Origin of the sequence: Sphingomonas sp. ABOLH (assembly GCF_003951715.1) — a bacterium.
Lineage (GTDB): Bacteria > Pseudomonadota > Alphaproteobacteria > Sphingomonadales > Sphingomonadaceae > Sphingomonas > Sphingomonas hankookensis_A.
In genome coordinates, this window is record NZ_QQWV01000014.1 from 1 (window position 1) to 57,671 (window position 57,671).

Annotated in this window: 50 protein-coding genes, 1 pseudogene and 1 other annotated feature (1 of these 52 running past the window's edge); of the genes and pseudogenes, 26 read left to right on the forward strand and 25 right to left on the reverse strand. The window is 63.3% G+C overall.

Annotated elements, in window-relative coordinates:
- Positions 1 to 124: 124 nt before the first annotated feature.
- Positions 125 to 850: an HWE histidine kinase domain-containing protein gene (locus CA237_RS08815; RefSeq protein WP_126013724.1), complete on the reverse strand. Its 726-nt coding sequence runs from the start codon at positions 848 to 850 to the stop codon at positions 125 to 127.
- A 280-nt stretch (positions 851 to 1,130) separates the two neighbouring features.
- Between CA237_RS08815 and CA237_RS08820 the strand changes: the two genes are divergently transcribed.
- Positions 1,131 to 2,273 carry an ISNCY family transposase gene (locus tag CA237_RS08820; protein ID WP_241215453.1) on the forward strand — a complete coding sequence of 381 codons (1,143 nt, stop codon included), beginning with the start codon at positions 1,131 to 1,133 and terminating at the stop codon, positions 2,271 to 2,273.
- Between the two features lie 258 nt (positions 2,274 to 2,531).
- On the opposite strand, the gene CA237_RS08825 is transcribed toward CA237_RS08820, so the two are convergent.
- A complete protein-coding gene (locus CA237_RS08825; protein ID WP_116463005.1) occupies positions 2,532 to 2,801 on the reverse strand; it encodes a metal-sensing transcriptional repressor in 270 nt (89 codons plus the stop codon).
- Between the two features lie 88 nt (positions 2,802 to 2,889).
- Here CA237_RS08825 and CA237_RS08830 point away from each other — a divergent pair, with 88 nt between their 5' ends.
- Genes CA237_RS08830 through CA237_RS08850 form a run of 5 tightly spaced genes read left to right on the forward strand, consistent with a single transcriptional unit; the run spans position 2,890 to position 10,286 of the window.
- Positions 2,890 to 4,215, forward strand: a complete 1,326-nt coding sequence (locus CA237_RS08830; protein WP_116463006.1) for an MFS transporter — start codon at positions 2,890 to 2,892, stop codon at positions 4,213 to 4,215.
- 47 nt (positions 4,216 to 4,262) lie between these two features.
- A complete protein-coding gene (locus CA237_RS08835) occupies positions 4,263 to 4,598 on the forward strand; it encodes a hypothetical protein (RefSeq protein WP_126013726.1) in 336 nt (111 codons plus the stop codon).
- A 53-nt stretch (positions 4,599 to 4,651) separates the two neighbouring features.
- A complete protein-coding gene (locus CA237_RS08840) occupies positions 4,652 to 5,911 on the forward strand; it encodes a TolC family protein (protein WP_116463008.1) in 1,260 nt (419 codons plus the stop codon).
- Positions 5,908 to 7,068, forward strand: a complete 1,161-nt coding sequence (locus CA237_RS08845; protein ID WP_126013728.1) for an efflux RND transporter periplasmic adaptor subunit — start codon at positions 5,908 to 5,910, stop codon at positions 7,066 to 7,068. The genes CA237_RS08840 and CA237_RS08845 overlap by 4 nt, the downstream gene beginning before the upstream one ends.
- Entirely contained in the window at positions 7,065 to 10,286 is a 3,222-nt protein-coding gene (locus CA237_RS08850) for a CusA/CzcA family heavy metal efflux RND transporter (protein ID WP_116463010.1), read from the forward strand. Before CA237_RS08845 ends, CA237_RS08850 begins: the two co-directional genes overlap by 4 nt.
- Here the strand turns inward: CA237_RS08850 and CA237_RS08855 are convergent.
- The 3 genes from CA237_RS08855 to CA237_RS08865 are packed head-to-tail and all read right to left on the reverse strand — an operon-like array spanning position 10,283 to position 13,217.
- Positions 10,283 to 11,002, reverse strand: a complete 720-nt coding sequence (locus CA237_RS08855; protein ID WP_239556174.1) for a Fe-Mn family superoxide dismutase — start codon at positions 11,000 to 11,002, stop codon at positions 10,283 to 10,285. The genes CA237_RS08850 and CA237_RS08855 overlap by 4 nt on opposite strands.
- Positions 10,999 to 12,396, reverse strand: a complete 1,398-nt coding sequence (gene chrA, locus CA237_RS08860) for a chromate efflux transporter (RefSeq protein ID WP_126013730.1) — start codon at positions 12,394 to 12,396, stop codon at positions 10,999 to 11,001. Before chrA ends, CA237_RS08855 begins: the two co-directional genes overlap by 4 nt.
- Positions 12,393 to 13,217: a sulfurtransferase/chromate resistance protein gene (locus tag CA237_RS08865; RefSeq protein ID WP_126013732.1), complete on the reverse strand. Its 825-nt coding sequence runs from the start codon at positions 13,215 to 13,217 to the stop codon at positions 12,393 to 12,395. The genes chrA and CA237_RS08865 overlap by 4 nt, the downstream gene beginning before the upstream one ends.
- A 410-nt stretch (positions 13,218 to 13,627) precedes the next feature.
- Between CA237_RS08865 and CA237_RS08870 the strand changes: the two genes are divergently transcribed.
- The 6 genes and pseudogenes from CA237_RS08870 to CA237_RS08895 form a co-directional block, all read left to right on the forward strand.
- On the forward strand, positions 13,628 to 14,224 hold the full coding sequence (locus CA237_RS08870; protein ID WP_126013734.1) for a recombinase family protein: 597 nt from the start codon (positions 13,628 to 13,630) through the stop codon (positions 14,222 to 14,224).
- The gene (locus CA237_RS08875) at positions 14,217 to 15,869 is read left to right on the forward strand and encodes a DDE-type integrase/transposase/recombinase (RefSeq protein ID WP_126013736.1); all 1,653 of its coding nucleotides are present in this window, start codon (positions 14,217 to 14,219) and stop codon (positions 15,867 to 15,869) included. The genes CA237_RS08870 and CA237_RS08875 overlap by 8 nt, the downstream gene beginning before the upstream one ends.
- Entirely contained in the window at positions 15,869 to 16,846 is a 978-nt protein-coding gene (locus tag CA237_RS08880; RefSeq protein WP_126013738.1) for an AAA family ATPase, read from the forward strand. Before CA237_RS08875 ends, CA237_RS08880 begins: the two co-directional genes overlap by 1 nt.
- A 61-nt stretch (positions 16,847 to 16,907) precedes the next feature.
- Positions 16,908 to 17,177, forward strand: coding sequence for an HU family DNA-binding protein (locus CA237_RS08885; protein WP_126013740.1), 270 nt, complete (start codon positions 16,908 to 16,910; stop codon positions 17,175 to 17,177).
- A 76-nt stretch (positions 17,178 to 17,253) separates the two neighbouring features.
- A complete protein-coding gene (locus CA237_RS08890) occupies positions 17,254 to 18,444 on the forward strand; it encodes a hypothetical protein (protein WP_126013742.1) in 1,191 nt (396 codons plus the stop codon).
- Positions 18,445 to 18,628: 184 nt separating this feature from the next.
- Positions 18,629 to 19,018, forward strand: a pseudogene (locus CA237_RS08895) (ISNCY family transposase); the annotation flags it as partial.
- A gap of 133 nt (positions 19,019 to 19,151) precedes the next feature.
- On the opposite strand, the gene CA237_RS08900 reads toward CA237_RS08895, so the two are convergent.
- From CA237_RS08900 to CA237_RS08920, 5 genes are all read right to left on the reverse strand, one after another.
- Positions 19,152 to 19,916, reverse strand: coding sequence for a molybdopterin-dependent oxidoreductase (locus tag CA237_RS08900; RefSeq protein ID WP_066760134.1), 765 nt, complete (start codon positions 19,914 to 19,916; stop codon positions 19,152 to 19,154).
- Positions 19,913 to 20,704, reverse strand: a complete 792-nt coding sequence (locus CA237_RS08905) for a cytochrome b/b6 domain-containing protein (protein ID WP_066760136.1) — start codon at positions 20,702 to 20,704, stop codon at positions 19,913 to 19,915. The genes CA237_RS08900 and CA237_RS08905 overlap by 4 nt, the downstream gene beginning before the upstream one ends.
- Positions 20,705 to 20,963: 259 nt before the next feature.
- The gene (locus tag CA237_RS08910) at positions 20,964 to 21,695 is read right to left on the reverse strand and encodes a DUF1223 domain-containing protein (RefSeq protein ID WP_066760138.1); all 732 of its coding nucleotides are present in this window, start codon (positions 21,693 to 21,695) and stop codon (positions 20,964 to 20,966) included.
- A 30-nt stretch (positions 21,696 to 21,725) separates the two neighbouring features.
- A complete protein-coding gene (locus CA237_RS08915; protein ID WP_241215454.1) occupies positions 21,726 to 22,442 on the reverse strand; it encodes a cytochrome c biogenesis CcdA family protein in 717 nt (238 codons plus the stop codon).
- A 19-nt stretch (positions 22,443 to 22,461) separates the two neighbouring features.
- Entirely contained in the window at positions 22,462 to 22,857 is a 396-nt protein-coding gene (locus CA237_RS08920) for a thioredoxin family protein (protein WP_082731213.1), read from the reverse strand.
- A gap of 265 nt (positions 22,858 to 23,122) precedes the next feature.
- Here CA237_RS08920 and CA237_RS08925 point away from each other — a divergent pair, with 265 nt between their 5' ends.
- Complete coding sequence (locus CA237_RS08925) at positions 23,123 to 23,650, forward strand: sigma-70 family RNA polymerase sigma factor (protein ID WP_066760140.1); 528 nt, start codon at positions 23,123 to 23,125, stop codon at positions 23,648 to 23,650.
- 5 nt (positions 23,651 to 23,655) lie between these two features.
- On the forward strand, positions 23,656 to 24,306 hold the full coding sequence (locus CA237_RS08930) for a DUF1109 domain-containing protein (protein ID WP_066760187.1): 651 nt from the start codon (positions 23,656 to 23,658) through the stop codon (positions 24,304 to 24,306).
- 9 nt (positions 24,307 to 24,315) lie between these two features.
- Here the strand turns inward: CA237_RS08930 and CA237_RS08935 are convergent, their stop codons facing one another.
- From CA237_RS08935 to CA237_RS08950, 4 genes are all read right to left on the reverse strand, one after another.
- Positions 24,316 to 24,777, reverse strand: a complete 462-nt coding sequence (locus CA237_RS08935; RefSeq protein WP_066760141.1) for a DUF417 family protein — start codon at positions 24,775 to 24,777, stop codon at positions 24,316 to 24,318.
- Between the two features lie 416 nt (positions 24,778 to 25,193).
- A complete protein-coding gene (locus tag CA237_RS08940; protein ID WP_126013744.1) occupies positions 25,194 to 26,297 on the reverse strand; it encodes a capsular biosynthesis protein in 1,104 nt (367 codons plus the stop codon).
- Positions 26,298 to 26,376: 79 nt separating this feature from the next.
- Positions 26,377 to 27,570 (reverse strand): hypothetical protein, encoded by a 1,194-nt coding sequence (locus CA237_RS08945; RefSeq protein WP_126013746.1) that lies wholly within the window; start codon positions 27,568 to 27,570, stop codon positions 26,377 to 26,379.
- Positions 27,571 to 27,580: 10 nt separating this feature from the next.
- Positions 27,581 to 27,823, reverse strand: coding sequence for a hypothetical protein (locus CA237_RS08950; protein WP_241215455.1), 243 nt, complete (start codon positions 27,821 to 27,823; stop codon positions 27,581 to 27,583).
- Between the two features lie 68 nt (positions 27,824 to 27,891).
- Here CA237_RS08950 and CA237_RS08955 point away from each other — a divergent pair, with 68 nt between their 5' ends.
- From CA237_RS08955 to CA237_RS08985, 7 genes are all read left to right on the forward strand, one after another.
- Positions 27,892 to 29,010: a hypothetical protein gene (locus CA237_RS08955; protein ID WP_126013748.1), complete on the forward strand. Its 1,119-nt coding sequence runs from the start codon at positions 27,892 to 27,894 to the stop codon at positions 29,008 to 29,010.
- Entirely contained in the window at positions 29,007 to 30,398 is a 1,392-nt protein-coding gene (locus CA237_RS08960; RefSeq protein ID WP_126013750.1) for a cytochrome P450, read from the forward strand. Before CA237_RS08955 ends, CA237_RS08960 begins: the two co-directional genes overlap by 4 nt.
- Before the next feature lie 399 nt (positions 30,399 to 30,797).
- On the forward strand, positions 30,798 to 31,865 hold the full coding sequence (gmd, locus tag CA237_RS08965) for a GDP-mannose 4,6-dehydratase (protein ID WP_126013752.1): 1,068 nt from the start codon (positions 30,798 to 30,800) through the stop codon (positions 31,863 to 31,865).
- Between the two features lies 1 nt (position 31,866).
- Entirely contained in the window at positions 31,867 to 32,850 is a 984-nt protein-coding gene (locus CA237_RS08970) for a GDP-L-fucose synthase (protein ID WP_126013754.1), read from the forward strand.
- Between the two features lie 13 nt (positions 32,851 to 32,863).
- The gene (locus CA237_RS08975) at positions 32,864 to 34,195 is read left to right on the forward strand and encodes an exopolysaccharide biosynthesis polyprenyl glycosylphosphotransferase (RefSeq protein ID WP_206432964.1); all 1,332 of its coding nucleotides are present in this window, start codon (positions 32,864 to 32,866) and stop codon (positions 34,193 to 34,195) included.
- Positions 34,196 to 34,370: 175 nt separating this feature from the next.
- A complete protein-coding gene (locus CA237_RS08980) occupies positions 34,371 to 35,324 on the forward strand; it encodes a UDP-glucuronic acid decarboxylase family protein (RefSeq protein WP_126013755.1) in 954 nt (317 codons plus the stop codon).
- A 188-nt stretch (positions 35,325 to 35,512) separates the two neighbouring features.
- Positions 35,513 to 37,210: a hypothetical protein gene (locus tag CA237_RS08985; RefSeq protein WP_164523851.1), complete on the forward strand. Its 1,698-nt coding sequence runs from the start codon at positions 35,513 to 35,515 to the stop codon at positions 37,208 to 37,210.
- Positions 37,211 to 37,282: 72 nt separating this feature from the next.
- Here CA237_RS08985 and CA237_RS08990 read toward each other — a convergent pair whose 3' ends face one another.
- The 10 genes from CA237_RS08990 to CA237_RS09035 all read right to left on the reverse strand — a co-directional run bounded on the left by CA237_RS08990 (position 37,283) and on the right by CA237_RS09035 (position 49,570).
- Positions 37,283 to 38,401 (reverse strand): hypothetical protein, encoded by a 1,119-nt coding sequence (locus CA237_RS08990; protein ID WP_126013757.1) that lies wholly within the window; start codon positions 38,399 to 38,401, stop codon positions 37,283 to 37,285.
- 115 nt (positions 38,402 to 38,516) lie between these two features.
- Entirely contained in the window at positions 38,517 to 40,706 is a 2,190-nt protein-coding gene (locus tag CA237_RS08995; protein WP_126013758.1) for a polysaccharide biosynthesis tyrosine autokinase, read from the reverse strand.
- Positions 40,707 to 40,716: 10 nt separating this feature from the next.
- Positions 40,717 to 41,427: a polysaccharide biosynthesis/export family protein gene (locus CA237_RS09000; protein WP_126013759.1), complete on the reverse strand. Its 711-nt coding sequence runs from the start codon at positions 41,425 to 41,427 to the stop codon at positions 40,717 to 40,719.
- 58 nt (positions 41,428 to 41,485) lie between these two features.
- Positions 41,486 to 42,850 carry an O-antigen ligase family protein gene (locus CA237_RS09005; RefSeq protein ID WP_126013760.1) on the reverse strand — a complete coding sequence of 455 codons (1,365 nt, stop codon included), beginning with the start codon at positions 42,848 to 42,850 and terminating at the stop codon, positions 41,486 to 41,488.
- Positions 42,851 to 42,920: 70 nt separating this feature from the next.
- Positions 42,921 to 43,865 carry a glycosyltransferase family 2 protein gene (locus CA237_RS09010; RefSeq protein WP_126013761.1) on the reverse strand — a complete coding sequence of 315 codons (945 nt, stop codon included), beginning with the start codon at positions 43,863 to 43,865 and terminating at the stop codon, positions 42,921 to 42,923.
- Positions 43,865 to 44,158: a hypothetical protein gene (locus CA237_RS19875; RefSeq protein WP_206432965.1), complete on the reverse strand. Its 294-nt coding sequence runs from the start codon at positions 44,156 to 44,158 to the stop codon at positions 43,865 to 43,867. The genes CA237_RS09010 and CA237_RS19875 overlap by 1 nt, the downstream gene beginning before the upstream one ends.
- Before the next feature lie 314 nt (positions 44,159 to 44,472).
- A complete protein-coding gene (locus CA237_RS09020; protein WP_126013762.1) occupies positions 44,473 to 45,606 on the reverse strand; it encodes a glycosyltransferase in 1,134 nt (377 codons plus the stop codon).
- Positions 45,603 to 46,817 carry a hypothetical protein gene (locus CA237_RS09025; RefSeq protein ID WP_126013763.1) on the reverse strand — a complete coding sequence of 405 codons (1,215 nt, stop codon included), beginning with the start codon at positions 46,815 to 46,817 and terminating at the stop codon, positions 45,603 to 45,605. Before CA237_RS09025 ends, CA237_RS09020 begins: the two co-directional genes overlap by 4 nt.
- On the reverse strand, positions 46,814 to 48,208 hold the full coding sequence (locus CA237_RS09030) for an oligosaccharide flippase family protein (RefSeq protein WP_126013765.1): 1,395 nt from the start codon (positions 48,206 to 48,208) through the stop codon (positions 46,814 to 46,816). Before CA237_RS09030 ends, CA237_RS09025 begins: the two co-directional genes overlap by 4 nt.
- A gap of 291 nt (positions 48,209 to 48,499) precedes the next feature.
- The gene (locus CA237_RS09035) at positions 48,500 to 49,570 is read right to left on the reverse strand and encodes a glycosyltransferase (protein WP_126013767.1); all 1,071 of its coding nucleotides are present in this window, start codon (positions 49,568 to 49,570) and stop codon (positions 48,500 to 48,502) included.
- A 158-nt stretch (positions 49,571 to 49,728) separates the two neighbouring features.
- Here CA237_RS09035 and CA237_RS09040 point away from each other — a divergent pair, with 158 nt between their 5' ends.
- The 4 genes from CA237_RS09040 to CA237_RS09055 all read left to right on the forward strand — a co-directional run bounded on the left by CA237_RS09040 (position 49,729) and on the right by CA237_RS09055 (position 53,807).
- On the forward strand, positions 49,729 to 50,955 hold the full coding sequence (locus CA237_RS09040; protein ID WP_126013769.1) for a glycosyltransferase family 4 protein: 1,227 nt from the start codon (positions 49,729 to 49,731) through the stop codon (positions 50,953 to 50,955).
- 168 nt (positions 50,956 to 51,123) lie between these two features.
- Positions 51,124 to 51,474, forward strand: coding sequence for a hypothetical protein (locus CA237_RS09045; RefSeq protein ID WP_126013771.1), 351 nt, complete (start codon positions 51,124 to 51,126; stop codon positions 51,472 to 51,474).
- A 114-nt stretch (positions 51,475 to 51,588) separates the two neighbouring features.
- Positions 51,589 to 52,515, forward strand: coding sequence for a replication initiator protein A (locus CA237_RS09050; RefSeq protein ID WP_126013773.1), 927 nt, complete (start codon positions 51,589 to 51,591; stop codon positions 52,513 to 52,515).
- A gap of 431 nt (positions 52,516 to 52,946) precedes the next feature.
- The gene (locus CA237_RS09055) at positions 52,947 to 53,807 is read left to right on the forward strand and encodes a helix-turn-helix domain-containing protein (protein WP_126013775.1); all 861 of its coding nucleotides are present in this window, start codon (positions 52,947 to 52,949) and stop codon (positions 53,805 to 53,807) included.
- Positions 53,808 to 53,951: 144 nt separating this feature from the next.
- On the opposite strand, the gene CA237_RS09060 is transcribed toward CA237_RS09055, so the two are convergent.
- The gene (locus CA237_RS09060; protein ID WP_126013777.1) at positions 53,952 to 55,439 is read right to left on the reverse strand and encodes a SulP family inorganic anion transporter; all 1,488 of its coding nucleotides are present in this window, start codon (positions 55,437 to 55,439) and stop codon (positions 53,952 to 53,954) included.
- A 59-nt stretch (positions 55,440 to 55,498) separates the two neighbouring features.
- Positions 55,499 to 55,554: a sequence feature (sul1 is cis-regulatory element that is thought to sense ions involved in sulfur or methionine metabolism; They are found in Alphaproteobacteria), on the reverse strand.
- A 156-nt stretch (positions 55,555 to 55,710) separates the two neighbouring features.
- Here CA237_RS09060 and CA237_RS09065 point away from each other — a divergent pair.
- Positions 55,711 to 57,671 carry the 5' portion of a catalase gene (locus CA237_RS09065; RefSeq protein WP_126013779.1) on the forward strand. It continues 127 nt past the right edge of the window, so only the first 1,961 of its 2,088 coding nucleotides appear in the window; it begins with the start codon at positions 55,711 to 55,713; its stop codon lies off the right edge, out of view.

Here is a 57,671-nt window from a genome sequence, read left to right on the forward strand (position 1 = left end):
CCCGCCTCGGCCTCCTTCAGGATGCCAATGATCTGCTCTTCCGAAAACTGCTTCCGCTTCATTCCGTCCGTCCCTTCGAGGGGCCGGTCTCTAGTTCCAGATGGATGAAGAAACGGGGGTCACGTCAGTGAACGTGCAGCTCGTGAAGCGCCAGGCCAAGCGTCACCGCGGCGCCAGGACCGACCAGCACTGATGGACCAGTTACCTTGCAGCGCTTGTCACCGACAACGTTCATGAGGCGAGACACAAGGACCTGCAGATCCGTAGAATGCGATTGCGGCTGCAGGAGAAGATCGCCGATGCTGCTCAGCATCGCAGTCCGCGCGGCGAGATCCCGAGCCTTGTCGATCAAGGGTCGATCCTCGTCGAGAACTTGATTTGTTATCGCGGAGACGATCGCAAGGAGGTTGCGCAACTGGTGACGTGCGGTACTCGCGGAGACGTAATCAACGGATTGGGATAGGGCGACAGATGGCAAGCCCAAAGCCGGCGCCACTTGCGCAAGATCACCGCTGATCCGTACCTCGGAGCCGTCAACCAGCGACACAGTGGTCGTGGCCTCGACCCCCCGAACCTGCACGATAGCTTCAGGGTTGATCACGAGACGGGACCCGTCCGAAGCGACCAACTCACGAGAATGAGCATCAACCCTAAAAAGAGCTGAGCCGCTGGCACCGGCGCTCACGTCCTGTGTTAGCACTTGATCGCCGACACGATCGGCTTCGGCATGGTCCAGCGCTTCCGCCAGCTTGCAGGCAAACAGGCTTGATCCGTTTCCGTTATCGTCCAAAACATTCAGCGCTTGACGCGCCAGTGCAATTGACGTGAGTTCCGTCTCTCGATTGTTCATGCGGCTTAGCCCAGGACCACGCCAGCAGTGCGCTGTTCGCTCAAATTGGTGCTACCGCACAAGCATGTAGCGTGCAATCTGATGGGAACGGCGTCGCGATCTGTTCACTCATTGGCGCGCTCAGAGAAAACCTCATTTTACATAAGATATATTATCGAACAAAACAGGTGTAAGCGCCAGATACAAATGACACCGTCCTGCTAGATAGAAACGGCACTGCCGGTGCTTTCAGTGGGTCGCCGGTGTCATAGCCTTCCTCGGCAACGAGGACGCGCATGGTATGACGGTGCTGACGATGAGTGCTGCTGAGATCACCCGGTTCGACACGCTGATGCGGCTCGACCGCGGCGAGATCCGGATCCCGGACGCGATGGAGCTTCTTGGCCTCCAGCGGCGGCAAATCTACCGGCTGCTCGATCGCCTTCGACAGGAAGGCGCTGCTGGACTCGTGTCGCGCAAGCGCGGACGCCCGAGCAACCGCCGCTACAGCGACGCCTTTCGCGCCGAGGTCGTCGCTCTCGTGCGGGAAAACTATGCCGACTTCGGGCCGACGCTCGCGCGCGAATACCTTGCGGAGCGGCACGGCTTGGGCCTCTCGTGTGAGACGTTGCGTCAGATCATGATGGAGGCGGGCCTTTGGAAAGACCGCGCGGCCAGGCGCCCGCGCCCCTACCAACCCCGCTATCGGCGCGACTGTCGCGGCGAACTGGTCCAGGTCGACGGCTCGAAACACTGGTGGTTCGAGGACCGCGGCCCGCAATGCACGCTGCTGGTGTTCATCGACGACGCGACGAGCGAGCTGATGCACCTCGAGATGGTCGAGAGCGAAAGCACCTTTTCCTACATGCGCGCGACGCGGACGTACCTCGAGCGGCACGGCAAGCCGGTCGCCTTCTACACGGACAAGCACAGCGCGTTCCGCAACAACACAGCCTCGGCGAACGGCGACGGGATGACCCATCTCGGGCGGGCACTGGACCGGCTGAACATCGATCTGATCTGCGCGAACTCGCCGCAAGCGAAGGGGCGCGTCGAGCGGGCCAACGCGACGCTGCAGGACCGGCTCGTCAAGGCGATGCGGCTCCACCGCATCAACACCATCGACGAAGCCAACGCCTTCCTCCCCTCCTATATGGCGCAACACAACCAGCGGTTCGCCAAGGCGCCGTTCGACCCGCGCGATCTGCACCGACCGCTGGCCATCCACGAGAACCTTGAAGCCGAGATGGTCTGGCGCGAGCAGCGCACCGTCACCGGCGCCCTCACCCTGCACTACAACAAGGCCATGTTCATCCTGGAGCCGACCCCGGTCGCTCAGGGGCTAGCTGTAGCGGCTCGCAAACATAGCGGCGTCTGCTCGCCATCGGAGCGATTTTGTGCTCACGCTCTCTGCCACTGGCGGGCGGCATCGTGCTCAAATTAGCTGCCAGCGTGCTCGCCATCATCGGGCGCTGCTCGCAATCGGAGATGGCTGCTCACATTATCCGCTCCGGGCGGATGCCAAAGGCGGGTTCATTTCACGGGCCGGATCGTCCCATTTCTCCGTCTCCAACCGGCCATTTCGGGAATGAGCAATCGGGAACATATTTTGGGAAAACGGCTATTCCCCTGCCGTCCGGCGCGCCTTGCGACCGTCAGCCGTCTCCCTGAACCTTCCCAATCGGGAAAGCGGAGTGCCGCGTCACCAGTATTTCGAAATCGCCCGAAACTGCTCGACCGCAACCTTCGTCCCTTCACCTTCCTCGGCATGAACGAGGCAGTGGTCAATATGGTCGTTGATGAGCGCGCGCTTGGCGCTGGCAATCGCGCTTTCGACGGCCTGGAGCTGCTGGGCGATGTCGACGCATGGCCGCTCTTCCTCGATCATCCCGACGATGCTGCGCAGATGACCCGCTGCGCGGTTCAGGCGCTTGATGATCGCCGGGTGGCTGGAGTGCGCGTTATGAGACATGCCCTCAATGTAGGATGCCGGCACCGATGTTGTCGAGTATCCCCCCAGGGGGATAGACGGCATCCCCCTAGGGGGATATGAGGCGTCCATGCTCAGCGTCCTGGCAAACCGGACTTACCGTCATCTGTTTCTCGCCCAGATCATCGCATTGATCGGGACGGGACTTGCGACCGTTGCGCTGGGACTGCTGGCTTATGACATCGCTGGTGGCAGCGCCGGGGCCGTGCTGGGCACGGCGCTCGCGATCAAGATGGTCGCCTATATCGGCGTCGCCCCGATCGCCGGAGCGTTCGCCAACCGCGTACCCCGGCGGGCGTTGCTTGTCAGCATGGATGCGATCCGCGCGGCCGTGGCGATCTGCCTGCCGTTCGTGAACCAGGTCTGGCAGGTCTATGTCCTGATCTTCGTCCTGCAATCGGCGTCGGCCGCGTTCACGCCGACGTTTCAGGCGACCATCGCGGACGTTTTGCCGGATGAGCGTGACTATACCCGCGCCCTGTCGCTGTCGCGTCTCGCCTATGACATGGAGAGCCTGACCAGCCCCATCCTTGCGGCCGGCCTGCTGACGGTGATGAGCTATCACTGGTTGTTCTCGGGCACGGCGATCGGCTTCATCGCTTCGGCGCTGCTCGTCGTCTCGACGGTCCTGCCCCGGCCCGCACCAGTCGAGGATCAGGGCGGCATTTACGACAAAACGACGCGGGGAACGCGCATCTACCTCAGGACGCCGCGCCTGCGCGGACTGCTGGCCCTGACGCTCAGCGCCGCTGCCGCGAGCGCGATGGTCATCGTCAACACCGTCGTCATCGTGAAGGGCCTGGGCCTGAGCCAGCGCGATGTCGCACTGACGCTCGCCGCCTTCGGAGGCGGCTCGATCACCGCGGCGCTGACCCTGCCGCGGGTATTGGACAGGATCGCCGATCGCACGGTGATGATCGTCGCCGCTGCCGTGCTGACGATCACGCTCGCGGCGCTCGCCGCGATCAGCGCGACGATGACGCCGGGCGCTGCCTATTGGCACGTCCTGCTGGCGGGCTGGCTGGTCATGGGCGTCGCCTACTCCGCAAGCCTCACGCCGTCCGGACGACTTCTTCGCCGATCGGCCAATGCCGAGGACCGGCCCGCCCTGTTCGCGGCGCAGTTCGCACTCAGCCATGTGTGCTGGCTGATCTGCTATCCGCTCGTCGGACAGTTGGGCGCTCGCGTCAGCATGAGCGCGGCCTTCGTCGGCATGGCGGCGCTGTCCGCGATCGGCGTCGTCGCGGCGCTTCGCCTATGGCCGGCGCATGATCCGGACGTCATTCCGCATGACCATGCCGATCTACCCGCCGACGATCCCCACCACGCAGAGCACGCCAAGGGCGATCATGCTTTCGTGATCGATCGCCGTCATCCGAAGTGGCCGAACCGGTGATGCGCTTGTCCGTTACAGGCGGTCAGCGTAGTTTCGGCAGAATGCCTATGCGTCATCCTCGATCCGCGCTGCTGGGCGCCGTGCTGGCGCTCGTCGCCATGCTCGGCCTGATCGGCCTGTCGGGGTGGCACAATGCGATCGTCCATGACGACGATGCGATCCATGCGTCAGTGATCGAGCATAGCCACGATACGCCCGAGAAATCCGATCCCGATGCACCGATCCATGTGTTGGCGCACGCGACAGGGCATTGGGTAGCGTTTGACGGGGCGCTCCCGTCCGAGCGGATGATCCTCGTTGCCGACCGGCAATGGATGATCGGCACCGCTCGTCTGCCCGGAGGGATCGACCCCGCAGAGTTTCTTCGACCTCCACGAGCCTGAGCCGGCACCGGCGCCAACCGCGCCACCAAGCTCACCTTTGCAGGAAGAAGATCATGAACGGCCCCAGTCGCCGGCAGCGCAGGCTTGCGCTGGCCGGTATGCTCGTAATGCTGTGCCCCATCGGCACGGCCGGTGCGCAGACGGCACCACCCTTCGCCCAGCTCCTGCGTCAGGCGCAGACGGCTCCGCGCGTGACCGCCCTCGATGCGGACGTGGCCCGCGCGCAAGGCCTTGCCGAACAGGCGCGCGCGCGGCCCAATCCCTTCATCAACGTCTACGCCGAGAACTTCGCCGGCGACTTGCAGAACAACGCGCGCAATCAGCAGCAGACCACCTTCCAGATCGATCAGCCGATTGAGCTGGGGGGCAAGCGTTCCGCCCGGATCGCGGCCGGGGAGGCGGGCATCGCCGCGGCGCAAGCACGGAACCGCGATGGCCGTCTGCTCTTCGCCACTGAACTGGCGCGCGCCTATGCGAGTGCCGAGGTAGCGGAACGCCGGATCGCGCTCGCCGAGGACGAGGTGGAGGAGGCGACCGCCGACCTGAAGGTCGCTCGCGCCCTTGTCGGTGCCGGCAAGGAAGCACGGTTGCGCCAGCTTCAGGCGGAAACCGAACTCGCGACCCTCGAAGCCGATCTTGAAGTCGCGCGTGCCCAGAAGACAGCGGCGCTCGCGCGGCTTTCAGGCTTGGCAGGTTCCCCGACGACGTTCACCGGGGTTGGGGAATCCCTGCTCGATCGGATGAACGCGCGACCGTCGAGCGGACCGGTCGATCCGATGCAGGCAACGACGGTCAAGGTCGCGGAAGCGGAACGGGAGGCAGCTGCAAGAGCCGTTACGGTACAGCAACGGCTTGCTGTTCCCAACATCACGGCGCAGCTTGGCGTTCGCCAGCTTCGCGTCGCCAGCGGCCCCGCCGTCGTCGCCGGGGTATCGGTGCCGCTGCCGTTCTTCGATCGCAACCGGGGCAATATCGATGCAGCCCGTGCCGATCTTCAGGGAGCCGAAGCCCGCGCCGCAGCGGCGCGGCTCGAAGCGGAGACCGGCGCGCGGGCCGCTTTCGTCCTCGTGCAGGCCGCCGATACGCGCGCGGTAGCCGCACAGCGAACGATGCGGACCGCCGAGGAGGCGTATCGCCTTGCACGTATCGCCTATGAGGCGGGCAAGGCACCGCTGATCGAACTGCTTGCCGCCCGTCACAATCTCGGCGCCGCCCGAGGCGTCATCCTCGACGCCGACATCGCGCGTCTCGACGCCCGCGCCAACCTTGCCCGCCTGTCGGGCCTCAGCATCACCGGAGAAGCGGTCCAATGACCGGAAAACATCGTCTCTATGCCGGGGCCGCCATCGGGCTGGTCGCGGCTGCCGCGCTCGGTTTCGGCGTCGCACGCCTCACCCAGGCACCTGTTCCGACACCGGCCCCGACAGAAGCCGCCACACCGGCAGCGTCGAACGACAGGCTGGTCATCACGCCGCAAGCTATTGCGACGTCGCAGATCACCGTCGCCCCTGCCGCTTCAGGCGAGCTGGATGCTGCTGTCATCGCCTCCGCGACGGTTGAGGCCACACCGGACGCGGAAGCGTTGCTGACGGCCCGCGCACCGGGGACGATCACGCGCATCTTCTCGCGGATCGGCGATCCTGTCCGGGCAGGCCAGACACTCGCCCTGGTCGAAAGCCGGGACGCCTCGCAGATCGCGGCCGACCGTTCATCGGCATCGGCGCGCGTGACGCTCGCCCAGCGCCAGCTCGCGCGCGAACGGACCTTGCTCGCACAGGGCGTCAGTCCCCGTGCCGACTACGAGGCCGCACGGGCCAACCTCGCGGTGGCTCAGGCCGACGCGCGCCGTGCCAGCGCCGCGGCAGGCGCCGCGCGTGTTACCGGCGACGGACGCTCCGTGGCGATCATCAGCCCGATCGCCGGCCGTGTGACTGCTGCTGCTGCCAATCTCGGCCAGTATGTCGCGGCGGAAACCGAGCTGTTCCGGGTCGCCGATCCGCGTCGATTCCAGATCATCGCCAACGTGCCCCCGGCCGATGCCATGCGGGTCCGCACCGGCGATCGGGTCGAGCTGAGCACCAGTGATGGCCGCACCATTGAAGGCCGGGTCCGTGCCGCAACAGGCGTCGTTGATCCGCAGTCGCGCACCGCGACGATCGTGGTGACGCCGACCGCCGGCACCAGCACGCTCGCACCCGGACAGCTCGTCCAGGCGCGCATCCTGGCCAGCGGCGGTGCGACCAAGGGCGGCGTCATGGTCCCACAGGATGCCGTGCAGACGCTGGGCGATAGGACGGTGGTGTTTGTCCGGACGCCGCAGGGGTTCAAGGCGCAGCCTATCCGCATTGCCAACCGCTCTGGCGGCATGGTCGCCGTTGCCGAAGGTATTAGCGCGGGCACGCAGATCGCCACGACCAACGCCTTCCTCATCAAGGCCGAACTCGAAAAGAACGTGGGAGGCGAGGAATGATCGAGCGCATCCTTTCGACATCGGTTCGCCTCCGATGGCTGGTCGCGTTCCTGACCCTCGTCGTCGTCGCGTTCGGGGCATGGCAGATCACCAAGCTGCCGATCGACGCGGTGCCAGACGTCACCAACCGTCAGGTGCAGATCAGCACCTTCGTCCCCTCGCTCGGCCCGGTCGATGTCGAAAAGCAGGTGACGTTCCCCGTCGAGACGGCATTGGCGGGCATCCCCGGGCTGGAGATGACGCGCTCCTTCTCGCGCAACGGCTTCAGCCAGGTGACGGCGGTCTTCACCGACGCGACCAGCATCTACTTCGCGAGGGCGCAGGTCACGGAACGGCTCGCCCAGGCGAAGGACAGCCTGCCGGCAGGCGTGCAACCCAACCTCGCGCCGCTCAGCACCGGCCTCGGCGAGATCTTCTTCTACTCGATCGCCTTCCGTCACCCGGACGGCAAGGGCGTGAAGACGGTCGATGGTCAGCCGGGCTGGCAGTCGGACGGCAGCTATCTGACGCCGGAGGGCGAGCGGCTGACCACCGAACTCGCCAAGGCTGCCTATCTGCGCACGGTGCAGGACTGGATCATCCGGCCGCAGATGCGCAACGTGAAGGGCGTTGCCGGGGTCGATTCCAATGGCGGTTATGTCAAACAGTATCTGATCGAACCCAACCTCAATGCGCTCGCCTCCTACGGCATCTCGATCACCGAGCTGGCCGATGCGATGGAGCGGGCGAACGTCTCGGCAGGCTCGAACTATGTGCGCCGCGCCGGCGAGAGCTTTCTGGTTCGCGCCGATGCCCGCCTGAAGTCGATCGAGGACATCCAGGAGGCGGTCGTCGCCACCCGCAACGGCGTGCCCGTGCGGGTCAAGGACGTCGGGCAAGTGATGATCGGTGGTGCGGTCCGCACCGGGTCGGGCAGCCGCATGGGATCGGAGGCGGTCATCTCGACCGTGCTGATGCTGGTAGGCGAGAACAGCCGCATCGTCGCGACCGCGGTCGGAGAGAAGCTGGAACAGGTCAACCGGACGCTGCCGCCCGATGTATTCGCCGAACCCGTCTATAACCGCTCGAAGCTGGTCAACGCGACGATCGCGACGGTCGAGAAAAACCTGATCGAGGGCGCGTTGCTCGTCATCGTCGTCCTGTTCCTGTTGCTCGGCAACGTCCGCGCCGCGCTCATCACCGCCGCGGTCATTCCGATCACGATGCTGATGACGGCATCGGGCATGAATGCGCTGGGCGTATCCGGCAATCTGATGAGCCTGGGCGCGCTCGACTTCGGCCTGATCGTCGACGGGGCGGTCATCATCGTCGAGAATGCGCTGCGCCACCTCGCCGAGCGCCAGCACGCCGAGAACCGCCTGCTGACGCTGGACGAGCGCCTTGAGACGACCGCCGCATCGGCGAAGGAGATGATCCGGCCGACCGTCTTCGGCCAGCTTATCATCTTCCTCGTCTTCGTCCCGCTGCTCACGTTCCAGGGCGTCGAGGGAAAGACGTTCTCGCCGATGGCGACGACGCTGATGATCGCGCTGGCCTGCGCCTTCGTCCTGTCGCTGACCTTCGTGCCGGCGATGATCGTGATCCTTATCAAGGGCCGGGTCAGCGAAACGGAGGTGAAGCCGATCCGCTGGTTCAAGGAGCGGTATGCGCCGCTGCTGGGCAAGGCGATCGCCCGACCGTTGCCCTTCATCACGGCCGGTGCCGGCGTGTTCGTCGCGGCGGTGTTCTGCTTCGGCTTCCTCGGCGAGGAGTTCATGCCGCAGCTCGACGAGAAGGACATCACCGTCACCAACTTCCGCGTGCCCTCGGCCTCGATCGACCAGTCGACGCAGATGCAGATGCGGATCGAGGATGCGTTGAAGACGCTGCCGGAGGTGGCGCTGGTCTTCTCCAAGAACGGCAACGCCGACCTCGGCACCGATCCCATGCCGCCCAACTCGTCGGACACCTATGTCATTCCCAAGCCGGAAAGCGAATGGCCGGCGGAGGTAAAGACCAAGGAGGATATCATCGCCCGCATCGAGGAGCGGATGAAGGGGGTCATCGGCAACCGGACCGAAATCCAGCAGCCGATCCAGATGCGCTTCAACGAGCTGATCGCCGGCGTCCGCGCCGACGTGGCGATCAAGCTCTATGGCGACGACCTCGATGCAATGACCGCACAGGCCCAGAAGATCGCCAATGCGGTGCGCACCATCCCGGGCGCGGGCGACGTCAGCGTCGAGCAGACGGACGGCGCCCCCACCTTCGACGTGCAGATCGACCGCCAGGCTGCCGGACGGCTTGGCCTCTCGGTCGAGGAGGTGGCGAACACCGTCTCGGCCGCGCTGGGCGGCCGGGAAGCCGGGCTGTTATTCGAGGGCGATCGGCGCTTCTCGGTGGTGGTGCGCCTGCCCGACGCGCAGCGTGACGACATCGATACGCTGGGCGCGATCCCGGTCATGCTGCCGACGCCCGAGGGACAGACCGCGCGCTCGATCCCGCTGCGCGAGGTGGCGCGGTTCAATTATACGCAAGGGTTGAATCAGATCAGCCGCGAGAACGGCAAGCGCATGATGACCGTTCAGGTCAATGTGCGTGGACGCGACCTTGGCGGCTTCGTCAAGGAAGCCGAAGCCCGCATTGATGCGATGCCGCTTCCTGCCGGCATGTATACCGGTTGGGGCGGCACCTTCGAGAGTCTGCAATCGGCGCGGCTTCGCCTGATGCTGGTGGTGCCGATCTGCTTCTTGGCGATCTATGCGCTGCTCTACATGGCGCTTGGCGGCTTCATCCCCGCGCTGATCGTCTTCTCCGCGGTGCCGATGGCGCTCGCGGGCGGCGTCTTCGCCCTGCTGCTGCGCGGCATTCCCTTCTCGATCACTGCCGCAGTCGGGTTCATCGCGTTGTCGGGCGTCGCGGTCCTCAACGGCCTCGTCATGATGGGCGCGATCCGCAAGCACCGCGAGGAAGGCGAGGACGATGATCGGGCTATCGCCGATGGTGCGATGGAGCGGGTTCGTCCGGTTCTGATGACGGCGCTGGTTGCGTCGCTCGGCTTCGTACCGATGGCGCTCGCCACCGGCACGGGTGCGGAGGTGCAGCGCCCGCTCGCCACGGTCGTCATCGGCGGCCTCATCACGTCGACCGCGCTGACGCTGCTGGTGCTGCCGGCGATCACCGCATGGGCGTCGCGTTTTCAGCGACGCCGCAAGGTGGCCGAACCAGTCCTTGCCTAGATCGGTGCCGCCAGTCGCTCGAACCGGCGACTGGCAGCATCCCAGCTCAGCACCTTCATGTACGTATCAACGTAATCGCCGGCCTTCGCGCCATAGTCGATCGCATAGGCGTGTTCGTACATGTCGAGCGCCAGAAGCGGCGTTCCCCCTGCCAGCGTCATCGTATGATCGGCAGCCCATTGGTTCGTCAGACGCCCGTCCCGTTCGCTCCAGGTGAGCAATACCCATCCCGACCCGGCAGCCAGCGCCTTGCCCATGCCGGTAAACTCGGCCGCCCAGCGCGCATGGCTGCCGAAGTCGCGTTCGATCGCCTGCGAAAGCCGTGCGCCCGGCCGCGAAGCACCGCCCAAGCCCGCGAAATAGATTTCGTGCAGGATCATCGAGTTCCAGGCGATCAGCTCCTCACGCTTCAGCCCGTTGAGCGTGAAGCCCGGTGCCGTCATCGGGTCGAGCCTGGCAAACTCGGCCTTGATCGCTCCGAGGCGCTTGACCGCACCAATATAGTTGTTGTCGTGGTGGCTGGTCAGCAGCTTGGCGGACAGCCCGGGAAGCGTTGCTGCATCGAACGGTAGCGGCCGGGGCGTGAAGGCTGGCGCCGGGTTGGCAGGAGCTTGTGCGGCCACAGGCCCGCCCAACGAGGCGGCACCCGCTGCGATCCCCAGACCCAGCGCCGCACGACGATCGATCGCATCCATCGACTTCTCTCCGCTATTCATCGGATTACCCCAAGCCCATAAAGCGCCAGCCCCACAGCCGACGTCGCCAGCAGGGTCGTGATGACCCCCGCCCGCGTCATGAAGATCGCGTAGGCTGCGCCCAGCGAGAGGACGAAGGCGGCCGGATCGATGCTGGTCAGCACCGGCGCATCGAAGCGGAACGGCCCTGCTGCCACCATCGTCGTTTCGCGAAACAGCGTATGCAGCGCGAACCACACCGCGAGGTTGAGTACGACGCCCACGACCGCCGCGGTGATCGCCGACAGCGCGCCCGCGACGGCAGCGTTACCGCGCAGTCGCTCGATGAAGGGCGCACCGAGGAAGATCCACAGGAAACACGGCACGAACGTTACCCAGGTCGCGAGCAGCCCGCCGAGCGTCCCAGCCAACAGCGGGGACAGCCCGGTGGACCCGCGATAGGCGCCGAGGAAGCCGACGAATTGCAGGACCATGATGAGCGGCCCAGGCGTCGTCTCCGCAATGCCAAGACCGTCCAGCATCTCCTTCGGCCCCAGCCAGCCATAATTCTCGACCGCCTGCTGCGCGACATAGGCGAGGACGGCATAGGCCCCGCCGAACGTCACCATCGCCATCGTCGAGAAGAAGGTCGCGATGCGGCTGAACACGTCATCGGGACCGAGCGCGATCAACAGCGCCGCGACCGGCACGAGCCAGAGAGCCAGCCAGACCAGCGCTGTGCGGACCGTCTCAGCCCATGTCGGCCGGGCATGGGCGGGCAGCTCTTCGCCGAGTAGTGTATCCGCGTCGGCTACGATCGTGCCCTTGGACGCGCCGTGCCCTCCGCCCCTGAAGGCCGTGCTGCCTTGCCGGGTCGACCACCATCCGATGAGGCCGGCACCCAGCACGATCAGCGGAAACGGCGCGCCGGCGAAGAAGATCAGGACGAACGCCAGCGCGGCAAGCGCCCTTGCCGGCGTCGACTTGAGCGCCCGTCCGCCGATCCGCACGACCGCCTGAAGCACGACGGCCAATACCGCGCACTTGAGGCCGAAGAACAGCGCCGAGACGATACCGACGCGACCGTAGAGGACATAGACCCAGCTCAGCGCCATGATCGCGACCGCGCCGGGAATAACGAACAGCACGCCGGCGACGATGCCGCCCTTCGTCCGGTGCATCAGCCAGCCGATGTATGTGGCGAGCTGTTGCGCCTCTGGCCCTGGCAGCAACATGCAATAGTTGAGGGCGTGCAGGAACCGCTGCTCCCCGATCCAGCGTTTTTCGTCGACGAGGATGCGGTGCATTACCGCGATCTGTCCGGCAGGACCGCCGAACGAGAGCATCGCGATGCGCAGCCAGACCCAGAAGGCCTGGCCGAGCGTGACCGGTTCCGGGCGCGTCGGCGTCGCGACGTCGGCTGTCACCGCGGTCATGACGACACCTTCCCGCGCGCCGGCTGATGCGAGGACCAGTTGTGCTTCTCGCCCTGCGCGTCACGGCACCAGCGATAGAGCGCATCGTATACCGCCATGCCGGCTTCGAGCTGGGCGTGATCGTCACTGTGGATACGCGACAGGCCAAGCGAGATGGCGAGCAGTCCAGCAGCCTCGGGCACAAGGTCGAGCCGATCGGTATCGGCGCCCCGCACGATCGTCGCGAGGCGGACCAGCGGTTCGTGCGCGTCGAGGCCGAAGGCCTCGACCATGATGTCGAAGGTGCAACGCTCGCCGCGATGGCTCCAGAATACGCCTTCGTCCGCGACGTCGAACGGCTCGGCCTGTTGTTGCTTGGCGACGGTCAGCACGTCACCGGGCGCGACGAACAAGAAGCGGGCCTGCGGATCGACGAACCGTCGGATCAGCCAGGGACAGGCGATGCGATCGACCTTGGGCCGCGCTCGTGTGACCCACCATGTTTGGCCATCGTCATGTCGTGGCGGCAGATGGACCAGGGAAACGGTAGGCAACCCGCTTGCCGCCCATGCGGCGAACCCGCCGTCCAAGACTTCGGCCGCTACACCCTCGCTGCGAAGAATGGCGGCCGCTGCAACTGCCAGACCACTACCATCGGTGTCGATGAGGACCGCTGATGACCCGGAGGCATATCCCCATTGGGTCGGATCAAGGAGAACTGGAAACAGTGATCCCGGAATGGCTTCTGTCGGTCCGTCGCGCAGATCGATGATACGCGGCGCGCTGGGCGATGCGACAAGGCGGGCAAGTTTGTCCGGTGTTATAGCGTTTGGAGCAGGCATGACGCGTCCCTTGCGTGTTCGTGCTGGACGCGATTCTCTGGCTGACGCCTCGTGGGGAGATCGCCATCCCCATACGCTTAATCAGCCATGCTCACCGTGCGATGTCAATCACCGTCGCCACTGTCCCAATTCTCGTAGCCGACGAGTTTCGAGAAGCGATTTCGATTCCCGCAATTCGATCCCAAACGGGACGATCGCTGCAAGCGCGATCCGACTGGAACGGTCGTAAACGTATATCGGTGCCCGTTCTATGCGCTCACGCTGTTCGCAAAAACCTTCCTTTCTGACGATCCTGCTGGCAGGCCGGCTCGGCGACGCATTCCGGCGGTCCGCCATTTGTCAAAACTGTTCTGGAAACCTGCTTCGCAAAACGCTATGCCGATAACGGGTTTGGAGAAGATCGAGCGGTCATGCGGGTCGGGTATGCCAGGGTTAGCACCAGCGACCAGAACCCCGACCTGCAACTGGACGCATTGCGCCGCGCCGGTTGCGAACGGGTCTTCACCGAAAACGCGTCGGGTGCTCGCGACGACCGTCCCGAACTCGCCCGCATCTTCGGCGAGGTGCTGCGTGCCGGCGACACGCTCGTGGTGTGGAAGCTCGACCGCCTCGCCCGCTCGCTGAAGAAACTGATCGCTACGGCTGAGGAGCTGGAGCGCGAGAAGATCGGGCTGGTGTCGCTGACCGAGAATATCGACACCACCACGCCGGGCGGCATGCTCACCTTCCACGTCTTCGGCGCCATCGCCCAGTTCGAGCGCGCCTTGATCCGCGAGCGTACCACCGCAGGGCTGATCGAGGCGCGCAGACAGGGCCGCAAGGGTGGCCGTCCGCCTTCGATGCGTCCGGCCGATGTGACCGCCGCGCGCGCCATGATGACGGAGGGGTCGCTGCCGGTGCGCGATATTGCCCGACGCATGGGTGTGTCGGTTGCCACGCTGTATCGCTATGCCGGCAAGCGCGGGCGCGCCGCTGCTGCGAAGGAAGCCGTCGCGGCACATGGCTGACGCGCGGAAGCGACCGCCCGGTGAGGCATTGGTCGAGCTTCGCCGACGGCTGTCGCTGTTGTCCCCGCGTGATCCGAACCGCACCGAGATCGTTGCCCGCGCCGCACAGGCTTACGGCATCTCAGTCTGGACGATGTACCGCGCGTTGCGCGAATTCAACCGGCCCAAATCCGTGCGGCGCAGCGATCATGGCGCGACACGTGTCGCGCCGCAGCCGCAGATGGAGCGCTATGCCGAGATCGTCGCGGCGCTGAAAATTCGTACCACCAACGGCAAGGGGCGGCGCGTGTCTACGGCCCGCGCGATCCAGTTACTGGAAGGCGACGGCGTCGAAACCCCCGATGGCCTCGTGAAGGTCGAGCCGGGCCTGTTGAAGCGGGCGACCATAGATCGGCTGCTGCGTGCGTCGGGGCTGGACCATGCCCGGGTGACCTGTCCCGGTGCCGCGGTACGCTTTCAGGCACGACGCTCGAACGAGTTATGGCACTTCGACATGAGCCCGTCCGACCTCAAGCAGGTGGAGGCGCCGCTGTGGATCGAGGAAGGGCGCGGTCGACCGACGCTGATGCTGTTCTCGGCGGTGGATGACTGTTCCGGTGTGGTCTACCAGGAATATCGCGGCGTCTACGGCGAAGACGCGGAATCGGCGCTCCGCTTCCTGTTCAATGCGTTCGCCGCCAAGCCCGAACCCGAGCTGCCGTTCCAGGGCCTGCCGGTCACGATCTACATGGACAACGGTCCGGTCAGCCGGTCGAGCGTCTTCCAGTCGGTGATGGGCAGTCTCGGTATCCGTGTCCTGACGCACCTCCCGCCCAAAAAAGAAGACCGTCACACCGCCGCGCGTGCCAAGGGCAAGGTCGAGCGGCCCTTCCGCACCATCAAGGAGGTGCACGAGACGCTCTACCACTTCCACAAGCCCAAGGATGAGGAAGAAGCGAACCTGTGGCTGCGCCGCGCGCTGGTCACCTACAACAATGCCGACCATCGCTCCGAACCGCATGCCCGCATCGAGCACTGGTTGCGTCATCTGCCCTCCGAAGGCGTCCGGGCGATGTGTTCATGGGAGCGGTTCTGCGCCTTCGCGCGCCAGCCCGAGCGTCGTACCGTCGCCGGCGATGCGACCGTGTCGGTCGAGGGCACGACCTACGAGGTCGAGCCACATCTCGCCGGCGAGACGGTGACGCTGCTGTGGGGGCTGTTCGACCAGGCGCTGTTCGTCGAGCATGACGGCAAACGCTTCGGCCCGTTCGAACCATCGCGCGGCGCAGTGCCGCTCTACCGCTACCGCAAGTACCAGAAGAGCCGGGCGGAAGAACGGCTCGACAAGGTGGTGCGGCTCGCCGACCAGCTCGGCCTGCCGCGTGCCGCGATCACGGGTGGCGACCGGCCCTTGCCGTCGCTGCCGCCCACCACCTCAGGGCTTCCCGTGCGGCGCACGCCCTTTCCGGAGCCCGTCGTCGAGACGGCCCATGCCACTGGCCTGGCCGCCCGTCAGGCGATCGTCGAGCAGCTCCGGGTTCCGCTCGGCTCGTTGCCCGAGGAGGATCGTGCCTTCATCGATGCGTTGCTCGGCGAGACGCTCGACAAGGCCGTCATCGCCGATCGCATTCGCGACCGGTTCCTGTCACGACGAAGGACCAGTTGATGCTCGCCGACGTGCAATCCAGCTACGGCCTCGCCCGCCCGTTCCAGGGCGCGGGCAATTTCGAGACCGAGCATCAGCGCGTCATCGTTCGCGAGGTATGCGCAGCGGTGCAGACCGGACGGCTGATCGTCGTCTCCGGGCTGGTCGGTTCGGGAAAGACCCACCTGCTGCGCCGGATCGAGGACGAACTGGCCCGCGCCGGCAAGGTCGCGGTCGCCAAGTCGCTGGCGGTGGACAAGCGACGTACATCGCTCACCTCGTTGATCGAGGCGTTGTTCTACGACCTTTCGTCCGGCGAACGCGCACAAGTAAAGATCCCCAAACAGGCCGAGCGGCGCGAGCGTGATCTTCGCGACCTGATGCGCAAGGGCAAGCGCCCGATCGTGCTGGTGGTCGACGAGGCACACGACCTACACCACAAGACGCTGACCGGCCTCAAGCGGCTCATGGAGGTGGTGGCCGATGCCGGCGTGCTGCTGTCGGTCCTGCTCGTCGGCCATCCCCGGTTGCGCAATGACCTGCGTCGCCCACAGATGGAGGAGATCGGCTACCGCACCACGACCTTCGACTATGAGGGGATCACATCGGCGCGCCGGGAATATGTCACTTGGCTGCTCGACGCCTGCGCGGCGGATGGCGTCAAGGCGGCCGACCTGATGGATGACGACGCGATCGACCTCATCGCCGAGCGCCTGCGGACCCCGCTCCAGATCGAAATGCATCTGACGCTCGCCTTCGAGCAGGGCTTCCGGTTGGGCGCAAAGCCGGTGACCGTCGAGATCGTCGAGCAGGTGCTGTCGCGCGCGATCGACGATCTCGAGCCGACGTTGACCCGCAACGGCTACGATGCCGCCACGCTCACCGCCCAGCTCGGCGCCCGACCCTCAGATGTACGGGCCCTGCTCGCCGGCACGCTCGATCCCGAACACACCCGGGACCTCACCGAGCAACTGCGCGCGGCCGGTGTCCCGGTATAGGTGCGCCTGTACCAAGCACGGCCAAGGCCCCGTTCAATTCCAGCAAGGAGTATGGAAGACCATGAATATCGGTGAGCTTGCAAAGGGCGTCGCGGCTGCGACGGGATCGACAGAGGCCAATGCGAAGGCCGCGATCGCCGCGGTGTTCGACCAGATCGCCGACGCGGCCGCCAAGGGCGACGAGGTGTCGATCACTGGTTTCGGCAAGTTCGCCGTCAAGGATCGGCCCGAACGGCAAGGCCGCAACCCGGCTACCGGAGAGGCGATGACGATCGCGGCATCAAAGAAGGTGTCCTTTACCGCCGCCAAGGCGCTGAAAGACAGACTCTGACACCGACAGGAACAGCGGACTCTTGATCCCGCTGTTCCTGCTTCCGCCTGCCGGCCCGTGACATCAGGGGGTGACCGTGAATCGTCTCTGCTTCGCCTTGCCGTTGCTGCTCTTCGCCTGTTCCGGTTCCCGCCCGCGCAACGCCGAGGCACAATCCGTCCCGACCCCGGCTGCCGCCATTCCGAAGGGAGCCACGCTCGATGCATCGGGCTTTGCCACGATCCTGTCGGCACCTCCGGTGCCCTACTCCGATACGCCGCCCCCGCCCGATCAGAACCAGCGCTTCGACGATCCGGCAGCCATAGAGAGGATGAACCCGGACCAGGCCGCCTCGGCTGCCGCGATGGCGCTCGACCGGCGGATCGCGAAAGCCGATCCCGACAATTACGTCGGTGTCCGGATCGTGCGCGATCCCGAACCGCGCTTTGCGTTTCAATTCAGACGCGACGCTGCGGCCCTGCTGTCGCGCTACACCCGCGATCCGCGCTTCACGGCGGTGGATGGTGGCGTGCCTGCCAGAGAGCTTCAGCCGATCTTCGACGATTGGTGGAAGCGGTTCGAGCCGTACCGGCTCGTCGGGGGTGGCTCTATTGAGCAGTTCGATGGCGTCGTTGGTTTCGACATGAACGTAGACGAGGCGGAGTATCGGAAGGTGGCTGCCGCACAGGGCTGGTCCCTGCCTGACAGGCTGAAGCTTCGCTTCAGACCGCCGGCAAACCCGCGATCGATCCAACCCGATTTGGCGCGCTTCGTTCGCCTCGTACCGCGCGAGGACAGGTCACCCGCCATCATCCATACCGCCGCAATCTTCGGCCGCGTCATCCTCAGGAACGGCTGCTTTCGCGTTCTCCAGCCAGACACGTCCGGAGAGCCGCTGGTGATCTTCGATCGTGATGCCGAAATAGCACTCGATCGCGACGGTTACATGGTGGTCCGCGATCCTCGCGCCGTCGATCGCGTCACGCGCATCGGTGACCGGATGGTGTGGTCGGGGCCTCTCGGCGTCGATGAACGCAGCGTCGGCGTGCAACAGCTACGAACCCGGTGCGGCGCCGGCCCCATCGTCAGCGTCGGTGTACCGCAGAGCAGTCAGCAGTTCCGTGTTCGTGCCTGGGCGATCGATAATCTGGCACGACGCCGCGGCATATCCCGGCAGGCGGCATGGAATGCGATGCGGGCATGCTGGTCACGGGAAGATGCTCGCGACCGTAATCGGACCTCGGCACAGACTGCATTCGAAGATTGCGACGATCCGGTCGTACGTTGAACAGCGGTTGTGTCACCCACTGGCAGATAATGTGAGCCGGCGATTATGATTGCGAGCAGCGACGGATGTTGGCGAGCACGTTGGCAGATAGCGTGAGCAGATCGCTGCGCATGTTGTCAGTTAATTCGAGCAGGAAACCGCTCCGTTTGCGAGCAATGCCCGCTACGATGGCAAGCGCCTACAGCTAGCGCGCAAGAAGGTGGATGTGTGCGAATACCCGGACGGCCGCCTCGAGATCCAGCACGAGGGCGAGGTCCTGCCTTATCGCGTCTTCGACAAGATGCGCCGCGTGAACCAGGCACCGGTGGTCGACAACAAGCACCTCGACGCGGCGCTGGCGCTCGCCCATGCCATCCAGCAGGTGCAGCCGCACCACGCGAAGCGCAACAACAACGAACCGGCGCGTACCGCTCAGCCCGGCGGGGTGTTCAAGGCCCCCTCGCCCGTACCACCCGGGCCGAAGCTGGACCGCCGCAAACTTGGCAATCAGCGCCTGAAGCGAGGCCCCCGCCTCTCCAACGACGAACTCGTCGCGCGCGGCTTGGGCGAGTATGTCCGCCAACAGACGGGATAACTGCATGGCGCCCCTGCCAGCGTCTCACAAAGGATGGTGAAACGGGAATGTCAGCTTTCGCTGGCGGAATGTCGGACACGTTCAACGTCCAAACCACCGCCAGCATAGAAATTTATCGTGTGATCGCGATCTCTCAGAGTCCTGCGTACCACTCATATCCTGCAGCATCCTCCCAATACCCACCCTTGCCGCCATAGATGCCGGCAAGGCTTGGGACCGCCTCGATCCGCTGGACATATTTCGCGTGTTTATAGCCGAGCTGCCGCTCTACCCTGAGACGTAACGGCGCGCCGTTCTGGACCGGAAGCAGCTGGTCGTTGATCCCCCAAGCCAGGATCGTCTGCGGATGAACGGCGTCGATCCGGTCGATCGATTCATAGTACATGGTCCCGTTGGTCTGTGGGTCGGCACAATGAAACACGATAAAACGGGCTTGCGGACTGACACCTGCGCGATCCAGCAACAGCTTTAGGGGCACACCGTGCCATTTCGCGATCGCGCTCCAGCCCTCCACGCAGTCATGACGTGTGATCTGGGTTCGGGTCGGCATCGCCCTGATCTGGTCGAGCGAAAAGGCTTGCGGGTTAGCGACAGCGCCGTCGACCACCAGCCGCCAATCGTTGAAGTTGACGGCAAGATGCCGTGCATAATCGGTTCCGCCCGGCATCCGGGTGCCATTCGCTCGAAAAACGGGCGAGCGCTGCGAAGGAGCGAACTCCTCAGCTAGCGCCGTCCGGTCCTGCAATAGCCTCTGAAAGGCATAGTTGCCCCGCTCGCCGGATGCGAGGAGCGCGCGAAATTGCTCATTTTGCCCTAGACGGTCGCAGCCTGAGAGTATCGTGCCGGCGCCGGCTGCAAGGCTGCCGACAAGAGCGCGGCGTGTGAGAATCGTTGTCATTGCGTGTCCAAGGTCCGCTTGAGCTTGGCGATATGTTTGTCGGGATCGGGTGGCACTCGGAACCAGCCGGTCAACATCGAACGGACCTCGTTGATCGGACCCGCCAGTAGCACCAAAGTCAGGTGAACGACGATGAACGCAGCTATGATACCAGCGCAAATGAAATGCAGAGAGCGGGCCGACGAGCGACCGCCCAAAAGATCGAGCGGCCAGTGCATGACTGCGTTGAATCCGGGAGACAAGCTCAGCCCGGTCAGGATCAGCAGCGGGATAACGACGAATACGATCGAAATATACGCGATCTTCTGTAGGACGTTATACCGGAGCGCTTCTTGACCAGTGGGGAATTTTAGGCGCGCATGATCCTTCACGTCTTGCCAGAGGTGGGAAGGAGCAAGTTCGCTGCGCCGTAGCGTCAGGTCACGCTGGATGTGCCGGTTGACCAGACTGATGACCAGATGAGCAAGCAGGCCAAACGCGAGAATCCAAGCGAAGAACAGATGCCAGTGGCGAGCAAGCGCCAGATTGTATGTTGAGGGGATTGTTGCCCAGCCCGGAAAGCGCGGCGGAGACCACCACGGCTGATCGAAATTCGCGCCATACTCACCCCAATAAAGGTGCGGGTGGGCGTTCGAGATCATCAACCCGCTCATTAGCAGGACGATGATCGCCACCGCATTGGTCCAATGCCAAAGCCTTGTCGGCAATCGATGCCGGTACACCAGTTCGCCGCCGTGCTCTGCACGCTCGCGGGTCTCGGTGGCTGAAGTCGATAGCGGCTCGATCATCTGCAGCCTCCTCGGTACCGCACACCATCGGCTTCGTGCCGATAGTCGCGAGGGTTTTGTAACCCGGGGCCTGCATCCGGGTGGTCTGCCCAAGCGCCGGTCCGGCGTGTCGAGCGCATGGAGTGGAAAATTCCCATCATCATAATCCCAACTTCGATCGCTGACCGGCCGGAGTTACACGGCCGATGAAATATCGTCGGCCGATGTGCAGCCTCGCTAACTCGGCCGATCCCCAGCCGCGGACGGCACCGCCAACGGCTTACAGCTTGCGCGCTGCGGTGATCGGCCCGCCCGTACCCTGCTGCACCAGAACGGCGGAGCTCAGCCCGCGGGGTGCGCTGGGCAGCGGCAACTCCGTCACCGCGCCGGACCAATTGCCCAGCTTTACCAATTCCCGCACGATATTGCGGTGGGGGAGCGTCCGCCCCCCATTCTCTCCGGCGCGGATCGGCACCTCGACCGTCCGCGGATCGTAGCGGACCAGCCAGATCGTCGATGGAACGTCTTTGCCGGCAGCCAGAGTCAGGGCTCCATTGCGCACCGATATGGCAGGACCGCCACGCGCAGGGCCGGCGCGCTGTATAGCCGCTTCGAGCTGGGCACGATTGCTGCCAACGATAGTGGGCCCGCCGTTGATGATCACCTGCGGTGTCGCCACCTGTGGGCGACCAGCGGCACGCGCATAGTCCCATTGCCGCGCGGTCCAGGCGGGGGAGCCGAAAGTGTCCTTCCAGCCGAGCCGATCCCAGTAGGTCACGGCGAAGGATAAGGCGAGCACGCCCGGCGCATCCGCAATGGCGTTCACGTTGGCGTTGGCAGGCGGGCAGGACGAGCAGCCTTGGCTTTGGAACAGTTCGACCACCACAGGCGCGGCGGGCGTCCCGACGACGAGTGGTTTGACCGGGCGGGGCTGTGCGGCAGCTCCGGCGGGCGCCTGCCCGCAGCCGGCCAGCGCTAACAGGGACAGCAGGGAGAGGATGTTGTGCGTCATGCAGAGTGCCTCGGTGGGAGAGTACGAATGTTAAAAGGCGGTCGACCATTCGGTTACCCGGTCGGGCAGATGATCGAGTAGGAAGGCTTCGAGTTGGCGATCCACCCCTGTCAGGATGAAAATGCCGACGATTAACAGCAGTCCTCCAAGCACGATCTTGCCGCGACCGCCCGCTGCCATCATCCGCCCCCGCCAGCGGGCGAGCGCGCCGCGAGCGGCAAAGGCGATGACCAGCAGCACGGTGGAGATACCTAGTCCGAAGGCCGCCATCACCAGCGCTACTTCGCCCAGATCCTTCCCTTCCGCCGCCAGCGCCACCGCCGCGCCGAGCGTGGGGCCGACACAGGGTGCCCAGACGATGCCGAGCAATGCCCCGATCAGCGCTTGACCCCACAACCCGGCGCGGTCGTCGAGTGCGCTTTGCTGTCGGCTCGCCCAGGCTGCGGCAGGCGTGGCGATCCGTGAAAGCCCGTCCTGAAGGCGAGGTATCAGCAGGACGATGCCCACCAGGCACAGGATGATCGCGCCGGCGTTCCGGACGACAAGCGTATCGATCCCGAGCGCCTGCCCGAACGCGGCGACGACGAAGCCGGTCGCGGTGAACGCCAGCACCAGTCCCGCCGCAAGTGCCACGGGCGCGAAGCGGTGACGCTGCGCCGCCGACGACAGGACGATCGGTACCAGCGGCAGCACGCACGGCGACAGGATGGTGAGCGCGCCCGCCACATAGGCGAGCGCGGGGTTCAACGCCGAGGCCATTAGAGGATCAGGCCAGCGCGCCGCGGATCACCGCGGATACCTTGGCATCGTTGGTCTCGTGAGCGATGCGGCCGGTTTCGCGCTTGCCGCGAAAGCCGATCAGGGTCGACTGCATCGTCGCGCCGAACTTCTGCCAAAGCGGCTTCTGCGTGTCATAGTCGATCCGGAAGACCTGCATGTCGCGATAGGCGGGTTCGGCGATGACACGCTCGATCGTCTTTGCCTGCTGACGGCATACCGGGCACCACGGGGCATGGACCCAGACAAGGATCGGCTTGCCCGCCTTCTGCGCTGCATCGAACGCGGCCTGATTGAACGGTTTGACGGTCGGTGCCGCATGGGCGGGCGCCGCGATCGTGATGGGCGCGGCGATGACGGCGACGGACAGAAACATGGAACGCATCGGTGACCTCCCTTGATGGTTCCTGTCACTACGGGACAACCAGGAAGCCGGTTACACGGCACATGAATGAAAAGATGCCGTTGTAACCAAACGCCGCGCTCCCGCGTAGTCCGTGCACCGGCGCGTTGGAGGGTAGGACTGCATGGACGACGAACAGGTGCCGGTGACGAACGCTGGTCGTTCCGGACTATGCTTGGACGCTATGCCCCTTGATCATTCGCAATATCCCGCTCGATACTGATCGACGCGGCGTTGCGGGGTGTAGATGGGGCAAAGCGAAGATCAGCTCAAGGCATTGATGATCGGGGGGCTGGATGGCGACGCTGCCGCTCACGCTGCGCTACTGCGCGCGCTCGTCCCGCTGCTGGAACGTTTTTATCGCCGGCGGCTCGCCGGCAGCAACGAAGTGGATGACCTGGTGCAGGAAACCTTGATCGCCGTGCATGGCCGCCGGGCGACCTGGGATCGCGGCCGCCCCTTCACGGCGTGGCTCTATGCCATCGCACGCTATCGCATGATCGATCACCTGCGCCGACAGCGCCGGCACATCCCGATCGAGGACGTGGAGGCAATGCTGGTGACGGAGGGTTTCGAAGCATCCGCGAATGCCCGGATCGATGTCGCCCGTCTGCTGGGCACGCTGCCGCCCAAGCAGTCGCGAGCCATTCGGGACACGCATATCGACGGACAAAGCATCGCGGAGGCCGCTACCCGAGCCGGGATCGGGGAGTCCGACGTCAAGATTTCCGTGCATCGCGGCCTTCGTGCGCTCGCCGCCCGGCTGAAAGGGTGACGGCAATGAGCACTGAGAGCACCGAACAGTTGATCCGACAGCTCAGCCGCGACGTAGCGCGTGTGCCGCCTAACGCCGTCGCGCGGCGCATCGCCATCGGGATCGCGACCGGATGCGTCCTTGCGGCTCTCTACATGGGCGCCACGATCGGCGTTCGCCCCGATCTGGATGCGGCGATGCAAGGATCGTCCTTCTGGATCAAGGCCGCCTACACCCTGTCGATCGCGATGGTGGCGATGTCCACGGCGGTGAAGCTGGCTCGTCCGGACGCGAGCGTCCCGCGCGGCCTATGGCTGCTGGCGGTGCCGGCGCTCCTCCTGGCAGGCGTCGGGGTGGTCGAACTCGCCTCGACGCCCTCTGGCGACTGGCTGGCGATGTGGCTGGGCCAAAGCTGGCGGAGCTGTCCGTGGCACGTCCTGACCCTGTCGATCCCGATCTTCGCCGGATTGCTGTGGTCGTTCCGGCGTCTCGCGCCGACACACTTCAGGGCCGCCGGTGCTGCAGCGGGACTGAGCGCCGGGGGATGGGCGGCGACGATCTACTGCCTTCACTGCCCCGAGGTATCGGCCATCTTCGTGCTTACCTGGTACACACTAGGAATTGCCCTCGCCGCCAGCGTAGGAGCGCTGATGGGTCCAAGGCTCCTGCGCTGGTGACCGCGTGCGTCAGTCGCCGCGCGGCATTCGGCGTTGTCCGTCGACCGCGAGTGCGTAACAGGCTGCCAGCAGCACGGCGTCCTTCATCAGGAACTGGCCGGTCGACCCGAGAAACGGAGCGCCGTATCCCGCCTGCCAGAACGCGGGCGCACCCAATGAGAAGCTGAGCGTGACGCAAAAGGTGAATACGCCCATCGCACCGCCGGCGAGGCTTGCGAACGGATAGCGAGCGCCGAGCGCGATCATTGCTCCTGTCAGCAACTCGATAGTACCGATGACGTTGCTTGCGCCACGCTCGCCCCAGATCGGATACATCCAGCTAAAGAGCGGATAGTGGCTTGCGATCTTTGCCACGCCCTCGGCCTCATATGCCGCGAACTTGGCGATGCCGAATAATGCGAAAACGATGACGATCGACCATCGCAACGCAGCGATGGTGGTGGCGTCGTTCGGAACGTAGCTAGTCGTCATAAATCTCCCCTTTGGGAGCGCTTACGAAGCGGGACGGAGATGGGTTACAACGCCTCCCCAGCCAAGGCTCGCCCCCGACATTCCCGATTGGGAAGGTTCAGGGAGACGGCTGACGGTCGCAAGGCGCGCCGGACGGCAGGGGAATAGCCGTTTTCCCAAAATATGTTCCCGATTGCTCATTCCCGAAATGGCCGGTTGGAGACGGAGAAATGGGACGATCCGGCCCGTGAAATGAACCCGCCTTTGGCATCCGCCCGGAGCGGATAATGTGAGCAGCCATCTCCGATTGCGAGCAGCGCCCGATGATGGCGAGCACGCTGGCAGCTAATTTGAGCACGATGCCGCCCGCCAGTGGCAGAGAGCGTGAGCACAAAATCGCTCCGATGGCGAGCAGACGCCGCTATGTTTGCGAGCCGCTACACGTAGACGTCCGCCTGCGGCGGTTGCGGATGCAGCCAGAAACCGTCGAGCGATCCCTGATGCGTGACGAGCGGCATGTCATAGACCGCATGGCCAAGGACCATCGTCGGTATTCCCCGGCGCAGCGCCAGCGTGCCCGCGGTACTGTTCACGGTTACCATCCCCAGCGTGCGACCGATCAGCAGGTCGAGATCGGCTTCCTCGACGAACATCACACGTCCGGCAATATTCAGCCGCCTGGCCTGCCGAGCGATCGCTGCCGCCGGTGTCCGCAGATCATAGGCGAGCGGATGCTGCTTGATGACGAGCAGGGTGCCACCGGGGGCATGGGCGGCGAAACTCTGCAGGATATAGTCCGTCGCCACCTCCATGCCGGCGAAGGGGGAATGGGTCCTGATTTGGTGATCGGAGGATAGTTGCAGGGGCAGCAGGAAGAAAGGCTGCGTTCCCAACCGCTCCAGGGTTCGTGCCGATCGCCGCATGGCCCAGGATCGAGTAAGGGCCCGGCGCATCCAGCCCGCGGCCTCGACCGCCATGTTGTGCGGGCGATGGCTGCGATAGCGACGGAAACGCAACGCCGTACCCAGACTGGCGACATGATAGGCCAAGACCTGTTGCAACCGACGTTCGAAACTGGCGGGAACCCCTGGCAACGGCGCAATCGGGGGAAGGCCGCGCGCTTCGTTCAGATAGAAATGCGGATCACCGGGCAATGCGGAATTGCCGTTCACCCCGTCGCGTTCCAGCGTCATGAAATCGGGGCGGATATATCCTTCCTCGAACACATGAATACGGCAGCCGCGCCGTCGCGCGATGCCATGCGCGGCCCGGTGCAGCGGGCGACAATCGCCATAGAGGATCAGGTCGGTGATGTCGTGCTGCCGGATGAAGTCGTCCACGAACATCGGCCATTGCCCGGTGCCACCGGTATAGTCATGGCCTTGTCCTTGCCAGTCGTGGCGGTCGCCCCCGTTCAGGTTGATCCGTTCCACTGCATGGCCTTCCAGGCGCAGGCGTTCCGCCAGAAGGTGGAAGAACGGGCCATGCGGCCCCTGAAGGAACAGGAAGCGGCGGCCCCGGACGACAGGAGCCTGATACATCGGTTCCGCGATCTCCTTGGTACAAGGTGGGCGGACAAGGGATGAACGGCTTGATTTACAAGCGCAAGTCCTGTTTCGATCAAATGGCGCGGCGCACTACCAGCGCGAACCGGGACAGGGTGCCCTTGCCCGGCGCGGTCGTCAGTGCGCTGCCGCCGAAGCACAGCTGGGCCACCTGATGCCCGCGCGACACCAGCAACAGGCCGATACGTTCGACGTCACGCCGCCCGGGCACCGGCCCCGCTTCCGGATCCAGCACGTCGCGTGGCGTTGCATCGAACGGCAGGATGGCGATGGTGAGACCGCCGGGTTTGAGAGTACGCAACATGTCCTCGACGCCGCCGAGCAGCCGCTGCCGACCGATATGCGTTACATGGGGGGGGCAGGTCGCATAGCAGAAATCGAACCCCGCCATGCCCGCGCAAGTATCGGCCGGCCACCAGTCCGGTGCCATCGCCGATATCCCGTCGACCAAGTCCGCTCCGGCACCAGCGGCCATCATGCGGCACCCTGCGGCATCGAGGATACGGATCAGCGGGTCGTCCGTTCCTCCGGCCGCACCGATTGCCAGGCCACGCGCGCCCACGCGCGCCACGTCGTACCGCTCCAGCGTGCGGGCGATGAAGACCCGCTCCCAGCGTTCGAGCGGGGTGCCATGCGGCAGATGCTGGTCCCACTGTGCGAAGACGTGCTCACGCAACTGCCCGGCGGTGGCATGTTGCGATACCGGCGCCGCCAACGTCGGTTCGTGCATCGATACCAGTTGCGGCACCATGCCGATCCGGTCGGTCCGGGCGACGAAGTCCGACGGGCGCGTCGGATCGTCGGCATCGGGGACGCTGCGCCGCGCGATGACGCCCAGCGTCCGCGCGGTGACCCGGGTGTCGCCATGGATATGGCCCAGGATGGCATAGCTGTTCCCGGCTTCCGTATCGACCGACAGGCTGGCCGATCCACCCTGGCGGATCATGTCGGTCATCTGCGTCTGCGAGATCGCGACCTGTCGCGCGTCCGCGCCGACAAAATCGGGCAGTTCGTGGATGCGCAGGATCAACGTACCACGTTCGGCGGCAAGGTCGCCTGCCTCGACGATGAACGTCACCCGTGCCGTGCCACAGCCGAGGTACAGCGTATGAAACGCATAGTCGGGTACGTCGCCGGGTTCGTCTCCGCCAACCCCCTCGATCCGGCTTGCAAGGTTTGGCCAGAAGGCAAAGGGGTCCAGCGCCAGGCTGTCGCCGGCGGCATCCAGCGTGCGGGGGTCGACGATCATCGGCCGGCCGTCACGGAGCCTTCACGAACCGCCGCACCATCTGTCCGCGCCACAGCCACCGTCCCGGATGGTAGTTGAAGAAGAACCAGCCATAACACAGGCATGCGGCGAGGACGGGTATCGCCATCGGGTCGCCATTGGCGCGCATCCGGCGGTAGAGCGCAAGATCGGCATGCCACCGGTCACGTTCGCCACCCCCCCCCGGCAATGCCATAGGCGTTGTCGTGCCGCCGGCATCCCGCATTGCGATCATACCGGGTTGAATCCATGAAATAACAATAATTTCGTGCGCGGGTCACCCTGCTATGGTAGCCAGGCGCCATGGCGGTCCTCAAGCGAAAAATATTCTATATCGCCGGTTTCGATGCGCGCGGTGCACGCTATTACCATCATCTTCTGGATGAACAACTGGCGTCCCATGCGGCCAAGACGGGGGAACGCATCACCGTGTCGCCGCGGACGCACGGTTCGCGCATGCGTGACGACTGGGCCGTGGAAAATGCGACTGCCGGCGTGTCCACCGCCTTCACCTTTCTGCGCTGGGACGACTTGGTACGCGTCGCTTGGGTGCGCAATCCGCTGACGCTCGCATGGCGGACATTGTGGGCTTATCTGCAGATGCTGGGTCAGCTTGACTTCGCGCGGTTGCGACCGATGGGGCGCGGGCAATTGGTGACGTTCCTCTATCCATTGCTGTTGGCGGTCGTGCTGCCGGCCGTGATCGCGCTGGCGGCGTTCGGGCTGCTCGTATCGTTCGTATCGGTGACGATGGCCGCTGCGCTCGCCGTGGCGATCGGCCTGGCGGGGGCGGTGCCGCTGCTGCGCCGGGTCCATGCGCCATGGCTCATCCGTTTCTACATCTTCAATGCCGGGATCGCGAAGGGGTGGCCGGCGGCACTCGATGCGCGACTGGACGATTTCGTCGATGCGATCGCATCAGAGGTCGATGGCTATGACGAGGTGCTGCTGGTTACGCACAGCAACGGTTCGATCCTGGCGATGCCGGTCATGGACCGGCTCCTTGCCCGCTGGCAGGGGGTGGCTCCCGCCGGTTTTGCGCTCGTGACGCTGGGCCAATGCATTCCGTTGCTGGCATGCCGGCGTGATGCCGCGCTGTTCCGCGATACGCTGGGGCGGGTCGCACAAGGCGATTTTCGCTGGATCGACATCGGTTCTCCGCCCGACGGTGCGGCTTATCACGGCGTCAATCCGTTGCTGATCCACGCCGATACGGCGCGCCCGCGCGTCGAGCTGATCTCTCCGCGTTTCCACTTGTTCTACGATCCGGCGACCTATCATCGCGGTCTGCGCAACAAGTTCGAAATCCATTTCGATTATCTGCGCAGCGGCGACCGTGTGTCGCCGGTCGACCTGCCCAGCCTGACGACCGCGCCCCGTCCGATCGACGATGCCGTGGACGCGGTGCGCCGGGCATCGTGACCGAACGCTTCGTTCCACCCTATCCCAAACCGGCGCGGGACCGGGCGTCGCTTGCCCGCCGCTTCGTCCGGTCATGGCATTCGTGGATTCATGTGCTGTTCGAGAAGAGCTACACGATGAAGATGGGCGAAATCCATCTGCCCGCGCTCGACTTCTACATCGCGAACGAACCGTCGCTCGTGAAGCGGATCATGGCCGACCCCAGCATCGTCTTTCCCAAGCATCACCTGCTGCGGCGGATGCTCGACCCGCTGATCGGGAACAGCCTGTTTTCGGCCAACGGAGAAGATTGGCGCCATCAACGCGCGATGGTTGATCCCGCGTTTTCACACACGGCGATGGGTACGGTTCTACCCCTGATGGCGGCGGCGGTCGATGCGCTGATCGCCCGCATTGCCAGGCTGGACCTGACAAAGGCAGTGGAGATCGAGCCGCTGATGACCCATGTCGCTGCCGACATCATCTTCCGAACACTGTTTTCGCAACCGCTGGGCGATGGTGATGCCGCAGTGATCCATGCGGCGTTCACCCGGTATCAGCGGCAGGCGCAGTCGGCAGCGCTGCTGCGGCTCTATCGTCTGCCCACCCTGGGATTTCAGCGCCGGGCGGAGGCGGCGGCCGGGCACATCCGTGCGGTGTTCGAACCGATCGTGCGCGCGCGGTATGATGCGGTGATGCGCGGCGGTGATGCGGCGGCGGGGGATGGCGACATCCTGCAATCGCTGCTCGCCGCGCGGCATCCTGAAACCGGTCAGGCATTTACCTTTGACGAAGTGATGGGCCAGGTCGGCACGATCTTCCTTGCCGGACATGAAACCAGTGCCAGTGCGATGGCATGGAGCCTGTACCTGCTGGCCGCTGCACCTTGCTGGCAGGACGCGGTGCGCCAGGAGGCGGCCATGGCCATGGAAGACGGAGACATCGGACCGAAGACGCTGCGCGCGCTGCCGGTCACGCGCAATGTGTTCCGCGAAGCATTGCGGCTGTACCCGCCAGTCAGCTTTCTGCTGCGCGAGGTCACCTGTCCGACCCGGATGCGGGACAAGGACATGCCGACGGGCGCGATGCTGGTCGTGTCGCCCTGGCTGGTACAGCGCAACAGTGACCACTGGCCCGATCCGCATGCCTTCGATCCGGGGCGGTTCGACCGGGCGGAGGCACGCGAAGCCTGCCGTGACGCCTATTTCCCCTTCGGACGAGGGCCGCGCACCTGCGTGGGGGCGGGCTTTGCGCATCAGGAAGGTGCGCTGGTGCTGGCGCGGATGGTCACCGCCTTCGGATTGGCACCGGTTGCGGGCGATGCGCCCGAACCGGTCAGCCGGCTGACGTTGCGATCACGACGGGGCATCCGGCTGCGTCTCGCCCGGATCCGTGCCCTTCCGATGTGAATCCGTCCGTTCGGCTATGATAGATCGGCCATGAAGAAAGCGCTGAAGTGGTCCTGACGGCCATGCCGGCTCTTGTTGGACCGGTTACGGGCCGCCACCGCATTACGATAGGGCCACGGCGCATTCCCGCCTATTGGACCTGTCCGTAAAGGGTAGCTGACGCAGGGCTACGATGTCCCACCTACGACTATGCGCCGCTCTGCACCAAAGCCCTATGAAACACTGGCAATCGGCGGATGATGCTCCTAAACGCACGAACAATAGGGGGCATGCCTGTCGATGCTGTATTCGCCGTTCTCACGAGAGAGATGTACGGTCAGGAATACGGCATCGGGTAGCGATGTAGCGGATAGTGCGCTGCAGCTTGCCGCACGACGATGACAAGGTAAGGGATCATTAATGTCGGACAAGAAGGTTGCATTGATTACCGGCATCACGGGGCAGGATGGTGCGTATCTTGCCCAACTTCTGCTCGACAAAGGCTATGAAGTCCATGGAGTTAAGCGACGTTCGTCGTCGTTCAATACCGGCCGTATCGAAAATATCTACCAAGATCCCCATGAAAAGGACGCCCGGTTCCATCTGCATCATGGCGACCTTACCGACTCCACGAATCTGATCCGTCTGGTTCAACAGACCCAGCCTGTCGAAATCTACAACCTTGCCGCCCAGAGCCATGTCGCGGTCAGCTTCGAAACGCCTGAGTACACGGCTAATGCTGATGGTATCGGTACCTTGCGCCTGCTTGAGGCGATCCGCATCCTTGGCATGGAAACGTCGACCCGCTTCTATCAGGCATCGACCAGCGAACTTTATGGTTTGGTGCAGGAAGTGCCGCAGCGCGAAACGACCCCCTTCTATCCGCGTTCGCCCTATGCCGCGGCCAAGCTCTATGCCTACTGGATCGTGGTGAACTATCGCGAGGCCTATGGCATGCATGCCTCGAACGGCATCCTGTTCAATCACGAAAGCCCGCTACGCGGCGAAACCTTTGTGACGCGCAAGATCACACGGGCCGCCGCCGCCATCAAGCTGGGCCGTCAGGAAAAACTGTATCTCGGCAATCTGGATGCCAAGCGCGACTGGGGCCATGCCCGCGAATATGTCCGTGGCATGTGGCTGATGCTCCAGCAGGACAACGCCGACGACTATGTGCTGGCGACCGGTGAAACCACGCCGGTGCGAACCTTTGTCGAATGGGCGTTTGCCGATGTGGGAATCACGCTGCGCTGGGAGGGCGAAGGCGAGGCCGAAAAGGGATATTGTGGTGAAACCGGCCGCTGTCTGGTCGAGGTCGATCCGCGCTACTTCCGTCCGACCGAGGTTGACCTACTGATCGGCGATCCTACGAAGGCGCGTGAGAAGCTGGGCTGGACCCATGATACCAGCCCGCGTGACCTTGCTCGAGAGATGGTATTGGCGGACCTCGAACTCATGAAGACCGCCCCAATCAACAAGGGTGCCTGACATGGCCGTCGCACCCTATGCGCTTGGGGGTAAGCGGGTCTTTGTCGCGGGACATCGCGGGATGGTGGGGTCGGCCATTGTCCGCCGGCTTGCCAACGAAAACTGTACCGTGCTGACTGCATCGCGTACCGAGCTCGATCTGAAGGATCAGGCATCGGTCCGCGCATGGTTCGGCGACCAGAGGCCCGATGCGGTCTTCCTGGCGGCGGCAAAGGTCGGCGGCATCCTCGCCAACGACCGCTATCCGGCTGACTTCCTGTACGACAATCTGATGATCGAAGCGAATGTCATTGAGGCGGCCCATCGGCACGACACCGGCAAGCTGCTATTTCTTGGCTCTTCGTGCATCTATCCCAAGTTTGCCGAACAACCCATCACCGAAGAAGCGCTGCTAACTGGATCGCTTGAACCGACCAACGAATGGTACGCGATCGCCAAGATCGCCGGTATCAAGCTGGCCCAGGCATATCGGCGACAACACGGCCGCGATTTCATTTCAGCCATGCCGAGCAACCTGTATGGGCCCGGCGACAATTATGATCTGGCCGGCAGCCATGTCCTGCCTGCCCTGATCCGCAAGGCGCATGACGGCAAGGTCGCTGGCGCTGCCTCGTTCGAAATCTGGGGTACCGGAACGCCGCGCCGCGAGTTCCTGCACGTCGATGATCTGGCCGATGCATGCGTCTATCTGATGCAGTCATATTCAGCAGAAGAGCATATCAATATAGGTTATGGCAGTGACATCACGATCGGTGAGGTCGCCCGTCTTGTCGCCGACGTCGTGGGCTTTGAAGGACGGATCGTTAACGATACGACGCGACCCGACGGCACACCGCGCAAGTTGATGGACAGCAGCCGGCTCTTCGCCACCGGATGGCGCCCTCGGGTGGCGCTGGCCGACGGTATCGCTGCGGCCTATCGGGAATTCCTCGATGTGTCCGTGGTAAAGCGAGGCGTCAATTCATCTCTCGTCAACCAGTGTTGAAACCGTTTCTCGAATGATGGTTGTGGATCAGGAAAAAATCACCTCGCGCAACGTCGATCCAAGTCTGGATTCGATTGCGATCTCTTCATCGCGTCCGGCGTTGATGTACTGGATCGGCTCGCGTAGCCTGCTGATTACCTTGCTGCTCGTGATCATCCTGAACATTCTCGTCATCGGTTCGCCATTCGAAGCGTTCCAGCCCAATCGACCGGCCGGTATTTCGCTACTATTCTCCTGTGGTGCGGTCATCGCCAGCGCATTTGCGATGAACCGGATCGAAAGTTTTCCGGGCGTGGCTAAGTTCCACTACATAACTCCGGTCATCCTGAGCTGCTACGCGATCGCGATCATGCTCATCCTCGTCCTGCGGTTGGAGTACAGTAATTTCGTGCTGGGCTTCAGCCTTGCCATTACGCTTCTAGCAAATTTCGTGTTGTTTGCGGTGCGCGAACGTACTGCGCCGCCAAACCATTATTATCTGGTGCATGGCGGCCGAACCGATCAGATCAATCTGCCGCCGGACATCAATCTGGTATGGGCCGATACGCCGAAGGTTCCTGAGGAGCCCGGTGCGATGATCGTGGCGGACCTCCACCACGATCATGATCCGAAATGGCTCCGGGTCTTTGCGCAGGCTGCATTGCGCGGCATCCCGGTCTATCATGTGACCGAGGTGATCGAGACTATTACCGGCCGGGTGCAGATCGACCATATCTCGGAGAACCATTTTGGTTCGCTCCTGATCGTTGGCACCTATGCCACCACCAAGCGCATCGTCGATATTATGGCGGCGCTGGTATTACTGGTCGTGTTCGCGCCGCTGTTGGTCGTGATCGCAATCTTGGTGCGCATGGATTCGCCGGGCCCTGCGCTATTCCGCCAGCAGCGCGTCGGCTTTCGGGGGGGAATATTCGAAGTTCTGAAATTTCGGTCGATGCGGGTTGCAACAGAGAATGCCGATGCCCGCGCCTCGGCGATGACACAAAAGGACGATGATCGCATCACCCGCTTCGGTCGGTTTCTTCGCCGGTCGCGGATCGATGAGCTTCCGCAGCTCATTAATGTCCTGCGCGGAGAGATGAGCCTGATTGGCCCACGCCCTGAAGCGCTGGCATTGTCGCGCTGGTATCTTCGCGAAATCCCGTTCTACGAATATCGGCACATCGTCCGGCCCGGAATCACCGGTTGGGCACAGGTTAATCAGGGCCATGTCACCAGCCTAACCGATGTCCGGGAAAAGCTCTATTATGATTTCTTCTACATCAAGAGTTTTTCATACTGGATCGATATGCTGATCGTCATTCGAACTGTAAAGACTATCCTGACTGGCTTTGGGTCGAAGTAGATTGGCTGAGGTGCGTCTGCACGCCGATCCGAAGATCGCGTCATTCGTTCGCTGAAGTCATATAATTTGTGCAATACATTGTCTCGATCAACATGGCCGCAGTGATATAATCAACCGCGTCCTTCATTAATCGCATCGCGATGCCTATCGCAAAATGCAGCAAGAGGAATATTCAATGGCGCGTAGTTATAACATCCGCAAGAGGGTGCTGGTAACAGGCGGGGCCGGTTTCCTGGGATCTCACCTGATCGATCGATTGCTGGATCGCGGCGATGAGGTGTTATGCGTTGACAATCTCTTTACCGGCGACAAACGCAATTTGGATCATGTCCACGGTCATGGGCGGTTCGAATTTCTGCGCCATGATATTTCATTTCCGCTTTACGTAGAAGTTGACGAGATTTACAATCTTGCCTGCCCTGCATCACCGGTTCACTACCAGCATGATCCGGTACAGACGACCAAGACCAGCGTATTAGGCGCGATCAATATGCTTGGGCTCGCGAAGCGGCTTAGCTGCCCGATCTTCCAGGCATCGACCAGCGAGGTCTATGGCGATCCAGCGGTGCATCCACAGCCGGAAAGCTATTGGGGGCACGTGAATACGATCGGCCCGCGGTCCTGTTACGACGAAGGCAAGCGTTGCGCCGAAACTTTATTCTTCGATTACCGGCGCCAGCACAAGCTATCGATCAAGGTTGCGCGCATCTTCAACACGTACGGCCCGCGCATGCATCCTGCGGACGGACGGGTCGTCTCCAACTTCATCATCAGTGCGTTGAAGAGTGAACCGATCACGATTTATGGTGACGGCAGCCAGACGCGGTCCTTCTGCTACGTAGACGACCTGGTCGAAGGTTTCCTGCGGCTCATGGACACCGATGATACGGTGACGGGACCGATCAACATTGGTAATCCAGGCGAATTCAGCATGCTCGAGCTTGCCGAAAAGGTGCTGGAACTCACCGGATCGCGGTCCGGAATCACGTATCTGCCGCTTCCGCAAGACGATCCCAAGCAGCGTCGACCCGATATCACGCTGGCGCATAAAACATTGGACTGGAAGCCAAATATCGAGCTCGAAGAAGGGCTGCGGCGCACGATCGCCTATTTCCGGAACTTTGCCTGACGGATCGAATGGCTCGGTCGTTCGATCATGCCGCAGGTTGGTTGCGTCGTCGGCGTGCCCGAGGGCAGGGCGAAGACGGGATATTTGCGCGATGATGCCTGTGCGAGGGCGGAAGTGATCTGAACGATGTCGGGTTCGGCGCGAGATGGGAAAGGTACCCTGTGACAGCAATCTCGCGCCGGGCGGCCATGATCGGACTTGGCACCAGTGGCATGGCACTCACGGCCCCGGTGGTGCTGCGCACCCAGCAGGCATCGAACGGTGATGGACCAGTGACCGCCGGTTTGGTCCAGGTAATGCCGGGACGTCGGCGGATCGACCGACCGATAACAGTATCGGGTTATGGCACCCTCGTGCTTTCGGGCGGGGGCTCGGCGGTGGCCGGGACTGGGCGGGCAGGCAGCTTGATCGTCGGTGGCGGCGCGAGGCAGGCATCGCAATGGTTCCAGCCCGTGCGCGGTGTGGCGCGCAGAGGCGACAATGTGCTGGCCCCTGCATCGGTCGACGGGTATCGCGAAGGTCAGATGGTCCTGGTACTGGGGGGGCGCTCGCAAAACAGTAGCCCGGGCAATCCTATCGCCAAGACGCGGCAGTTCTTGACCATCGTCGCGGTCGACCAAGTGCAGGGCAGCTTGCGCTTCTCTACCCCCCTTGAAAGTGATCTGTCGGCATCCGACCATGCCGCGATCAGCAGGCCCGATGCTCCGGTTACCGTCGCGTCGACGATCCAAAACCTACAGATCGGCGCAATCGAAGCATCGGCGGTGGTTTACACCCATTCCATCGAACTCGCATATGTCGTGTCGGTTCGCGACATGATTATCAGCGGTGACGCCGCCAGCGGTTTCGTCGCCCATAGCGACCATGTCGTGTACGATAACGTAGCATTTTCCGGTTACAGCGGGATATCCTGTGCGCGTGGCACACGTCGTGTCAGTTGGCGCGACTGCTCCTACACACCGCGTGCCAAGGGTGCGGAGGGCTATTGCGCCTTCCTTGAAGAGTCTCCGGAAAGCGTACTCGTCGATAATTTTCGAGCGCGTGGTGGTCAGTTCAAGATTACCAGCATGAGCGACGATGATGTGTACAAGGCCATCCTTGTCCGTGATCTGGATCTGGACTTTGACGGAACTGGCGTGCGGGACAACCGTGTGGTGCAAGTACCTGCAATCGAGATCGCGTTTGCCGCATCTGGCACGAGTATGGTTCGCTTCGAACGCGGCACGGTTCGTACACCCGGCGGCACCTATCTGTTTTCCGATCGAGAGATTCCGCGTTGTGCTGTGTTCGTTCACGCATCGCGCAACGTGCGCTTGAGCGGTCTTCGTTTTGCAGGCCTGCGACCCGATGCCTATGCGATTGCTGTCGATGGCACCAACTGCTTTGGTCTCGAGATAGACGATTGCATGATCGTCGATGGATCGGGCAAGGGGTTGTGCCATCCATCGGTTCTGGCGAACCTCGGCTCTGATGCGAATGGATCAACGCTGAAGCGGATGGATCGTCTCGAGATTGGTCTGTCACAAGGGCGCGTGCTGGTCAGTTGGCGTCCCGAAATCGGTGAAATGCTGTGCGAATGGCCCCGTGGCCCGGCCCGCAGGGTAGGACGGTTCGCCGCCGACGGCCAACGCCACCGCATCGTGCTTGACATCGTCGTGGGCCAAGCGGGAGGTCGATCCTTTCTTCGTAGCGAAGTCGATATTGGCGACGACGTACGCGAGGCGGATACCGGCCGCGCCGTTCCGTCCGGCTTTCCACTGCGTGTGATGCGAAACGGCAAAGAAAACGAAGTGGTTATCGCCCCGTCACAGGGGGCCTCGTGGCAGGGCCGAATACAATACCTGATGCCGGATCCCGGCGATGGACAGCGTTTTTCTCTATCCTGAGCACGGCTTGCCATCGTGCGAGCGACATTGCTCGCACGATGCGATCGCCCGGATCGGTGCATACCTGCGGGATCAGCCCGCCGGCGTCAGCGCAACCTTCCTGACTTGGCCGCTGACGCCCTCCATCGCCGATGATGGACGAATGACCAACTGCAGGACTTGGGCGGGACAATTGGCGGGCACGACTACGTTGCCTGCGAACCGTCCATTGTCGACCGACGAGCGGGGCAATTCGATCCGACCGGCGTCGCGCCCGTCGTTGCAGACCAACTGCCAGTAAGGCTGGGATTGGGCGTCCTGATCGACGCCGGACGTCACCCCCTCGATCCGATAGCGGCCGGGCGGCAAAAGTTGAGTCTGCTGCAATGCCGTCCCGCCGATGGTAGAGGGGGTCATAAACTCGAAGCCACCGTCCTGGCCAGGGTCCCGAATCGAGGCGATGATACCGGACTCATTCTCGGCCAGCTTCCAGTCGAACAGGCTGGGGTTCGCCGGTTGCTGGTTGAACTGCGGATCACGCGAACTTCTCCGGTCGATTCCTTTTCGGAAGGTGGCATAATAGGACCAGGCGTCGTCGAACTTGCCATTCGTGACGAGTGCGTCGACGACCGCGACCCTGGCCGTTGCCGGTACGGGATATCCCCGCGCCGTTAAACGCCGCAAAAAGGCCGCGTCGACGGTCGGGCCTGCGCCCGTACCGGTCATATGGACGACGAACACCTGTCCCCAGGGCGGATGGAACGCAACCAGCCTGTTCGCGAGCGCATCGGCAATCGCCGGGTCGCTGATCGCTTCGGACAGGATCGGGAACAGGACTTCAGACGCGGATTTCGTCGTTCGCAGCGCGATGTCATATTCTTTCAAGGCTTGAGGTATGTCGCCGCGGCCAACCGCATCTTCGATCAGCCAGAGACGCGTGCCAAACTCCCGCCGCGACAGGGCGTCCGAGTGGTGGAATAACGTCCGCGCATAAACGGTGTCGCCGGAAAGTTGGGCATTGAGCGCAAGGGCAGTCAAGGCCGATGCCGCTAGTCCTTCGTCAGCAAGTGCCTGACGAGCGAGCTGGTTCCCACGCATGCGTCGCGGGTTATCGGTATTGCGTGTGACGATCTGCTCGGCCAGCTCGCCCGCCACACGGCCATCATGCGGTGCCAGGCGATAGGCACGCTCGGCATTCGTCTTCGCTATCACGAAGGCCAGCGTGCCGGTCGTCGATCCATATCCAACAACCAGTGCGACGGCGGCGAGGCTACCCCGTACGATCCATGCACGGGGGGATTGCCGCTCTGTCCGACTGACGGATCGCTTAGCCCTTGTCGCGGCCATAGCCATAGCCATAGGCATAATCGGTGCCATAGCCATAATTGGCTTTCCGGGTTTCGAACTTGGTCAGGACACCGCCCAGAATGTGGGCGTTGGCAGCCAGCAACCTCTGCAACGCGGACTTCACGACGGTCGATCGAATACCATGGGACTCGATGGTGTAGATGATGCCCTCCACGCGTGCGGCGATCAGCGGCGCATCGGCAAGACCCATGACCGGCGGGCTGTCGATCACGACATGGTCATAGCTCTCAAGCAGACGCCCGAGCAGCACCTGCAGGCGGTTGCCAGTCAGCAGTTCCGCGGCATTGGGCGGTATCGGACCGGCCGACATGGCGGTGAAGCCAAGGTCGCGCATCTCGAAAACGAGCTGCCCAATATCATCCTGCCCGGCGAGGAAGTTCGACAGGCCGTGATCGTGATCAACACCGCCGAAGTGATGGACCGAAGGCGATCGCATGTCGCCGTCGATCAGGATAACCTTCTTCTGGGCGCGTGCCAGCATCGTGGCGATGGCCAGCGCAGTTGTCGACTTGCCTTCGGCCGGCCGCGTTGACGTGACCGCGAGCGAGCGCGGGACGCCATGTTCGGTGGTGAAGCCAAGCGTCGTCTGGATTGCCAGATAGGCATCGACAAGATCGGACTTGCGATCGAGCAGCGCTTCGCGCGGTTCGACGTCTTCCACCTTCGGCACCGATCCCAGCAGCGGCAGGCCCAGTCGGCGCTCCACTTCCCGGGGATCGGCGATCGCCTCATCCATCTGCTCGAGCGCAAAGGCCAGACCCGTACCGATTACCAAACCGGTTAACAGGGATATGAACAGGTTGATGAGCAGGCGGGGACTGGACGGCTTTTGCGGAATATCGGCCGGATCGACGACCGAAATGTTGTTGACGCCAACGCCGCCGGCAACCCCGATTTCCTTGAACCGCTGCAGAAGGCCATCATACAGGGCGCGGTTGGTATCTACTTCCTGCTGATAGATATTGTACTGGATGCTGCGCCGGCGAAGGTCGAGATAGCTCGACTTCAGCCCTTCGACCCGGCTCCGCAGTGCGCTCTCGCGCTCGGCCGCCTGGCGAAATTCGGCCTGTACCGATCCAGATACGCGGCTTTCCTCACGCTGGATCGAACGGTCGAGCTGGTCGATTTGCGACTGGATTGCGCGTGCCGGCGGATAATCCGGCTCGAACTGGACCATCAGGCGCTGATATTCCGCCGCCAGTTCGGCCCGCCGCTGGCGAAGGCTGTTGATCGCCTGATTCCGCAGCGCTTCGCTCGACTGGCCACCATTGCCGGCCGCGCGGAAGCGTGCCTCGGCGGCGATCCGATCAGCAGTCGCCTGCGACAATGCGGTGTTAAGCGAGGCCAGTTCGTCGGCGACGATCGAGCGCTCGGCCGTCTGGCCACTAGTGGTTTCCTGCGCGGGCAGATTGATGATGCGCTGCTGTTCGGCATAGCTGACCAGCTGGCGCTGGGATTCATCCAGCTTTTCCTTGGCTTGGCCGAGTTCGCGCTGCAGCAGGTTACGACCATAGGAGGTCGCCTGCACCTTGCGTTCCAGATTGGTCTGGATGAAGTTTTCCGCCCAAGCGTTGGCGACTTTCTGCGAGAAAGTTGGATCCGGGCTGGTAAAGCGGATTTCGACCAGACGCGATAGGCGGGTCGGATCGATGCTGGCATGCTCGAGCAGAATCTCGCCAGCGATCCGTTGGCGCACCAAGCGCCCGTCGCCGCCAAACCTGCCATTTGTCTGTCGAAATGCCGGGTCGTCCTGTTTGACGCGGAACAGTTCAAAGAACGACGGGTCGTTCACGAAATTGAGCTGGTTGGCGACACGCTCAGCCAGAACCCGCGATTGTAGCAGGCCGTATTGAGTCTGATAGAACTCCTGGTCAGCGACGCTGGTTTCCCGTTCGACGCCTTGGAAATTCGTGACCTGGCTCGATTCACGGGAAATTTCAATTGTGGCGGTAGCCGTGTATTTCGGCGTCATCAGCAAGGTCACGACAAGGCCCAGGATACCACAGGCAATGACCGCGCCCAGGATGACGTAGCGCCAACGAAGCGCAATCCGGAGATATTGCCGGATGATCGGCGTCCCTTCGTCTCCACCATCGGCAGGTACGAGCAGCGAGACGCCGGGACGAAGCGTAGGACTGACAAGATTCATCGAATGCGCCTTATTGCAGCACGGCGATCAACGGTGCCGCAAGGATAGGCGACAGCGAGACGAAATCACGGAACAAACGTCGTTGCGGTGAATCACCGACGATGATGACGTCATTGGCATAGACGGGCGGGTCGTCATAGGCACCACGCCGGATGGCCGCGATATTGTACAGACCAGCCATGCGCTTGCTACCGACCGTCCGTAGGATAACGATGTCTTCCTGCCGCGCAAACTCGGTCAACCCTTTTGCTGACGCGACGACGTTCATCAGCGTCATCTGGTTGGTCACCGGATACAGGCCTGGTTCGACGACCGATCCGTCGATCGTTACGACTTGGCTGACCGAACTCTTGATGTTCACCGTGACTTGCGGGTTGCGGACATAATGCGCCTTCAGCGCTGTCGCGATTGTGTTCGCCAATTCCTCCGCAGTCTTGCCGCGTGCGTCGATGGTGCCGGCGAGGGGCATGGCGATACGCCCGCTGGCGTCGACCTGCATTTCGCGATCGAGATCGCTGATACCGAAAACACTGACCTCGATCGTGTCGAGCGGGCCGATCAGCGCAGGCCGGTCGGCCGCGACCAGATCGCCGCGGCCAGGTGGCGGCAGGACACTGCTGTCGCGTACCACGGTTAGGCTTCCTGTGGACTGGATCGGTTCCGGCGATCCGCAGGCAGTCGCCGCAAGCGCCAGGCACAATATAGGGTTGAAGAAGCGCATGGGCGTGGAAGTCCCGCAGAATGGGGTGAGATTTAGCCGGCTCTATAGATATTGCGGGCTAGGCGGTAAAGCGGCCTGCATTCGCGCGCGCCATCCATACGGCAGCGATGGTAACGATGGCCATGATCGTCGGCGTGCGAACTGGGTAATCGGCAAGACTGGCGGCAAGGATCAGCAGAACGATACCGGAACCGAGCCGGCCCAGCATCATGCCGTCGTCCATTTTGGCCCACCAGATCCGGATCGAAACGATCAGCCACCACAGGATGCCGGATGCAAGCACAATCAATCCCGGTATGCCCCCGTCGAGCGCGATCCCGAGATAATCGTTATGGGCCTGATTAAAATACGTCATTTTCAGCAGGGCGAACGGTTCGTGGATGCGGAAAACGGGGTCGAACCCGCCAAAGCCAGACCCGAACGGTAGATAGAGATGGATCATTGACACCACGATGGGCCGTGCACGTGTGCGCATGTCCTCCTCGGGGTTGAGCGCCATCAGCCGCTTGATCGCATCGGCCCGGTCGGCCACGAGGCTGAGTGCGACGAAACCGCCGATCACCAAGATGGCGGCGATGACCAGCGCGGGCAGCAGCCAGCGTGGACCGCCGCTCAATTGGCGTTGCAGCTGCCGGCCGACCAATAGCAGGGTCAGAACAAGCGAAATGCCGGCAAGCAATATGCCAGCACGCGATCCTGTCGCTAACGCGGTCAGCACGAATAGGATCACGAGACCTGCGGCAAGCGGTCCACGCCAACGCAGGGCTTTGCGATCCATCAGGGCCCAGACCGGCGCGATCAGACAGCCGATCGACAGGAAGAGTGCGAAATGATTGCGATTGGCAAAGATACTACTGACGACACCTGGCGTATCGTTGAACAGGGGATTGTCGAATCCGGCACCGGAAAATTGTAGCAGGCCGATCACGACCGCCGTGCCGGCCATAGCCAGCAGGATCGCCGGTATCCGGCGATATGTCCGCTCGCTTGCCTGTAGCATCAGGACCAATATCGTAACCGGGACGATCAACGAGGACAGCGCATTACGCGTTGCCCCCGGCGTCATGGTCCAAGGACGCCACGGAAGGGGTTGGCCGGGGACCACAAGAATCTGCCGACCGGGCAAGGCCTGCCACCACGACGGCGGCAGCGGAACGAGCTGGATCAGGGGCAGGGCGATCGTCGCAGCAAGCAGGAACAGGACGGGCTTAATGGCGTGCAGCGTCGAGCGCGTTGGCCGTGGCCCGCCAAGGATCGCGGCAATAAGGATCACCCAGCATCCGGCGCGCACGATCACCTGGGCGATCATGTCGGCACGCGACGCCCCGCCCGCGATCCCGAGCAGTAGGATCAGCGCGATCGACAACATAAGGGGAAGATCAATTTGGAAAAACGGCAGGCGGGCCGAACGCGCATGGATCATTGCGCTGCGTTAGTCGATCATCGTCGAATTTGAAACCGCACGTTCGGACGGAAGCGGAAGAGAGCGCATGCTAATGATGTCTCGGGCCGATCTCGACACCCAGGCGATCACGGATCGCATCCGCTAGAGGCCTTCCCGCCTTCACCTGCTGTCGTATCTCGAGAACCTTGGCATCGACCAGCAACCGGTACCAGCAGCCCTGGAGAAAATGAAAGAACAGGCCCGGCACGCCATCCAGGAAGCCAAGCAGGACCACATAGCGCAGCGAGAAATACAGGAACGCCCGAAGCGCCAGCGGGATGCGGTTGTAGATGCGCTCCTTTATCAGGCGCTTGATCGCCGGAATGCGGCCAAGTCGCCCCTGATCGGTAGCGCCTGCCTTCCCCGTGCCCGCATTCGCCAAGAGAATCTGCACTGCTTCCCGACTGGCATAGCGGTTGTGCTTGTCGGTCCACCACGAAATACTGTTCAGGTTTTCGTCGAACAGATCGATCTGGGTCGCGCGTACATCGCCATCGACGACCACATGTTCATCCATCCAACGTTGCTCGGATCGCCCACGTCCGAGCCGCCACAGGCGCAATTGCGGATTGGGCTCCAGCCCGCCCCATCGCAACCGGCGGCCTAGGAAGATGATATGACGGCGCAGTTCGAACCCAGCGACACCGATCGGTGCGGCCGCGATCTCGTCGCGCAGCATGTCATGCTGGCGCGGGTCCAGATATTCGTCGGCATCGATACGCAGGACCCAGCTTCCGTCCGGTTCGCCTAGCATGTCCAACCCGACATTGACTTGGCCGGCATGGGTCACGAACGGATGGACCACGACCTCCCCACCAAGCTGTCGACAGATCGCAGCAGTGTCGTCGCTGGACCCTGAATCGACCACCAGCACACGGCCGCACAATCCCTGCAAAGACTGTAGGCATCGTTCGATATGGATCGCTTCGTTCAGCGTGATGACCAGTCCGACAATCGGGACCGATCCGGGCGATATCGACGATTCGGCCAGCATCACTTCTCTACCGATGGCTGCGACGATACGCGACGTTCGCGCACCATGCGTGCCGGATTGCCGGCGACCACATGTTCGGATGGAACGTTGCGGGTCACGACCGCTACCGCAGCCACCACCGCCCGGATGCCGATGTCGACCCCCGGCCCGACAAATGCCCCGGCCGCTACCCAGGCCCCTTCCCCGACGACGATCGGCGCGCCGATCAGGGTGAATGCGGGATCGTCGATGTCGTGGCTGGCGGTGCAGAGATAGGCTTTCTGGCTGACTACGCAGGCCCGGCCGAGTTCCACTGGCGCTACATTGTAGCAATCCGCTCCCGATCCAAGGCAGCTTCCCTGCCGCATCGTCAACCGATCCGGTGCCCAGATGCGCGCAGTGGGATAAATCGCGGTCCCGCCCTCGATCCGTGCACCGAACCACCGCAGCAGACAGCGCCGCCAAGCGTGAAGCGGCACCGGAGACCAGCGAAACAGCGTTGCCTGCACCAAATTCCAGCCCATCCGGTACAAGCGGTCGCGTAGGCCGGGGGGGGGGAGATGCCGCATCGTGGTGCGCGGAGGGGGGAAGGCGGGTTCGGTCACATTCTTATCCCGGATGCTGGGGATCACGCATGGATGAAATTGGGTTGTGAGCCCTTTTGTGCCGCCCATGCGTAAAGCTCGGCCATCTGTGCGGCAACCGGCTGCCAGGCGAAGTCGCGGGCCATCCATTCCCGCCCGCGGGCACCCATTGCCCGACGCGTCTCGTCGGGCAGACGGATGGCATCGACCAGCGCGCTGCCTAGTGCCGCATCGGTCTGTGGAATCCACCAGCCCGCGTTATGATCGACCAAGGCCGACCAGGGAGCGCCGTCACTGCAAATAACCGGGGTTTCGGCCGCCAAAGCCTCGGCAACGACGATACCAAAATTCTCGTCGCGGGTCGGCAGAACGAATAGTGAAGTCCGTCGGTAGCAGTCCCATTTGCGGTCGCCATAGGCGGCGTCCTCGAACCGGATATTGGGGATGTTCATCCGCTCCGCTGTTGCGCGATAGGTAGCCGCGGCAGCGTCACCCTGCGGTCCGACGATTCGCAGGGTCCAGTCGGGATGGCTAGCGGCGACCGATGGCCAAACCCGTAACAACGCGTCCAGCCCCTTTTTTGCATGCAGCCGGCCCAGGAACAGGACCTCCTTCTCCCGCCTGCGCGACGATTGGGTCGGTAGGTCGATACCGATTGGTATCACGGCGATGGGAGCCTTGATGCCGAAGGCGCGGATGTCATGCGCCTCCTTCTCGCTGGTGGCGTGCCAGCAAGCGGCTCCCGCTACTGCCCTGCGCTGGAACAGGTGCCAGAACAGTGTCTTCTTGGCCTTGGAAAACTGCAGGGCCTCCGCCCCCAACATCCCGTGCGGACTGACGATCAACGGTATTCCGGCATGCCTTGCAGCATGGCCCGGATAAACGTTGGGGAGCAACCATAAGCCGTGCGAATGGATCGCCGCTGCGGTGCGTGCCTCCTCGACAAGACCGAGGCGAAGCGCCGCACTGGGGCGCATAGCGGGCAGGACCGGTAGCCGCGTCTGGTCTTGGGGAAAGTACCGCGCGGGGATCGCTGGTGCTTCGGGACCGGTGGTCAGTATCTGCGCATCCACCCCTTGCGCGGCGAGTGCACTCAACAGACGTTCCAGATACACGGTGGTGCCTGCTGCCGCTTCATGCAGCGAGGCGATGCACTGGATAATGCGGCCCTTAGTCACACCGTTGCCTTCCGATTGGCTGAACCTGTGCGCGCGCCATGGATGATCCGGATGATCCGCACCAGCAATGCAAGGAACAGGATAGCCCAGACGAAGCGGGAGCCGGCGCGAAGCGAAAATACCATGCCGCCGACCAGCATCCAGATCACGGGAAGCAGAGCAACCAGTTGCGAACGCTGCGACACCTGCCCAAACAGCGACCTGGTCGCAACGAACGACAGGCAGGTCATGCCGGCGAGCAGCACCGGCACGATCACCATGCCGGCATAGCCGAACCAGAACAGCGGCTCGGAATAGATGTCGGAATTGAGACCGACTACGTCCATGCTGATCCCCAACACGCCGTTGAGGCTGGTCTGTTCGAAATATCGGGGCGGAAACAATCCCGATGGAGCGGGGGAATAATAGGCAATGAACTCCAGTATCCGGTAGAACGAGAGATCGCTGCCGATGCTGGCCCGTGCCTCGAACACGCTCATCGTGTCGAGGCCAGGGAACGAGTTCTGCAGGATGGGGCGGAAAACCCGGCCGATATCAAGGCTGCCGACAATATCGAACACCGACGCCCAGAAATTGGCATAGGAGGGCAGCCCGCGCGCTTCGAACGCTGCCGCCAGAGCGATCAACGCCGCAACGATCATGACGCTGGCCAGAAACCGGTATCGGTTGAAGAACATGGTGGCGGCGGCGACAATAAACGGAATGGCGACCGAACGGCCCGCATCCGCTGCAGGATATAAGGTGGCGGCGAACAACAGCAACAGCAGCGGAACGACGTTGCCGATGCTCGGCCGGGTCGATGCAGCGACGATACCGGTCAGAAAGACGAGGAGGCTGATCCGACGAAGTATTTCGCTGCCCGAATGGCGGAAGGTAACCTGGGCGGTAAGCAGGTCCGAATCGAGCCAGATATAGACCAGCGCGAACATGCATGCCGCCGCCAGAATGCCGGTGGCGACGTTCGTCGGCAGGCGGATCGGCGAATTGTTCGTCGTGGCGGTGAACTGCCGGAGGCCGAAGAAACGCCGGAAGGCGAACAACGCGAGCGTGAACACTATGCAATAGGTTATCGCCGCCAAGTACATTCGTTGCGAAGGCAACGACACCATGAAAAATGAAAAAGAGAGCGCGCCTGATTCTTTTAGAAGAGCGATCCCGATCGACCCGAACAGGACAACAGCAGAAAAAATATAGCAGTAGATACGGTTCACTTGTCCGACTCCACCGGTGATCCGTTACTGGACGGGATCGGGACGATGTTTTTTGCCAACCACATATATGGCACGACCATGCAGAAGAATAGGGCAATGTCGGTGGCAATGATTGCCCCTGCGGCGCCCATGTGCGGCAGAAGCACGAGTTTGAGCGCAACGTTGACGACCATCATCGTCAGGCTGAGCAAAATCAGCGCACGGCGTCGGTCGAGACTGTACAACAGGTTTCGCCCGCCCAGCTCGAGCACCGCGACTACGCAGTAGATCGCCATGCCGGGTACCAGCCAGGCTGTCGGTACCAGCGCCTTTCCCAGCCACAGCCTCGTGACCCATGGATGGGTCGCGGACAAGAACAGGGCGGCGACGAGTGCAAACCCGCCGGCCATCGCCAGCGAAGTGAAGAACGATCGCCGAATCCAGGCGAACTCGCCATGTACCGCTGCGCGCGCATAAGCCGGCCATAGCGTCTGGAACACCAGTCCGACGAGGACGAACGGCAGGGAGTAGAGGCGATTGAACACGGTATAGGGGGGGACTGCCTCGGCTGAGACCAGCGAAGCGATGAAGAACTGGTCAGAGGTGACGGACAGCGCCACGGCGACTTCGAGCAGCAGATACATGCTGCCCGCGCCGAGCAGGCCTTTCTGCACGGTGCGCGAAAGCAGCTTGCGCTGGGGCCAAAGGTCCGCCTCGCCGCGCAAGAATACCCAGCCCCCCAGCCCCCTGACAAAGGCCGGGAGGACCGCCAGCGTGAACACCAGCGCCGGCGTTCCCTGATCCAGCGACAAACACAAGAAGAACGCCGGTAGCGAACTGGCTAGTGCGATCAGTTCCCAAAGGCTCGCATGTACGATCCTCTGTAAGCCGTAACGCAGGCGGACGAACACGTTGACCCACAGGTTGAGTGCGGTCGATGCGAGTACCAGAAATACGATCCACGGTGCCTCGGCGACCGCCCGTGCAGTTCGTAGAGAAAACACCACGCGCCAGTCCACGCCCCATGCTATCGCGGCACCGACCGGCAACAGCGCCAGCGACACTAACCCCACGACCATCGCCGCATTGGTCAGCAATTGTCGTACGGCAAAGCGATCACCCCGCGCCTCGCTGGCCGCGACCGACGTAACCAACGAATTGGATATGCCGCCGTCGGCCAGCGAAAGGACCGCCATGAACGATGTAGCGGCCATCCACAGCCCGAACCGCTCCGCATCCAGATGCCGCAACGCGAGCGGTATCGTGACGAACGGCACGACCATCGCTACGATGCGGGCTAGGCCAAGCGATGTAACGCTTCGCGCTATCTTCGAAAACCGACTACCGCCGCTGCTCTCGGCGCGTTGGCGCAGCCATCGCACCCAACTGGTAAGCGAAAATTGTCCGGTCATTCCTGATCCGATCCGAACCACGCGGCGCGTCTGTGTGGTGTCTTTGCAGTCATGCGGTACCGTCCGCAGAGGTTGCGGTGACCGCGCACGACGTCTTCACGCGCCGCCGACCCTTGCCGGATATCCTTGCTGCTTCATCGTCCGTCCGCCTAATTCCAGCCTAGAGACGTCGGATGACTCCTTGCGCCTGGCCGCCCATACCATCGATTGAAGAAAGCGCGATAGGTTAGCGCAGTGCGCGCTGCCGCAGCATTGCCGGGAACGTGCATGCTCGTCGACCGCGCGGTGCGCTTACGACATCACCCGGGCAATGGCGGCGATCGCCGTACGTGCGAAGCGCTCGGGTCCGAAATCCTGCGCCTTTGCCAGCGATATCTGCTGCAACCGGTCAAGATCGGCCTTGGACAGGGCGGCGGCGTTCTCCAGTGTTCGTTCAATCGCATCGACGCTGCCGGGTTTGAAACGCAGCGTGGCACTGTCAGCGAAATCCTCGGCACTGCCGATCGCGGTACTCAATAGGAGGCCACACCCCGCCAGTGCCGCTTCGTGTACCACCAAGCCCCATGCCTCGACATGCGAAGGCAGTACGAAGAACCGTGCAGCGTCGAAATGGGCGCCCAGTTGCGAAGGTTGTACGAAATCCCGTATCTGAATGCCGTCAGTTCGCGGCAGGTTATCTTTCAACGGCCCGCTGCCGATCACTTCCAGTTCCCATTCGGGATGCTTCCTGCGAAAGCGGGAAAAGGCGGTACACAGTTCCATGACGCCTTTGCGCGGAATGAACTGGCCGACGAACAGGAACCGGGGCGCACGCTCGGCCAGCGCCGGTCCCGGTTGGAACAGGGCGGGGTCCGCACCGTACATCCCCTGGAAGATTCGGTCGCGCGCTAGCCCGAAATACCGCATCAACCGGTTACCCGAGGTGCCCGGTACAATCATTGCGTCGAAGCGCGAACGGTAGCGCAGGCGGAACCAAACGGCCCCCAGCACCAGCTGGCGGAAATCGCCACGGAAATTGGCGTCGCTCATCCCAATGACCCGCCCGCCCGCATGGCGGACCTCGTCGCCCAGAGCGTTGAAGGCCGGCGAGTTCCAGCCCGACTGGAAGAATACAGACGGGACTCCCAACCCCAGGGCGGACCAGCTCGTCGCCTGTTCCGGGTCGATCCACAGGATGGGCTGCCCCAAGGCGTCTTCCATACCCTCGACCGGTACCGCCGGACGCGAACCGATCACGGGGCACGGCCGGTTTAGGTCCCGTACCGCCGCCCGGAGAAGACGCGCGGCATATTGCGGCAGCCCGTTCCAGGAAAAGGCGACCGTCACGTCGGACGGAATGGTCGGCACGGTATTGGAAAGCATGCAATGGTTCCATGTTTCGGGTTGTCACCCGGAGGCGAAAGCATCTAGCGGACATTTATGAAACGGGAAAGCCGACCCGCCTGCCGTAATGGGTGGGTGTGCAATGTCCATGATGGCCGTCAAGCGTCGCGATACGAAGGAACAGGGGGCGTTCATCAATGAACAAGAAGGTTATTTTCGTAAACCGCTTTTTCTGGCCGGATGAAAGCGCGACATCGCAGATTTTGTCCGACGTTGCGTTCAACATGAACGTACCCAATACCGATACCATCATAATCACAAGCCGCCTGTCCTACAGCGATCCGAATGAACGCTATTTGGACGCCGAAGACATCAATGGCGTGCGCATCGTGCGGGTATGGACGAGTGCCGGTGGCAAGAGTCTGGCCCATAAGGCATTGGCCTTTGCCTCGTTCTATGTCACCGCCACGATCGCTGCTTGGCAGTTGCTGCGCAAGGGGGATGTGCTGGTCGCCAAGACCGATCCGCCGCTACTTTCGATCCCGATGTTGCTGGCTACGCGTTTGCGCGGGGCGCGATTGGTGACATGGCTGCAGGATCTCTATCCCGAACTGGCCGGCGAACTAGGCGTCGCCGTTGCTCGCGGAATGTTCGGCAATAGCCTGCGTTGGTTGCGTAACCGCAGCCTGAAGGCCGCTGACATGAATGTCGTGATCGGTCGGCGCATGCACGACTTACTGGTCACTCAGGGAGTGTCGCCGAACCGGACTTTGATCATTCAGAATTGGACATCAGATCAGACGCTTGTTCCGAATTCTGATGGTTACCAAGCGTTGCGCGCACAATGGGGATTTTCGTCGTCGGACATTGTCGTTGGCTATTCGGGTAATCTTGGTCGTGCCCATGACGTGGGCACGCTGCTCGACGCTGCCCGAATCCTGCAGGAGAAAGGACGCAGCGACATTCGCTTCCTCTTTATCGGTGGCGGCAAGCTTCGCGAGCAATTGAGCGAGCGTGCCGAGCAACTCGGGTTGACCAACATCGTGTGTCGCCCCTACGTCGAACGAGCGTTTCTTGCACAATCTCTCGCCGTTTCGGACATTCACTGGCTTAGTTTGCGTCCGGAACTGGAAGGTATGATCGTGCCGAGCAAATTCTACGGTATTGCCGCCGCAGGCCGCCCAGCGATCTTTATCGGTGCCGAAAATGGGGAAATTGCGCAGTTACTCGCCAACCACGCGGCCGGGCTGAACTGCCAGATCGGCGATGCCGCACGGCTTTCCGGTCAGATCGAGCACCTTGCCGCCAATCCCGCGTTACGTGCGACGCTGGGCGCCAATGGACGACAGGCGATCGATACCGAACTTAACCAGAAGACAGCGTTGGAGGCATGGACGTCATTGATCAAGCAACAGACGGCCTGATTTTGCAAGGGGTCAAGCGGTCTTGTCATGTCAGGGACGTCGACGCATCTAGTCGGTCGGTAATTAGGAACGTCACTAGCCTATATCAGGGGTCGGTTCACAAGCAGTGTCCTATCTCCGATTGATTTGCGCTGGCCGGCAACCGGTCTGTCAGTCTATCAGAAGGTGATGCTCAACCTTTCCATCTTCGCTGCCTTGGTATTCGCTGCCACCACGGGGCAGATATCATATTCCGGATCAGACAGCGCCACGGAACAAGGTGCTCCTCCACCGCCTCGGCAACCCCTTGTTTCCGATACGATTGTCACCGAGCAACCAGGCCAGCGCCAAACGCGCGAGCAGATCGCGCAGGACGCCGGCATCGAACCGATGGCGCGGATCAATGGGCGGATTCAGAACCGAGTGCAGTCGCGGATACGCAACCGGATCGACCGCTATTATAACCCGCAGGCCAATGCGGCATCGCCGTTCGAGGTCGCCGGTGAACAGGCGCGTGCCGCCGGGCGGTCGCGGCGGTGATCGTCCGACTATTTCCTACTCGAAAGCACGAATGGGCGCGGTCGTCCGGCAGCAACCCGTGCGGACAGGCCCGGTTTTCCGTCGTATCTTCGTGCTTTCGAGTAGAAATACCCCATGACCCGCAAGCCTCCCGCCCCCAAGGTACCTCCCCGAACCCCGGCCCGTCCGCAGGGCGACCTGTTCCGGCTCGACAGCCCGCTGACCGCCGAAATCCGGGGCGAGCGGTCGCTGATGGCGTTCCCGTTCTTCGCGCTCGCCAAGAATGCGTGGATGAAGCCGCTGACCTATCAGGCGAACAACGTCACGATCGAGGTCCGCCCGTCGGCCAGCGGCGTCGCGACCATCTATGACAAGGAAATCGTTCTCTATATCGCCAGCCTGATGCTGGCGAAGATCGAGGTGGGCGAGAGCGTTACCCAGGACTTCGTCTTCACCGCGCACGATCTGTTCACGGTCACCGGCGCCAATCATTCGGCGCGGTCGTACGGGCGACTGTCGGAGGCACTGGAGCGGTTGCAGGGGACGCAGATCAAGACCAATATCGAAGCGGGCGGCGAGGGCGAGGAGGGCTTCTTCTCGTGGCTGTCCGAGGCCAAGCTGCATTATTCGCGCACCCGCGGCGGCGAGCGGCGGCTGAAGGCGGTCAAGGTGCGGCTGTGCGACTGGCTGTTCCGCGCGATCCTGCTCGACCGGCATGTGCTCGACTATGCTGCGGCCTATTTCCAACTCGGCCCGATCGAGCGGCGCATCTACGAAGTGGCGCGCTCGAGTGGCGAGGCGCGGTTGGAAACCGACCTTGCGACCTTTCGCCTGCAGATCGGCTACCAGAACCCCCTGCCCAATTTCCGCAATGCTTTGAAGCAGATAGCGGCAGTCGACAGCATCCCCGACTATCGGCTCGAGCTGATCGAACAGGCGATGGACGCGAGCGATGCCCCCCGGCGCGGGCGGCGCAGCGCGCCGGTGCGGGTGGTGCTGACCAGGCGGCCGGCGCAACTGGGCGGCAGTGATTCGGAAGCAGGCGAATCACCCGCCGGTTGAGCGGCGCATTTCCTACCCGAAAGCACGAATTCGTGCGGCCTATTCCTATCCGAAAGCACGAATCGGCAGGCGCTTTCCTACCCGAAAGCACGAATCGAGCGACAGAGTTTGCGCCGAAACGGGTGCATTTTCGTACTTCCTACTCGAAAGCACGAACCGGGAACGCTTCCGATGTTGGATTTCATCTGCAAAGGTTGGCCAACATGCCGGCAACGGGGCCGGCGGATGAGGGAATGGCCGTGACCACATAAAGGAAAGCCCGGCACGAAGGCCGGGCGTCCCAGGGATTTGGAGCGACGTCGCCAAACGTCGAACTGCCTCACAACAGGTTCTCTAGATACCCCCGATCGCTTGCCGGTTCAAGGACGCGCGCTTCGCGCCACGCCCCTTTTTTGCAAAAATGGTCCCGGCCCCGGACAAGGGGGACGAAGATGGCGCTCATTCTGGCGCAGGCGATTGCGCGCATCAGCGCGCTGGACCAAGGCGCGCGTATCGGCGCGGTGGACAAGGGCACAGCGACCGAACCGCGCAGCCCACGCCGCGGCGGCCTGCATCGCACCGGCATGCCGGTGCGGCGCGGCAGCGTCGAGGCGGGAACGGTCGAGGACAATTTCTTTGCGGTGCCGGCTAGGGGCGAGACCGACCGGCTGCTGCGCGCGGCGCGCGCCGCGCTGGATGCCGGTCGCCGCGCCCGTCGCACCGCGCGTGCCGAAGGGCGGATGCTGGATGCGGCGGAGGCGGCGCTGGCGGGCCTCACCGCCGCCGCCGTGCGCGTGTTCGAGGAAATCTGCACGCTCGCCCGGCTGAACGCGGGCAAGGTCTTCCCGACCTATGACCATCTGGCCAGGGCGACCGCGCTCGGCCGGGCGACGGTGGCCCGCGCGCTGTCGGCGCTGGAGGCGGCGGGGTTCCTGATCCGCCAGCGGCGCTTCTGCCGCACGACCGGCGCGGGGCCACGCTATCGCCAGACCTCGAACATCTATCGCGCGCTGCTGCCGGGCAAGCTGATGCGCTTCCTGCCGCGCAGCCTGCACCCTGCGCCGCTGCCGTGCGATGTGGTGGTGCATCAGGCGGAGACGGCGGCCGAGCTGATGGCGATGCGGGCGACGCTCAGCTGCAAGGAGCTGGCCGAGGTCACGCTGGGCGGCGCGCTCGGGCGGGTGTTGGCGTCGCTCGGCGCAGCGATCGACCGCGCCGCATGCGAGTCTCATTCCGATCCGCAACCGCTATCAGAGTCTTATCATAAGGCGACAAATGTCGTTGGCCTCGCCGGCCAACGGCGTTTGGCCTGACGGCCACAATCGGCGATGGTCACAAACCACGAAACCAAACCCCTAGCGGCACCTGCGGGACGCACCGGCTTACGCCGGCGCGATGCTCTCCGTCGAGAGCAGGTGGCTTCGGGCGTGGCCATTACAGAGGCCGGTGCCGGTGGATCAATGCGGCACGACGCCCAGTTCGACGCCGGTCTTGTCGTGCAGCGCGAAGCGGTCGATCAGGTCGGCGCTGGCGCGATTATAGCCGATGATGGTGACGGTCGCGCCCTGCTGGCGCAGGCGGACCACGACCTTGTCGAGTGCGTCGACGCCCGAAATGTCCCAGAAATGCGCCGCGGTGACGTCGATCGTCACCGGCCCCGACGCTTCCACAGCGAAGGCGCGGCGGAAGCGGTCGACCGAGGCGAAGAAGATCTGCCCCGTAACCCGGTAGGTGACGCCGCCGTCCTCCACGATCCGATCGACCGCGAACATCCGCTGGACCTTCCCTGCGAAGAACACGCCCGACAGCAGCACGCCCGCCAGGACGCCCAGCGACAGGTCGTGCGTCGCGACGACCACGACGACGGTCGTCAGCATGACGATCGAGGAGGTCGGCGGGTGGCGCCGCAGATTGGCGATCGAGTTCCAGCTGAACGTGCCGATCGACACCATGATCATCACCGCGACCAGCGCCGGCATCGGCACCCGCCCGACCCACGGGCCGAGCACGGCGAGCAGGAACAGCAGGAAGGCACCGGCGACGAAGGTCGACAGCCGTCCGCGTCCGCCCGAGGTCACGTTGATGACCGACTGGCCGATCATCGCGCAGCCGCCCATGCCGCCGAACAGCGCGGCGACGATGTTCGCGCCGCCTTGGCCGGCGCATTCCTGCGCCTTGTCGCTGTCGGTATCGGTCATGTCGTCGACGATCTGCGCGGTCAGCAGCGATTCCAGCAGCCCGACGGCGGCCATGGTCAGCGACGTCGGCAGGATGATCCGGAGCGTCTCCAGCGTCAGCGGCACCTGCGGCAGCGCGAAGCTCGGCAGCCCCTCGGGCAGCTTGCCCATGTCGCCGACCGTGTTGACCGGCAGGCCCATCGCGATGCTGATGATGCTCAGCACGAGGATCGCGACGAGCGGCGACGGCACCGCCTTGGTCACGCGCGGCAGCAGGTAGATGATGGCGAGGCCGAGCGCGATCAGCGCATAGCTGTGCCAGCTGACCCCGGTCAGCTGCGGCAGCTGCGCCAGGAAGATCAGGATGGCGAGCGCGTTGACGAAGCCGGTGATGACCGATCGCGACACGAACTGCATCACCCGGTCGAGCCGCAGCAGTCCGGCGGCGATCTGGATCACCCCCATCAGGATCGTCGCGGCGAAGAGATATTCGACGCCGTGGTCGCGGACCAGCGGCCCCACCAGCACCGCGATGGCGGCGGTGGCGGCGGAGGCCATGCCGGGCCGCCCGCCGAGGAACGCGATCGTCATCGCGATCGTGACCGAGGCATAGAGGCCGATGCGCGGGTCGACCCCGGCGATGATCGAAAAGCCGATCGCCTCGGGGATCAGCGCGAGGGCGACGACGATCCCGGCGAGGACATCGCGGCGGATCTGGACGGCACCGCCGAACCATTGGCGGCGGTAGGTTGCAAAATCGAAGGTCATGGAAATTCCACATCGGGCCGCAGCGCGCATCTCTCGGGCGCGGATCATGGCTGCGGGGATGTTGTCCGGCGGATCGGCGGCCGGAATAGCCACCCGGAATTGCACCGGGTCCAGGGCGAATGGCGCGCGTCTAGCCGCGCATGGGGTGCAGGGCAAGGGTCGGCGTGCCCGACGATGATACCGCCTTGTTATTTTGTACGGATCCGGCGCCGGGGCAACTTCACCTCCCGCCGGGACGTTGAACGGCAAACCCGACCCCCAAGGATTGCCCATGACCGACACGACTGCCCTCAACGCCGGCAATGGCGGCGAAACGCATCAGGTGACCGATGCCGATCATCCGGTGCTGACCACCAACCACGGCACGCCGATCAGCGACAACCAGAACCAGCTGAAGGCGGGGCCACGCGGCCCGGTGCTGATCGAGGACGAAGTCTTCCGCGAGAAGATGAATCATTTCGACCATGAGCGGATTCCGGAGCGGATCGTCCATGCCCGTGGGAGCGCGGCGCATGGCTATTTCGAATGTACCGACAGCCTGGCCGACGTGACCGTCGCCGACCTGTTCCAGAAGAAGGGCCAGCGCACCGAGGTGTTCACCCGCTTCTCGACGGTCGCCGGTGGCGCCGGGTCGGTCGACACCCCGCGCGACGTGCGCGGCTTCGCCGTCAAATTCTACACCCGCGAGGGTAACTGGGACCTGGTCGGCAACAACATCCCGGTGTTCTTCATCCAGGACGCGATCAAGTTCCCCGACCTGATCCACGCCGCCAAGATGGAGGCGGATCGCGGATACCCGCAGGCGGCGACGGCGCACGATACCTTCTGGGACTTCATCTCGCTGATGCCGGAATCGACCCATATGATCATGTGGGCAATGTCGGACCGCACCCTGCCGCGCACCTTTGCGAACATGGAGGGGTTCGGCGTCCACACCTTCCGCTTCATCAACAAGGAAGGCAAGTCGACCTTCGTCAAGTTCCACTGGAAGCCCAAGGCGGGGCTTGCCTCGACCATCTGGGACGAGACGGTGAAGATCGCCGGCGCCGACCCCGATTTCCAGCGCCGCGACCTGTTCGAACGGATCGATCGCGGCGATTTCCCGGAATGGGAGCTGGGCGTGCAGCTGTTCGATGAGGATTTCGCGAACAGCCTGCCCTATGACGTGCTCGACGCGACCAAGATCATCCCTGAGGAAGTGCTGCCGGTGCGGATCGTCGGGCGGATGGTGCTCGACCGTTACCCGGACAATTTCTTTGCCGAAACCGAACAGGCGGCATTCGTGCCGAGCCATGTCGTGCCCGGCATCGGTTTCTCGAACGACCCGCTGCTGCAGGGGCGGCTGTTCAGCTATACCGACACCCAGCTGTCGCGCCTCGGCTCGGTCAATTTCCACCAGCTGCCGATCAATGCCGCCAAGGGGCGCGCGGCGGCGGCGGGCTGTCCGTTCCTGAACCAGCAGCGCGACGGCCATATGCAGATGGCGGTGCCCAAGGGCCGCGCCAATTACGAGCCGAACAGCCTGGCGAAGGCCGGTGAGGAAGCCGGCGCGCGCGAGGACCCGGAGAAGGGCTACAAGACCTTCCCCTCGGAGGAGCAGGGCCAGAAGCTGCGCATCCGCCCCGAGAGCTTCGCTGATCATTACAGCCAGGCGCGGCTGTTCTTCCGCTCGGTCGACCCGGCGGAACAGGCGCATATCGCCTCCGCCCTGGTGTTCGAACTGTCGAAGGTCAGCCTGGAGCATATCCGCACCGCGATGCTCGCCAACCTGCGCAACGTCGACGAGGATCTGGCGAAGCGCGTCGCCGATGGCCTCGCGATGGACCTGCCCGCCGCCTCGCCGACCAAGGTGCCGGTGCAGGACATGGACGTGTCGCCCGCGCTGCGCATCATCCGCGGCCCGCGTGAACTGCACACGCTGGAAGGGCGCAATGTCGGCATCCTGATCGCCAATGGCAGCGATGCGGGCGACCTCAAGACGCTGAAGGACGCGATCAAGGCGGCGGGCGGCAATGCGATGACCATCGCGCCCAAGGTCGGCAAGGTGCCGCTGTCCGACGGGTCGACCATCGCCGCCGACGCGCAGCTGTTCGGCCAGCCCTCGGTCACGGTCGATGCCTGCGCGGTGATCCTGTCGGCGGACGCCGCCCGGAAGCTGACCAGGGAAGGCGCCGCCGTCCAGTGGGTGATGGACGCGTTCGGGCACCTCAAGGCGATCGGCCATAATGCGGA

Excerpts from the sequence above, each read along its gene's own strand:
- CA237_RS08815 (WP_126013724.1), bottom strand. The coding sequence starts at position 850 with ATGAACAATCGAGAGACGGAACTCACGTCAATTGCACTGGCGCGTCAA.
- CA237_RS08820 (WP_241215453.1), top strand. The coding sequence starts at position 1,131 with ATGACGGTGCTGACGATGAGTGCTGCTGAGATCACCCGGTTCGACACG.
- CA237_RS08825 (WP_116463005.1), bottom strand. The coding sequence starts at position 2,801 with ATGTCTCATAACGCGCACTCCAGCCACCCGGCGATCATCAAGCGCCTG.
- CA237_RS08830 (WP_116463006.1), top strand. The coding sequence starts at position 2,890 with ATGCTCAGCGTCCTGGCAAACCGGACTTACCGTCATCTGTTTCTCGCC.
- CA237_RS08835 (WP_126013726.1), top strand. The coding sequence starts at position 4,263 with ATGCGTCATCCTCGATCCGCGCTGCTGGGCGCCGTGCTGGCGCTCGTC.
- CA237_RS08840 (WP_116463008.1), top strand. The coding sequence starts at position 4,652 with ATGAACGGCCCCAGTCGCCGGCAGCGCAGGCTTGCGCTGGCCGGTATG.
- CA237_RS08845 (WP_126013728.1), top strand. The coding sequence starts at position 5,908 with ATGACCGGAAAACATCGTCTCTATGCCGGGGCCGCCATCGGGCTGGTC.
- CA237_RS08850 (WP_116463010.1), top strand. The coding sequence starts at position 7,065 with ATGATCGAGCGCATCCTTTCGACATCGGTTCGCCTCCGATGGCTGGTC.
- CA237_RS08855 (WP_239556174.1), bottom strand. The coding sequence starts at position 11,002 with ATGAATAGCGGAGAGAAGTCGATGGATGCGATCGATCGTCGTGCGGCG.
- chrA (WP_126013730.1), bottom strand. The coding sequence starts at position 12,396 with ATGACCGCGGTGACAGCCGACGTCGCGACGCCGACGCGCCCGGAACCG.
- CA237_RS08865 (WP_126013732.1), bottom strand. The coding sequence starts at position 13,217 with ATGCCTGCTCCAAACGCTATAACACCGGACAAACTTGCCCGCCTTGTC.
- CA237_RS08870 (WP_126013734.1), top strand. The coding sequence starts at position 13,628 with ATGCGGGTCGGGTATGCCAGGGTTAGCACCAGCGACCAGAACCCCGAC.
- CA237_RS08875 (WP_126013736.1), top strand. The coding sequence starts at position 14,217 with ATGGCTGACGCGCGGAAGCGACCGCCCGGTGAGGCATTGGTCGAGCTT.
- CA237_RS08880 (WP_126013738.1), top strand. The coding sequence starts at position 15,869 with ATGCTCGCCGACGTGCAATCCAGCTACGGCCTCGCCCGCCCGTTCCAG.
- CA237_RS08885 (WP_126013740.1), top strand. The coding sequence starts at position 16,908 with ATGAATATCGGTGAGCTTGCAAAGGGCGTCGCGGCTGCGACGGGATCG.
- CA237_RS08900 (WP_066760134.1), bottom strand. The coding sequence starts at position 19,916 with ATGACAACGATTCTCACACGCCGCGCTCTTGTCGGCAGCCTTGCAGCC.
- CA237_RS08905 (WP_066760136.1), bottom strand. The coding sequence starts at position 20,704 with ATGATCGAGCCGCTATCGACTTCAGCCACCGAGACCCGCGAGCGTGCA.
- CA237_RS08910 (WP_066760138.1), bottom strand. The coding sequence starts at position 21,695 with ATGACGCACAACATCCTCTCCCTGCTGTCCCTGTTAGCGCTGGCCGGC.
- CA237_RS08920 (WP_082731213.1), bottom strand. The coding sequence starts at position 22,857 with ATGCGTTCCATGTTTCTGTCCGTCGCCGTCATCGCCGCGCCCATCACG.
- CA237_RS08925 (WP_066760140.1), top strand. The coding sequence starts at position 23,123 with ATGGGGCAAAGCGAAGATCAGCTCAAGGCATTGATGATCGGGGGGCTG.
- CA237_RS08930 (WP_066760187.1), top strand. The coding sequence starts at position 23,656 with ATGAGCACTGAGAGCACCGAACAGTTGATCCGACAGCTCAGCCGCGAC.
- CA237_RS08935 (WP_066760141.1), bottom strand. The coding sequence starts at position 24,777 with ATGACGACTAGCTACGTTCCGAACGACGCCACCACCATCGCTGCGTTG.
- CA237_RS08940 (WP_126013744.1), bottom strand. The coding sequence starts at position 26,297 with ATGTATCAGGCTCCTGTCGTCCGGGGCCGCCGCTTCCTGTTCCTTCAG.
- CA237_RS08945 (WP_126013746.1), bottom strand. The coding sequence starts at position 27,570 with ATGATCGTCGACCCCCGCACGCTGGATGCCGCCGGCGACAGCCTGGCG.
- CA237_RS08950 (WP_241215455.1), bottom strand. The coding sequence starts at position 27,823 with ATGATCGCAATGCGGGATGCCGGCGGCACGACAACGCCTATGGCATTG.
- CA237_RS08955 (WP_126013748.1), top strand. The coding sequence starts at position 27,892 with ATGGCGGTCCTCAAGCGAAAAATATTCTATATCGCCGGTTTCGATGCG.
- gmd (WP_126013752.1), top strand. The coding sequence starts at position 30,798 with ATGTCGGACAAGAAGGTTGCATTGATTACCGGCATCACGGGGCAGGAT.
- CA237_RS08970 (WP_126013754.1), top strand. The coding sequence starts at position 31,867 with ATGGCCGTCGCACCCTATGCGCTTGGGGGTAAGCGGGTCTTTGTCGCG.
- CA237_RS08975 (WP_206432964.1), top strand. The coding sequence starts at position 32,864 with ATGATGGTTGTGGATCAGGAAAAAATCACCTCGCGCAACGTCGATCCA.
- CA237_RS08980 (WP_126013755.1), top strand. The coding sequence starts at position 34,371 with ATGGCGCGTAGTTATAACATCCGCAAGAGGGTGCTGGTAACAGGCGGG.
- CA237_RS08985 (WP_164523851.1), top strand. The coding sequence starts at position 35,513 with ATGATCGGACTTGGCACCAGTGGCATGGCACTCACGGCCCCGGTGGTG.
- CA237_RS08995 (WP_126013758.1), bottom strand. The coding sequence starts at position 40,706 with ATGAATCTTGTCAGTCCTACGCTTCGTCCCGGCGTCTCGCTGCTCGTA.
- CA237_RS09000 (WP_126013759.1), bottom strand. The coding sequence starts at position 41,427 with ATGCGCTTCTTCAACCCTATATTGTGCCTGGCGCTTGCGGCGACTGCC.
- CA237_RS09005 (WP_126013760.1), bottom strand. The coding sequence starts at position 42,850 with ATGATCCATGCGCGTTCGGCCCGCCTGCCGTTTTTCCAAATTGATCTT.
- CA237_RS09010 (WP_126013761.1), bottom strand. The coding sequence starts at position 43,865 with ATGCTGGCCGAATCGTCGATATCGCCCGGATCGGTCCCGATTGTCGGA.
- CA237_RS09030 (WP_126013765.1), bottom strand. The coding sequence starts at position 48,208 with ATGACCGGACAATTTTCGCTTACCAGTTGGGTGCGATGGCTGCGCCAA.
- CA237_RS09035 (WP_126013767.1), bottom strand. The coding sequence starts at position 49,570 with ATGCTTTCCAATACCGTGCCGACCATTCCGTCCGACGTGACGGTCGCC.
- CA237_RS09040 (WP_126013769.1), top strand. The coding sequence starts at position 49,729 with ATGAACAAGAAGGTTATTTTCGTAAACCGCTTTTTCTGGCCGGATGAA.
- CA237_RS09045 (WP_126013771.1), top strand. The coding sequence starts at position 51,124 with ATGCTCAACCTTTCCATCTTCGCTGCCTTGGTATTCGCTGCCACCACG.
- CA237_RS09050 (WP_126013773.1), top strand. The coding sequence starts at position 51,589 with ATGACCCGCAAGCCTCCCGCCCCCAAGGTACCTCCCCGAACCCCGGCC.
- CA237_RS09055 (WP_126013775.1), top strand. The coding sequence starts at position 52,947 with ATGGCGCTCATTCTGGCGCAGGCGATTGCGCGCATCAGCGCGCTGGAC.
- CA237_RS09060 (WP_126013777.1), bottom strand. The coding sequence starts at position 55,439 with ATGACCTTCGATTTTGCAACCTACCGCCGCCAATGGTTCGGCGGTGCC.